This is a genomic window from Acrocarpospora catenulata (assembly GCF_018476525.1).
Taxonomy (GTDB): domain Bacteria; phylum Actinomycetota; class Actinomycetes; order Streptosporangiales; family Streptosporangiaceae; genus Acrocarpospora; species Acrocarpospora catenulata.
Map to the genome: position 1 here is coordinate 1 of NZ_JAHCST010000046.1, position 56177 is coordinate 56177.

Below are 56177 nucleotides of genomic sequence, written 5' to 3' on the forward strand. Positions count from 1 at the left end.
GACGCCCTTCCGATCTGCGGTGGAGCCGAGCAGGCCGCCCGCGACCGCGCCCAGGTGGGCTGACGGCGTCGCGGAGGGGGTGGGCGAGGTTGCCGCCGGGGTGGGGCCGGCCGGTGCGAACGCCTCCTGGTCGGACGTCTGATCGGACAGCGCGGCCGGGCGGGGGAAGAGCGGTTGCGGGGCGTCGCCGGAGTTGATCGCCAGCCAGATGCCGGTGCCCGCGGTGACGAGCACGGTGGCGGCGCCCGTGGCGGCCAGTAACGTCCTGGGCCAGGTGGCAGGTGATCGAGAGAAGTCCGGCAATGTCGTGACTCTTTCGTGATTCTTGTGCGGCGAATTCGTTACTGGGGCTAGTGTGGTCGCTCATCCGCGCGAGCGGCGCGGATATTCGTGAAGACGTCCGCAGGAGGTTTCCCCATGCCCCGCACGCTGGTGACCGTGATGATGGTCGCCGTCGTCGGCGGATGCGGGGGCAACGGGGTGGTCGCCGCCGGGGATCTGACCGAGGAGTCGCCGGTTCCGGTGGATTCGTTCGTCGTGCCCACACCGTACGGGGAGCGGGATACGCCGCGGCGTAAGGCGACCAAATCGGATGGGATCCGGGCCGGTTCCGGTGGGGAGAGCCGGACGGCGGCGGCCATGCGGTCGGCGGAGGACGAGGCGGTGCGGCTGACCAACGTGGTCCGGCGGCGGGAGGGGTGCCGTCCGTTGCGTACCGACGAGAGGTTACGGGTGGCGGCGCGGGGGCACTCAGCGGAGATGGCGGCGCGGGGCTATCTCGGTCACGAGTCCCTTGACGGGCGCTCGCCCTGGGATCGGATCAAGGAGGCGGGGTACGCGTATCCGGCCGCGGAGAACCTCGCGCAGGGGCCGCGGGGGGCGCGGGCGGTGGTGAACGCCTGGCTGGAAAGTCCCCGGCACCGGACCAACCTCGTCAACTGCCGGTTGCGGGCGATCGGGGTCGGGGTACGGCTCGGGGTCGGCGGGCCCTGGTGGACCCAGGACTTCGGGTACCGCTGATTCGCCCCCCGGTTCGCCCCTGATTTGCCGCTGATTTGCCCCGAAATCTACCTAAAACGCCATTTTTGTGCATCCCTTTCGCATTTTGGCTAACCTGGCGGGACCCTCGGGAAGCCGTGAGGCTTCCCTCACAACAGCACCCCCAGGAGTTTCGATCATGGATCGTACTGAAGTCATGCACATAGGCGAGGGTCCTCCCGCGCCCAACGGCCGGAAGCGGCCCCGATCACGGGGCAACCCCCGGACCGTCCTGCTCGGCGCCGCCGTGCTGGTGGCGGCCCTGGCCGGGGGCGGCATCGTGTACGCGGTGACGGGCAACGACGCCCCGGCCGCGCAGCAGAACCCGGCCACCCCGCCCACCTCGTCCTCGGACGTTCCGGCCGACGAACTGTCCGCCGAGGAGCAGCCCGCGGACGAGGCCCCCGCCGACGAGCCCGGCTCCGGCGAGGCCGCCAACCCCGACCAGTCCGGCACCGCCCAGGGCGGCGGAACCGGCCAACCGGCAGGCAACTCCGGCGGCAACAGCGGAAACACCGCCAAGGACCCCTCAGCCACCGCCCCCAAGAATCCCTCCTCCACCAAGCCGAAGCCCACCCAAGCCCCCGGCGACAACCTCGACGAGATCGACCGCGGCAACGGCGCCGGCGCCGTCGAACCCCAGGGCCCAGTAGGCGGCTACTGATCCCGTGTGTTTCCCCCGGGTTCCCTGTGTTCCTCGGGTTCGATGTGTTCCTCGGGTTCGATGTGTTCCTCGGGTTCGCTGTGTTCCCGCGGGTTCCCCGGATTCGGGATTCCTGTGTTCCCTGTGACTGACCCTGCGTGTGGCACCCGGTCGGCAAGGCCATAGCCGTCCAGGCTCCACACCCCAGATATCCGGCGAGGCGGGCAGATATGCCCGCCTCGCCTGGTTTCAACGCATGCTGACAGGGAACATCTGTCGCCCAAGTTGGTCCGTGCGGGGCGGTTTCCGCACGGGCCACTTGGCTTTCCGGCCACCGGAGCCGCCTGGTGGGGGAGGCTCCCGGGGCGCCGGAACTGTCGGTTGGAGAGGCTTCCGGGGCGCCGGGGCTGTCAGTGACAGGCTCGACGCCGCCCGGCGTCGCGTCGACGCCCAGCTCCGGCACGCGCGGCTGATGGGCGGGGGAGGTTTCCGGGATGCCGGGACTGTCGGTGGGGGAGGCTTCCGGGGTACCGGGACTGTCGGTGGGGGAGGCTTCCGGGGTACCGGGACTGTCGGTGGGGGAGGCTTCCGGGGTACCGGGACTGTCGGTGGGGGAGGTTTCCGGAGTACCGGAACTGTCGGTGGGGGAGAGCAGAATGGGGGTCATGGAAGAGACGGTCGCGTTCGGCACCGTGCCGACCGTGCTGGGCATGGTTCTGGCGGTTGTCACCCCGGTGGGAGTGGCCGGCACGGCGTTCCGCGACTCACCCCGGCTCCGGGAACGCTTCGCCGACCGGCTGGGCCTGACCGTCACCGACGATCCCGCCCGCACCGAACAGGCCCGCTCCGAACTGGCCGCCTATTTCGCGGGTTCCCTCCGCGAGTTCACGGTCCCCCTCGACTGGCGCCTGACAACCCGCGCCCAACGCCGCGTCCTCGGCCTCCTGTACGAAACCGTCCCCTACGGCAAGTCCCTCACCTACGGCGACCTGGCCACCGAAACCGGCGTCCCCGCCCGAGGCATCGGCGCCATCATGGGCAGCAACCCCATCCCCATCATCGTCCCCTGCCACCGCGTCCTGGCAGGCGACGGCCTCGGCGGCTTCAGCGGCGGCGACGGCCTCGAATCCAAACGCTGGCTCCTCACCCACGAGGGCCAACTCCCCATGACTCTGTTCTGACCCCACACCGGCAAGCAATCCTCCCGAACACCGGGGTGGCAGCCGACCCTCCCGGCGGAGCCGGGCCCGGACCCGGAGGGTCACACGGGTGGGTGGGTGGGGGTTCCCCGGCAACCAATCCTTCGTGCGTCGGGGCGGTAGCCGACGGTCCGGGTGCGTAAGCGACGGAGCCGTCCGGGAAGGACGGCTCCGTTGGGGAGGGTTAGTCGGGTTTGCCGTCGATTTTGTCGGCGGCGTTGCGGGCGGCGTTGGCGCCCTTGTTGATTTTGTCGTGGTACTTGCCGCCGGTCATCTGGTCCGCCTTACGGGCCGCGGTGTCGATTCCGCTCTTGACGGCGTCCTCGAGCTTCTCGCGCATGCCTTCGTGCTTCTGACCGGACTGGGTTCCGGTGGACTGGGTACGCGTCTGGCCCTGCTGGGTCTGGCCTCGGGGCGTGCCCATGTTCTGGTTGGAGGTGTGCCGCGGCTTGTGACCAACGCCGCCGAGCATCTCCCGAACCTTGTCGAAGAAAGACATCGTTCCCCCCGTATATCACCCGTTGGTGAATTTCCCCTCGTGTCCCCCGCAGGCGACTCAGCGGTCGCGCTTCGACTTCCCAGCCTTGTCGGCAGCCTTACGGGTCGCGTCCTTGGCCTTGTTGGCCGCCTTGTCGATCTGCTCGTCGTACTTGCCGCCGGTCTTCTCCCGAGCCGCCTCGGTGGCCTTGTCGACGCCCTTGTTCGCGGCGTCCTTGGCCTTGTCGGCCTTCTCGCCCAGCTTGTCCTTGGCCTTGTCGTACATCGACATCGTGAAATCCCCCATCTCACGGCACGATGTGGCACCGTACGTCTCATTGTTACCCGTGAGCTTGGGACACTTACCGGGTGGGCGAACTACCAGTAGTCGCCGTCGTGGGCCCCACGGCGGCCGGAAAGTCCGACCTGGCCGTGGATCTGGCGCTGCGGCTGGGGGGTGAGGCGATCAACGCCGACTCCATGCAGCTTTACCGAGGAATGGACATCGGCACCGCCAAGCTGACCGTCCCCCAACAAAAAGGTGTCCAACACCATCTACTGGACATATGGGACGTTGACCACACGGCAAGCGTCGCCGAGTACCAGGAACTGGTCCGCCCGCTCATCGACGACCTCCGGTCCCGCAGCGTGCTGCCCATCCTGGTCGGCGGCTCCGGCCTGTACGTACGAGCCGCCCTGGACGAGCTGGAGTTCCCCGGCACCGACCCCGAAATCCGCGCCCGCCTCGAACGCGACCTGGCCGAACACGGCCCCGCCCCCCTCTACGCCCTGCTGGCCGAGCGCGACCCGGTGGCCGCCGAGTCGATCCTGCCCAGCAACGGCCGCCGGATCGTGCGCGCCCTGGAGGTGATCGAGTTCTCCGGCCGCCCGTTCTCCGCCACCATGCCCTCCTACGAAGCGGTCTATCCCAGCGTGCAGCTCGGCCTGGACATCCCCCGCCCGGAGCTGGACCGCCGCATCGAGATCCGGGTCGAGCGCATGTGGACGGCGGGCTTGGTGGCCGAGGTGCGCCGTCTCCGGGAACAGGGCCTGGCCGGCGGCCTGACCGCCAGCCGCGCCCTCGGGTACGCCCAGGTGCTCCGCTTCCTGGCCGGCGAGTGCACCGAGGCGGAGGCCCAGGCCGAGACTGTCCGGGCCACCCGCAGGTTCGCCCGCCGCCAGGAGTCCTGGTTCCGCCGCGACCCCCGGGTGCGCTGGTTGCCGTACGACGCCGACGACCTTGTCGATCAAGCCGCTAGGCTGGTGACATGCGCTTCGTGAAGGGGCATGGCACCGAGAACGACTTCGTCATCGTTCCCGACCCCGAAGGGCGGCTGGACCCCTCCGCCGCCCTGGTGGCCCGGATCTGCGACCGCCGCGCGGGCATCGGCGGCGACGGCATCCTCCGGGTCGTGCCGACGAAGTTCGTGCCGGAGGCCGAGGAGCAGGCGGCCAGGGCCGAGTGGTTCATGGACTACCGCAACGCCGACGGCAGCCTGGCCGAGATGTGCGGCAACGGCATGCGGGTGTTCGCCCGATACCTGGTGGACAACGGTCTCGCCGAGCCGGGGGAGTTCGGCGTGGCCACCCGGGCCGGGATCAAGCGGGTCCGCCTCGGCCCCGTCGGCGACGTCACGGTGGACATGGGCCTGCCGGCGGTGCTCGGCGAGAGCCGTACCACGCTGAACGGGCGGGAGTATCGCGGGCTGGTGGTGAACGTGGGGAACCCGCACCTGGCCTGCGTGATCGACGACCCGGTGACCGAGCTGGAACTGGCCGCGCAGCCCTGGTACGACCGTTCGGTCTTCCCGGACGGGGTGAACATCGAGCTGATCAACCCGGTGGGCGACCACGCGGTGTCCATGCGGGTGTACGAGCGGGGCTCGGGCGAGACCCGCTCGTGCGGCACCGGCGCGGTGGCCACGGCCGTGGCGGCGGCCTGGGCGGCCGGGGAGCGCACCGGGATCTGGAAGGTCCGGGTCCTGGGCGGCACCCTCAAGATCACCCTGGACGGCGCCACCAGCTACCTCAGCGGCCCGGCGGTCCTGGTCGCCACCGGCGAGTACACCGACTCCGAACCCTGGGCGTAAACGTCACCACATAAGCCGATAAAGCCCGAAAAATCGCGTCAATTGCGTACTTCGTGTCCCTGGAGACGCAAGCTCAAGGCGCGCCCGTGTACGCGTTTGGGCCAGGGTCGGTGACCTGGCAGACTGACTCCTCATGGACGTTGACATCTGGTCCTGGGTGGGTGGCACCCAGCGGCAACTACATGAAGCCGGAAACGCGGGCCTGGCAATGGCGCTGGGCGACGTGCCCGCCCAGGCCCTGGAGGGGCGGTACGGCCAGCTCGACGTCGTGGCCCCGGCCGTCGCCCAGCAGGCGGAGGAGCTGCAACAGCCCTGGCTGGAGCTGTTCGCCCGGTACTGGCACGTGATCGGCCGGGTGGGTGACCGCGCCAACGGCGCCGTCGCGCTGCCCGACGCGCGCGAGCTGGCCGAGTTCGCGGAACGCTCCGACGTGCGCGACTGCCCGGCCGCCTCGGCCGCCGCCGAGGCGCTGGCGATCACCCTGGGCAACACCGACGGTCCCGGCTACGCCTCCGAACGGCTGGCCATCCTGGGCCGCGCGCTGGGCGAGGTGGCTCCTGACTCGCTGGCCTTCTCCGGTCTCACCACGCAGTACGTGGCGGCCCTGCTCGACGCAGGCACCCCCGCCGAAGCCGTCGCCTACGCGGAGGCGGCCGTGCAGCGGCTGAACGCCGCAGGCCGGCAGGCCTCCTGGGAGTTGGGTGCCCAGTCCGCCCGCGCGCTGCTGGCCGCCGAGCGGGGGGAGGACGCGCTGGCCGCACTCGAGGCCGCCACCGGCCTCAAGCCGGACGACCCGGTGGCCAAGGCGCGCCGCGAGGCCCTGTTGCGCTCGGCGATCCTGACCGAGCTGGGCCGCATCGAGGAGGCCGTGGAGGCGCTGCCCGATCTGGACGTGGTGGGCGAGCACCCGCGCGAGTGGGTGGAGTGGGCCGCCGTGGTGCGGCTGCTGTCGATCACCGGGTCGATCGCCAATTCCTGGCAGCTCGGCCGCATCCTGCGCCAGTGGATGAGCTACTTCGAGACGATGGGCGGCCACCGGGCCCGGTTCGAGCTGGCGCTCACCGCCGGTTACCTGGCGGTGGCCCGGCAGGGCATCTGGCAGGCCCGCCAGCTGGCCGACCTGGCCGAGGCGGTGCTGCCCGACCTGACCTCCACCGAGGGGCTGCCGGAGCGGATCGCCCAGCTGCGGTCCGCCGCCGACGAGACCGCCGAGCCCGCGCCGCCCGGGCCGCGCGAGGAACTGGTGCAGTACTTCGACGCCGCCGACGGCCGGGTCGCCAACCCCGAGGCCTGGGTGGGCTGGCTCTGGCCGCTCTCCGGCACCGACCTGGAGGCCACCCGGCGGCACACCACCACCCTCGGTTTCCTGGGGTACGCGCCGGTGGGCGCCGAGATCTACTGGCAGACCGTGGTGGAGAAGGGCGACCCGGCCAAGGCCGAGCAGGAGGACATCGCCTACCTGACCGGGCTGCTGATCGAGGCCGACCAGGACGACCGGGTGGTCGAGCTGGCCGCCCGGCTGCCCGAGCCGGAGAACCACCTGGCCCTGGCCCGGCTCTACCGGGCCCGCGAGCGCTGGGCGGAGACCGCCGCCGAGGCCGAGCTGGCCGTCGCCGGGGGTTCGGAGCTGGAGGGTCGCCGGCTCTGGTCCGGCGCCGTGCAGCAGCTGGGCGACAACGTCAAGGCCGGCGAGATCCTCAAGCCGGTAATGGACGCCGGTATCGGTGAGGAGGAGGACGTCTGGCGGGTGATCGTGCTCGCCACCGCCACCGAGGACTGGGCCACCGTCCGGCAGGCCGCCGCCAAGCTGGGCATGCCGCTGCAGTCCACCGAGGGGCCGATCGAGGAGGAGTGGCACCTGATCCGGGCCATCCTGCCCGCCCCGGACGGCAGCCAGCGCGAGGTGCTCGCGGTGCGCACCGGGCCCGCCACCGCCCGGCTGGCCATCCCGCAGCCGCGTGGCATGGAGTACAACGCCGGGGACATCGTGGTGGTGGACCCGCGTCCGCTGGAGCCCATCCCGGAGACCGAGGCCGAACGGGAGAGCTTCGTCATCCCGTTCGCCGGGGTCACCATCCTGCGGCCCGGCGGCTACACCAGCTGGTTCTTCGACGGCGCCGCGCCCAGCGAGGAAGAGTGGGCCGAGTTCAACGAGCTGATGGCCGAGCGTGGCTGGCCGATGTGGGTCTACAGCGACGACAACTACAAGGTCACCCACCCCGGCACCGGTGAGCCCCTCCCCGGCGTCTTCGGCTGGATCGCCGTGCCCCCCACTGTCGACCCCTCCGAACTGGACGCGGTCCTCGACGACGCCACCGAACAGTGGGTCCACCCGCTGGCCTGGCTGGACCTCGCCCGCGAGGTGGGCGTCGAGACCGAACGCCACGAACACATCGTCAAGGAGTACGGCCTGTAGCCAAGCTCCAATGAAGTGGCCCCGAGACGCGATGTCTCGGGGCCACTTCATTGGTACGCCCATGCGCGTGATCGAATCCCTCCACTTCCGGCACACCGAAGCGCGGCATAGCGCCTGATAGTGGGAAATTTGGGCATTTGCTATACCTAGGTTGGTGATTCTTTGACCTAGGAGTGGCCGGTGCGCAAGGCGATCGTCGGGATCGTGATGGCGGTTGTCCTAGTGGGCGGTTGTGCGCCCCTGGATGCTAGTGATCTTGGGCTGGAGACGCCTGGGCGAGAGGCCCAGGCGGGTGGGAAGGGAGACGGGGGCGGGACCAACCCGCTGGACAATCCGGATGGGACGAAGCCGGGGCTGGCGCCGATCACTTCGGAGCAGGACAAGAAGGCCGCGCGGGACCTGATCGAGCAGGTCACCACGAAGGGGCGCGGGACCAAGACCGGGTACGACCGGGACAAGTTCGGGTACGCCTGGGCGGACAACGCCGACGACATCCCGCTCGCGCGCAACGGCTGCGACACCCGGAACGACATCCTCCAGCGCGACGGCCAGGACATGAAATTCCGGGACGGTTCGAACTGTGTGGTGGTCGAGATGAAGATCTTCGACCCGTACACCGAGACCACCATCACCTGGCGGAAGGAAGCCGCGTCCAAGGTCCAGATCGACCACATCATGCCGCTGTCCTACGACTGGCAGATGGGCGCCTCCCGCTGGAGCGACGCCAAACGCAAGCAGATCAGCAACGATCCGCTCAACCTGTTAGCCGTGGACGGCTCGATGAACGCTTCCAAGGGCGACTCAGGACCGGCGACCTGGCTCCCGCCCACACGCCGCATCCGGTGCTCCTACGCCGTGCGTTTCGCCCAGGTTGCCCTGAAGTACGAACTGCCCGTTACCGCCCCCGACAAGCAGGCGATGCTCGACCAGTGCGCCTGACCCCGGATCAGCGTGCGCCGCGCACCTGAAGCGAGGCCAGCAGCGTCGTGCTGGCCTCGGTGATCGCCGCCACCGCCTCGTCGAAGGCGGCGGCGTTGTGCGCGGCGGGCGCCCGGAAGCCGGAGATCTTCCGCACGTACTGGAGGGCAGCCGCGCGGATGTCGTCCTCGGTGACCTCATCGGTGAAGGGCGGCCGCAGGGTCTTGATGCTTCGGCACATGCCCCTGATCGTACCTACCGCCCCGAACCGAACACCTCGGTGCCGAAGTCGTCGGCGATCTTGCGAAGCTCCCGGGCCAGCTCCTCCCGATCCAGGGCGGCGATCCGCTCGGCGGGCCCGGAGACCGACATCCCCGCCACCACCCGATCTCCGTCGGAGACCGGCACGGCCAGGCAGTGCACCCCGAGCTCCTCCTCGCCGAGGTCCATCGCGTACCCGCGCTCCCGCACGGCCGCCAGCTCGTCGAGCATCGCCGCCACGCTGGTGATGGTGTGCTCGGTCCGCCGCGGCAGCCCGGTCCTGGCGAACACCGAGGCCGCGTCGGGACGCTCGGCCAGCAGCACCTTGCCCACCGCCGTGCTGTGCGGCAGCACCCGCCGCCCGACCTCGGCGAACATGCGCAACCGCCGGGGCGAGGGCACCTGCGCGACGTACACCACGAAGTCGCCCTCCAGCACCGCCATGTTGGCGGTCTCCCCGGACAACTCCACCATCTTGGCCAGGTACGGCTCCGCCCAGCCGCCCACCATGCCCTCGGCGACCCCGCCGACCCGGACCAGCGACCCGCCCAGCGCGTACCGGCGGTCGGACTCCTGCCGCACGTACCCGCGGGCCAGCAGCGTGCGCAGCAACCGGTGGATCGTCCCGTACGGCAGGCCGGTCCGCACGGCGATCTCCGTCAGCCCGGCCTCCCCGCCCAGGTCGGCCAGCGCCTCCAGGATGTCCAGCGCCCGGTCCACGCTCTGTACACTCACGCGACCACCCGCCGCCCGAGGAGCGAGGCGTCCAGCACCTGGGCGGTGTGCGCCACCGGGATCGGCTGCTCGCCCGCCCGGCGCATGGCGGCGGTGATCTGCAGCGTGCAGCCGGGGTTGGCCGAGACCAGCAGGTCGGCGCCGGTGTCCCGGACCCTGGCGGCCTTGCGGTCGCCCAGCTCCCTGGCGGGCTCCGGCTGGAACAGGTTGTAGGTCCCGGCCGAGCCGCAGCAGATCGACGACTCGGCCACCTCCCGGATGCTCAGCCCGGGGATGCCGCGCAGCAGCTCCCTGGGCTGGGCCCGTACGCCCTGGGCATGGGCCAGGTGGCAGGCGTCGTGGTAGGCCACGGTCAGCTCCAGCGGGTGCCGCTTGGCGACGGGACCCAGCTCGACCAGGAACTCGGCCAGGTCACGCACCTTGAAGGCGGCGGCACGGGCCGCCCACTCGGGTTCGTCGGCGAGCAACTCGGCGTACTCCTTCATGGCCGCCCCGCACCCGGCCGCGTTGACCACGACCGTGTCCACGCCCGCCCGTTCGAAGGCGGCGATGACCCGTTTGGCGAACTTGCGCCCGTCGTACCCGGAATGCAGGGAGAGCGCGCCGCAGCAGCCCTGGTCCTTCGGGATGACCACGTCGCAGCCCTCCATGGCCAGCACCCTGGCCGTGGCGGTGTTGACGCCCGGGAAGAACTCGCCCTGCACGCAGCCGGTGAGCAGGCCCACCGTGGCCCGGTGCGGCCCTCGTGCGGCCACCCGCCGGGGCAGCCGTACGCGGCGGGCCGGAGGCGGGGTGAGTTCGGCCATCGCGCCCAGGGAGGGGTGCACCCGGGTCAGGAAGGTCTTCATCCGGCTGCCCAGCCTGATCGGCAGCTTGAGCAGGCGCAACCGGCGTGGGTAGGGGAACAGCGCGAACACGATGCCCCGGATGGCCCGCTCCTGCGGCTGCCGCACGTGCTCCCGCTCCACCTCGGCCCTGGTCAGCTCGATCAGGCGGTCGTACCTGACACCGGAAGGGCAGGCGGTGACGCAGGCCATGCAGCCGAGGCAGGCGTCGAAGTGACCGGCCATCTCGGGGGTGAGCGGGGTGCCCTGGACGTGCTGGTCCATGAGGTGGATGCGCCCGCGCGGGGAGTCCATCTCCTCGCCCCACAGCACGTACGTCGGGCACGTCGGCAGGCAGAACCCGCAGTGCACACAGTCTTTGATCAGTTCGGCGTCCATCAGATCCCTCCCGCGAAGCGGCCCGGTGACATCCGGCGGTCCGGGTCGAACCGCTCCTTGACCCGGCGCATCAGGCCGAGCGCGCCGATCGGCCCCCACCGGTCGGCCCCGCCGTCCGGCCCGGCGAGCACCGTCACCCGCCCGCCGAGCGGGGCCAGCCGGGCACGGATGCCGGTCACCCCCGCGCCGTCCCGCAGGCCGAGGTGAAAGACCCCGGCCCCGGCCGACCCGCGCAGCCGCCGCCCGGGAAGATCGGCCCCGGCGACCTCCCGGACGGCCTGTCCGGCCACCCCCGGGGGCACCCGGATCTCCGCCAGCGTGACGTGTTCCGGCAGCCGTCCCCACCAGGCGGGCGGTTTGTCGCCGAGCTCCGCCCCGGTCATGATCGCCCGTACGGCCTCGGCCCGCTCCTCCGCCGCCGCGCCCTCCACCAGGACGGACAGTGTGTAGACGTCCCCGGAGTCCGCCCAGTCCAGTTCGATGGCCGTGGGCTCGGCCTGGGACGCGGCCAGCTCCTGGAGCAGCGGGCCGGGGTCGACCGGGAACTCCCGGCGCAGCTCGCGGCCCCGCCGGACGTCGGTGCCGTACTCGGCGGTCACCCAGCGCCGCTCGGGCGGCAGCGGGTGCAGGCGGAAGTTGGCCTCGGTGATGACGCCCAGCGTGCCGTACGAGCCGGTGAAGAGCTTGCCCAGGTCGTAGCCGGCGACGTTCTTGACCACCTTGCCGCCGGAGCGGGCGACGGTGCCGTCGGCGAGCACCACGGTGATGCCGATGAGCAGGTCGCGGGCGGTGCCGTACCGGAACCTGCGGGGGCCGGCCAGGGCGGTGGCGAGCAGGCCGCCGACCGTGGTGCCGGGGACGGGCACGTCCAGGGCGAGTTCCTGGCCGGCGATGGCCAGCCGGTCCCGCAGCGTCTCCAGCGTGATCCCGGCCTGCACCCGGAGCACGAGGTCGCCGGCCACGTGCTCGACCACCTCGGAGAGGCAGCACAGGTCCACCAGCAGGTCGCAGCGCTCCGGCGGCGGGCCCCAGTCCAGCTTGGTGCCCCCGCCCACCGGGACCACGGCCAGGTCCCGCTCGGCCGCCACCCGCAGCAGCGCGGCGACCTCCTCGGTGCTCTCCGGCAGCGCCACCCAGCGCGGGCGCACGCCGGCGACCGCGTCCTGCGCGCCGGCCGGCCGGAGTGTCACGCCGGTGCTCGCCAGCGCTTCGTCAGCCATCAGAACAGCTCCGCCTCGTGCGGGTGCGGGCCTTTCCTGACTCGGGGCACCTCGCCGCACAGGCGTGGGGTCGGGAAGATCTTGCCAGGGTTGGACAGGTACCCCGGGTCGAAGGCGCAGCGCACCAGCTGCATGGTCGCCAGATCGTCATCGGTGAACATTCTCGGCATATATCGGGACTTGTCGACGCCGACGCCGTGTTCGCCGGTGATCGAGCCGCCGTGCTCGATGCACAGGTCGAGGATGCGGCCGCTCACCGTCTCGGCCCGCTCGCCCTGCCCCGGTTCGGCGTCGTCGAAGAGCACCAGGGGGTGCAGGTTGCCGTCCCCGGCGTGGAACACGTTGGCCACCCGGATGCCGAACTCCTCCTGCAACCTGTCGATGCCCGCCAGCACCTCCGGCAGCGCGGTGCGCGGCACCACCCCGTCCTGCACGATGTAGGCCGGGCTGATCCGCCCCACCGCCGCGAACGCGGACTTGCGGCCCCGCCAGATCGCCGCCCGCTCCTCCGCCGAGGCGGCGACCCGGATCTCGAAGGAACCCGCCTCCCGGCAGATCCGCTCCACCGCCGCGAACTGCCGCGCCACCTCGGCCGTCGGACCGTCCAGCTCCACGATCAGCACGGCTCCGGCCCCCGCCGGGTACTCGCACCGCACCGCGGCCTCGGCGGCCTCGATGGCCAGCGCGTCCATCATCTCGATGGCGGCCGGGACGATCCCGGCCCCGATGATCGACGACACGGCGGTGCCGCCGCCCTCGATGGTGGCGAACGCGGCCAGCAGGGTGGTGACGGTCTCCGGGGCCCGCGACAGCCGTACCGTGATCTTGGTGGCGATGCCCAGGGTGCCCTCCGAGCCGATGAAGGCGCCCAGCAGGTCGTAGCCGTCGTCCAGCTCGGTCAGCTCCACTATGTCCCCGTCCGGGGTGACCAGTTCCAGGGCCAGCACGTGGTTGACGGTGAAGCCGTACTTCAGGCAGTGCGCGCCGCCGGAGTTCTCCGCGACGTTGCCGCCGATGGAGCAGATCTGCTGGCTGGAGGGGTCGGGGGCGTAGTAGTACCCGGCGTCCCTGACCGCCTCGGTGATGGCCAGGTTGGTCACCCCCGGCTCCACCACCGCGCGCCGGTTGGGCAGGTCGATGTCCAGGATGCGGCGCATCCGGGAGGTCACGATCAGTACGCCGTCGGAGCGGGGCAGCGCGCCGCCGGACAGCCCGGTGCCGGAGCCCCGGGCCACGAACGGGACCTGGAACTCCTGGCACAGGCGGACCACGGCGGCGATCTCCTCCGCCGACTCGGGCAGCACGACCACGCCGGGCGTGGCGCGGTGGTAGGTGAGGCCGTCGCACTCGTAGGTGCGCAGCCGGACCGGATCGGTGATCACCGCCTGGTCCGGCAGCACCGCCTTAAGTCGCTGGGCAAGCGTCGCGATCATGGCATCCTGGCGTACGCGGGCAGGGTCAGGAACTCGGCGAAATCATCGTCCAGCGCGACCTCTTTGAACAGGGCCGTGGCCTGCTCGTAGCGCGCGGGATCATATCCGGGCTCGGCGGCGATGGCGGCCAGCTCCTCCTCGATGATCCGCTCCACCAGCTCCTTGGTGACCACCGCGCCGGTGTCGGCCAGCTCGATCTGGTTGTGGATCCACTGCCAGATCTGGGAGCGGGAGATCTCGGCGGTGGCCGCGTCCTCCATCAGGTTGTGGATGCCCACCGCGCCGCTGCCGCCCATCCAGGCGGCCAGGTAGCGCAGCGCCACGTCCACGTTGTTCCGCAGGCCGGCTTCGGTGATCTCGCCGGGCGTCTTGGCGACCGAGAGCAGGTCCTCGGCGCTCACGCTGACCTCCTCGCGGAGGCGGTCCAGCTGGTTGGGGCGCTCGCCGAGCACGCCGTCGAAGACCTCCCGGCAGACCGGGACCAGGTCGGGGTGGGCCACCCAGGAGCCGTCGAAGCCGTCGCCCGACTCGCGGGTCTTGTCCGCCCGCACCTTCTCCAGCGCCACCCGGTTGACCTCCGGGTCGCGGCGGGACGGGATGAACGCCGCCATGCCGCCGATGGCGTGCGCGCCGCGCTTGTGGCAGGTGCGCACCAGCAGCTCGGTGTAGGCGCGCATGAAGGGCGCGGTCATGGTCACCGCGTTCCGCTCGGGCAGCAGGAACTCCCGGCCCCGGGTGCGGAACTTCTTGATCACGCTGAACAGGTAGTCCCAGCGTCCGGCGTTCAGCCCGGCCGAGTGCTCGCGCAGCTCGTACAGGATCTCCTCCATCTCGAAGGCCGCCGGGTAGGTCTCGATCAGCACGGTCGCCCGGATCGTGCCGCGGGGCAGGCCGAGCAGCGCCTGGGCGCGGTTGAAGACGTCGTTCCAGAGCCGCGCCTCCAGGTGCGACTCCATCTTCGGCAGGTAGAAGTACGGCCCCCGGCCCTTGGCCAGCTGGCGCCGGGCGCAGTGGAAGAAGTAGAGGGCGAAGTCGAACAGCGACGCGGAGAACGGCTGCCCGTCCACGGTCACGTGCTTCTCGGTCAGGTGCCAGCCGCGCGGGCGGACGACGACGGTGGCCAGCTCGGCGTCGGCCTTCAGCGCGTAGGTCTTGCCGCCGCTCTCGAAATCGATGGTCCGGTCCAGCGCATCCCGCAGGTTAAGCTGGCCCAGGACGGTGTTCTCCCAGGTGGGAGCGTTGGCGTCTTCGAAGTCCGCGAGCCAGACCTTGGCGCCGGAGTTGAGGGCGTTGATGGTCATCTTCCGGTCCACCGGCCCGGTGATCTCCACCCGGCGGTCCTCCAGACCGGGCGCGGGCGGCGCCACCCGCCACTCACCCTCCCGTATGGCGGCGGTCCCGGGCAGGAAATCCAGAGTCCCCCCAGCTGACAGTTCGGCCTGCCGGGCCTGCCGGGCGTCCAGGAGTTCGCGGCGGCGGGGGTCGAACTCACGCTGGAGGGCCGCCGCGAAGGAGAGGGCCTCGGGCGTGAGGATCTCGTCGAACCGGTCCGCCATCGGGCCCTTGATCTCGACGCCGTCCATGGCACGTCCTTTCCGTAATGCGGAAAAAATATTCTGTCCAGCGGAATCGACGCTACTTGATGGCATTTTGGGAAGCAATCCGGGGGTCGCCCTCAGGGCGGTATGGGGGGCATCCCTGATGGGCGGCAGGCCCGTGCCGTACGGAGAATCGGGAACATGAGAGTGAAGCAGGGGCTGGCCCTGGCAGGGGCGGTCATGGGGGCCGGCCTGGTGTTGTCCGGGTGTGGGATGGATCTGAACTTCGGCCGTTCGCAGGCCGTACAGGACTACGACGTCAGCGACAAGGTGACCGCGCTCAGCGTGAACACCGGGGCGGGGGACGTGGTGGTCAACGAGTCCGACCGGACCGGGATCAAGGTCACCGAGACCGTGCACTACCGGGGCGAGCGACCGGAGGGCGGGCACCGGGTGGACGGCGAGACGCTGATGCTGGAGTACGACTGCGGGGACTGCTCGGTGGACTACCACGTCGAGGTGCCCAAGGGGCTCAGGGTGAAGATCGACACCGGCTCGGGGCACATCACCCTGCGCTCGCTGTCCGGCCCGCTCGACCTGTCCGCCGGCTCCGGCGACATCGAAGCCAGGGGGCTGGGCGGCAGGACCGCGCTGGCCAACACCGGCTCGGGCGACATCGAGCTGCGGTACGTCTCGCCGCCCGATCAGGCCACCCTGGAGACCGGATCGGGAAACGGCGTGCTGTACGTGCCGAAGGGCGCCTACAACGTGGAGTTGAACACCGGTTCCGGCGACAGGACCGTCCAGGTCACCGAGGATCCCGCCGCCACTCGCAAGATCGTCATCAAGACGGGCTCGGGCGACGCCAAGATCCTCGTATGACCTTGAGTCCCGAAATTTCGGGATCTAGGGGAGAACGGGGAAGGCGCCCACGGCCACCTGGCCGTTCCTCCGGCGCTGTCGCGGTGACCTCGCGGAAGGCGTCCAGCACGGCGGCGGCCCTGGTGGCAGGCCAGATCTGGCGGCCGCCGTAGAGCTCGGGGGCCGGGAACAGCTCTATCTCGGCCGCGGTGATCAGGGCGAAGTCACCGCCGCCGCCCGCGCAGCGCCCAGAACAGGTCGGGGTCGGAGTCGGCGGTGACCCGCGCCGGGACGCCGTCCGCGGTCACCGCCTCCAGGGCCCGCACGCCGCTCGCGCCGAACCCGTGGCGGCGGCTGAACCAGCTCAGGCCGCCGCCGAGCAGAAACCCGGTCACGCTGACCACGGGGGAGCTGCCGGTCAGGCCGTACTTGGCGGTGGCCTGGAGCACCTCGCCCCACTGCGCGCCCGCCTCCACCCGGGCCACCCGGCGCTCGGGGTCCACCGTCACGCCGCGCAGCCGGTGGGTGCGCAGCAGCACCTCGCCGTCCAGCCCCTCGGCCGCGCCGTGCCCGCTCGGCTGGGTCACCACCGACAACCCGGCCAGGCCGGCGTGCCGTACCGTCGCGGCCACGTCGTCGGCGTCCTCGGGGATCACCACGGCCCGTACGCCGCTCTGGTCCACGGCCCGGTTGAAGGGCAGCAGCGCGGTGGCGAAATCGTCGTCCCCGGGGCGGAGCACCTGCCCCTTGATCACATCGCTGAAGTCGTTCACGCCCGTATCGTGCGAGGGGCCGGTTGCCGATGAGCTGGGACTGACTGGGTAGCGACTTGACGGCTACTGGGGCTTTATCAGGATGCGCGATCTTGAGGTGTCGTGCCACCATCGAGGGGAAGACACCACGGTGTCGGACTGTTGAGCTAGTAGAGATGGCATATATGCGGAACGAGCCAGAAGACATCGGCGATTACGAACTTGAGGAGCGCCAGGCGCTCAGGCGGGTCGTCGGTCTCTCGACAGAGCTCGAAGACATCACCGAGGTCGAGTACCGGCAGCTCAGGCTGGAGCGGGTGGTCCTGGTCGGGGTGTGGACCGGCGGGACCGTCTTCGACGCCGAGAACTCCCTCCAGGAACTGAAGCTGCTGGCCGAGACGGCGGGATCCGAGGTCCTGGAGGGCCTGATCCAGCGCCGCGACCGGCCCGATTCGGCCACCTACATCGGCTCAGGCAAGGCCGCCGAGCTGCGTGACATCGTCGCCGCCTCCGGCGCCGACACGGTCATCTGCGACGGTGAACTCACCCCCGGCCAGCTCCGGCAGCTGGAAGAGGTGGTGAAGGTCAAGGTCATCGACCGCACCGCGCTGATCCTGGACATCTTCGCCCAGCACGCCAAGAGCCGCGAGGGCAAGGCCCAGGTCGAGCTGGCCCAGCTGCAGTACCTGCTGCCCCGCCTGCGCGGCTGGGGTGGCAACCTGTCCCGGCAGGTCGGCGGCCGGGCCGCGGGCGGCGTCGGCATCGGCGGCCGTGGTCCCGGTGAGACGAAGATCGAGCTGGACCGGCGGCGCATCCGCGAGCGCATGTCCAAGCTGCGGCGGCAGATCAAGGAGATGTCCACCGCCAGGGACACCAAGCGCCACCGGCGCCAGGTCCGCGAAGTGCCCGCCGTGGCCATCGCCGGATACACCAACGCCGGCAAGTCCTCCCTGCTCAACCGGCTCACCGGCGCGGGCGTGCTGGTCGAGGACGCGCTCTTCGCCACCCTCGACCCGACCGTGCGGCGGGCCCGCACGCCCGAGGGGCGCCTGTTCACGCTGGCCGACACGGTGGGCTTCGTGCGCCACCTGCCGCACCAGCTGATCGAGGCGTTCCGGTCCACCCTGGAGGAGGTCGGCGACGCCGATCTCATCCTGCACGTGGTGGACGGCTCCCACCCCGATCCGGAGTCCCAGCTGGCCGCGGTGCGTGAGGTGATCGCCGAGATCCCCGGTACCAAGGACATCCCGGAGATCGTCGTGGTCAACAAGTCCGACGCCGCCGATCCGGTGGTGCTGGCCCGGCTGACCATGCGCGAGCGGCACAGCATCGTGGTGTCGGCGCGGACCGGCGCCGGGATCGGCGAGCTGATGGCGCTGATCGAGCGGGAGCTGCCCCGGCTGGACCACGAGGTGCACGTGCTGGTGCCCTACGACCGGGGCGACCTGGTGGCCAGGGCGCACAAGGAGGGCGAGGTGCTGTCGCTGGAGCACACCGGGGACGGCACGATCCTCCGCGCGCGGGTGCTGCCCAGTCTGTTCCACGAGCTCGATCGTGTGGCCAAACCGGTAGAAACGGTCTAGACTGCCCCATTCCTCACCGGACTAAACCGGCTCTTTACTGTCTCTTGGTGACAAATCGGAGAATTCGGGGAGGCTTGCCCGAAAGCGGCCGGAGAACGGCTCTGGCCGCAACGGATCGGCGTTGCTAGGATAAGCCAAGCCTTACGCGACAATCTTGCGCGGGTACCACGATGACACCAGTGACTGCAGTGACACCTGGGGTGCGGGTGCTTTTGCCGGGTCTGAGCTGGGGAGACGGACTCCGGAGTGACGGGGGAGAAGGACGGGTCAACCGGATGCCAGGGAGGCGAACCGGCGTTCTTCTCAATAACCCTGTACAGCGAGCCGACCTGTGAAATAACGTAACTGAACTGAAATCGCCGAGGCGACCCTCACGGCGATCCGTCATCGCACAACCCGGTGCGCGATGAGAGCAGGAGACCCCCCAATGACGTCCGGACACGGAGCGGACCCGGCGGGCGCGGCGCCCGTACGCTGGGCTTCCCCGGCGTCCCCAGAGACGTCGTCATGGATGGTGGTCGGATGACCGTACGGCTTCTCACCAATATCGGCCGGCTGTGGACCGGCCATGACGTGTGCAGCAACGCGTCGATCCTGGTCCACAACGACCGCATCGCCTGGGTGGGACGCGCGGCGGATCTGCCGCAGTCCGTGCCCGGCGTGGTCGACGACATCACCGACGTCGACCACGTCGAGAACCTCGGCGGCGCGCTCGTCACGCCAGGGCTGATCGACGCCCACACCCACCCGGTGTACGCGGGCAACCGCTACGCCGAGATGGCCATGCGCTCCGGCGGCTCCTCGGTCTCCGCGATCACCGCCGCGGGCGGCGGCATCGGCTCCACCGTCACCGTGACCCGGGGCACCGACCCGTGGACGCTCTGCAACGGCGTGCGCGAGCGGCTCCGTGAATGGCTGCTCAGCGGGACCACCACCGTCGAGGCCAAGACCGGGTACCACCTGACCAGGGACGGCGAACTCGCCGACGTGCGGCTGCTGCGCGAGCTGGAGAAGGAACCGATGATGCCGCGCGTGCACGTCACCTTCCTGGCCGCGCACGTGGTGCCGCCCGAGTACTTCGGCCGCCAGCGCGACTACGTGGAGGCCGTGGCCGCCTGGTGCGCGGACGCCGCCGCGGCCGGGGCCGACAGTGTGGACGTCTACTGCGACGACGGGCACTTCTCGCCCGACGAGGCCCGCTGGGTGCTGGCCTCCGGCCGGAACGTCGGGCTGCTGCCCCGCGTGCACGCCGGCGCCTACAGCAAGCGCGGCGCCGTGCAGCTGGCCGCCGAGATGGGCTGCGCCTCCGCCGACCTGCTCCACCACACCACCGACGAGGACATCGCGCTGATGGCCCGCTACGGCGTTCCCGCCGTGGTCTGCCCCGGCACCGCCCTCTCCCACGGTTCCCTGCCGCCGGTCCGCCACCTGATCAGGCAGGGCGTGCCCATCGCCCTGGGCAGCGACCACAACCCCGGCCACTGCGGCATCACCTCCATGTCCCTGGTGATCAGCCTCGCCGTGGCCGCCTTCGGCATGAGCGTCGGCGACGCCCTGCGCGCCGCCACCCTCGGCGGAGCTCAGGTGCTCGGCGCTCCCGACCGTGGCGTGCTGGCTCCTGGTCGTTTGGCCGACATCGTCCAGTGGGACGCCGACCACGAGGGCGCCTTCGCCTGGGCCTTCGGCCTCAAGCCGCGCCGGGTGTGGCGCGGTGGCACGCCGGTGCAGTAGCCGATACCTCTGGACATGTCGGTTGTCGTTGTCACGGATTCCTCTGCCTATCTGGGGGCGGGGGAGGTTGACGGGCTGGGGATCGTCGTTGTTCCGCTTCAGGTGATCGTTGGGGGGCGGGAGTTCGACGACGGGGCTCAGATCGACGCTGACGGGGTTTCTGACGCTCTTCGGTCCTGGACACCGGTTTCGACTTCACGGCCCGCTCCGTGGCGTTTCGCCGACGCGTATGAGGCTGCTGCGGCTCGGGGGGCCGCTGGGGTGGTCTCGGTCCATCTTTCCGGGGAAATGTCGGGCACGGTGGACGCGGCTCGGGTCGCCGCTCGGGACGCGGTGCTGCCCGTTGAGGTCGTCGACAGTCGGTCGCTCGGGTACGGGCTCGGGTTTCCCGTGCTCGCCGCCGCCCAGGCCGCCGCTCGCGGGGCCGGCCTCGCCGAGGTGGCGTCCGTCGCCCGTGACACCGCCGCCGCGACCCGCAGCTACTTCTACGTGGACACCCTCGAACATCTTCGCCGCAGTGGGCGGGTCAGCACCTTCGCCAACCTTCTGGGGTCCGCGCTCGCCGTCAAACCGTTGATGCACATCACCGACGGGTCCATCACCCTCCTCGAAAAGGTGCGCACCTCCTCGCGGGCGCTCTCCCGCCTGGAAGACCTGACCGTGACCGCCGCCGCCGAGGATCCCGTCAACATCGCGGTCCAGCACTTGTCGGCTCACGCCCGGGCCCAGACCCTCGCCGATCACCTCACCGCCCGCATCCCCAAGCTCAGCCACCTGCGCACGGTGGAAGTCGGCGCCGCCATCGGCGCCCACACCGGTCCCGGCATGCTCGCCGTCACCGTCTCCCCGCATATCCCCTGATTGGGGCTTTTCCGCGCACAGGGCTTTTCCGCGCACAGGGCTTCCCGCGCACAGGGCTTCCTGTGCACGGGGCTGCCTGTCACGGGGCTTCCGGTGCACAGGGCTTTCCCACGCACAGGCTGCGCGGCCGCTATCCACAGAACCTCGCTCGCCCGATTCCTCCCTGCTCCCGGTTGCCTAGCCTCGCGGCGTGCGTACCCCCCGATCGACGCGCCCGGACGTCGAAGCCCGCCTCCACCACTTGACCTCGCCGCAGGAGCGGGCGGGGCCACCGCCTTCGTTCGGGGCCGACGGTTCGTCGTTCGGTGGATCGGGGGTCGCGTCAGGCTCGGTTCGGGCGCATCCGTATCCGGAATCGGCGTTGGAGAGCCCTATCGGGGGTCGTTACGTCTCCGATGTGGTGGAACGAGGCTTCGATGGGAGGCGGTCAACTGGTGGGCGGACGACTGGTGGGCGGACGACTGGGCGGACGACTGAGGGACGGACAACTGGAGGGCGGTCGGCCGGGGACCTGGATGGCGACGATCTGACGATCGAGGGCTCGAACCTTGGGGTGGTTGGGAGGATTCGGGAGTTCTTCGGTGATGGGCGGGAGTTCGATCCCGGGCGGTCCGGGCTTCGGGCGCTGGTGGTTCTGGGGGTTGTGGCCGCTCTGGTGGCCGGGTACTTCGCTTGGCGGTCCCAACCGGTTGCCGAGCCCTTGCCGCCGCCGACCCCTGCTTCTGCTTCCAGTGGAGGGATGGCGTCTCCTTCGGCCACCGGGAATGTGACGGTCTACGTGACCGGCAAGGTGCGCAAACCGGGTGTCCTCACGCTGCCTTCGGGATCCCGGGTCATCGACGCGCTCACCGCCGCCGGGGGCCTCAAGAAGGACGCGACGCCGGGGAACCTCAACCTCGCCCGGCGTCTTGTGGACGGTGAACAGATTGTGGCGGGCCTGCCGAACGATCCAGGTTCCGGGCCACCGCCGTCGACCGGCGGTCCTCTCAGCTTGAACTCCGCGACCGCCGCCCAACTGGAAGAGCTCCCCGGAGTGGGCGAAGTCCTGGCTGGGCGAATTATTGACTATCGCGATTCCCGTGGTGGATTCCAGTCCGTTGAGCAACTCCGCGAGATAAGCGGAATAGGTGAACGGAAATTCGCTGAACTGAAAGACAAGGTCTCGCCATGAAGGTGGCCGAATTCACGTCTCCGTGTGTTCGGGTGGCGGGGGAGTCGCCGTGAAGGTTGTCAAAGATGACCTGGTGATTGAAGAAGGTCACTCCTGGTTGCTTTTTGGGCCGGGGGTGGCGAGCTGGGTGACTGCGCTGGTCTTGCTGGGGTGTTCGGCGGAAGTCGGCGTTGTGATGGCGGGCGGGTGTTTGGTCAGCTTGGCGGGCGTGTGGGTCTGCCTGGGGCGAGGGTGTGTTTCGAGCGGGAGAGGTGAGCCGCTGGCGCGGTGGCGAAACGTGGCTGTCGCGACATTGGGGTGTGCTGCGGCAACCGCCCTGGTGGTGGCCGTCAAAGTGCACGCCGTGAGCACTGGGCCGGTTTCTGCGTTGGCGGCGGAGAAGGCTTCGATTGAGGCGGAGATCGTGCTCGATGGGGATCCGCGTGTCCGGCCGACTCGGGGGCGGCCGACGTCCGAGACGAATGTCGTGGTGGACGCGCGGATTGTGAGGTTCAAGGCGGGTGGCGGGCAAGGGCGGGTTTCGGCTGATGCCGAGGTCTCGGGGGCGGCGAGGGAACTGGTCGGCTCGTCGAGGGAAGGCGGGCAAGGGCGGGTTTGGGCTGATGCCGAGGTCTCGGGGGCGGCGAGGGAACTGGTCGGCTCGTCGAGGAATGGCGGGCAAGGGCGGGTTTCGGCTGATGCCGGGGCCTCGGGGGCGGGGAGGGAACTGGTCGGCTCGTCGAGGAGTGGTGGGCAGGGGTGGGTTTCGGTTGATGTCGATGTGGTGGTTTTCGGGGTGGGGGAGAAGTGGGTGGGGTTGTTGCCGAGTCAGCGGGTGCGGGTTATCGGCCGGTTGGGGGTGGCGGAGGGCGGGAGGTTGAAGGCGGGGGTTCTGGTGGTTCGGGGGCCGCCGGAGGTGATGGGCGGGCCGTCGGCGGTCCAGGAGGTTGCGGGGCATTTGCGGGCGGGGCTTCGGGAGGCTTGTGCGGTTCTGCCGGATGGGGCTCGGGGGTTGTTGCCGGGGTTGGTGGTGGGGGATGTCTCGAGGCTGGATCCGGGGATCAAGGAGGATTTCGCGGCGGCGGGACTCAGCCACCTGAACGCGGTCAGCGGGGCCAATCTGGCGATCGTGGCGGGGGCGTTCCTGTTCGCCGGGCGGCTGACCGGGATGCCGTTGCCTGTTCGGGCAGGGCTGGCCGTGCTGGCGATGGGGGCGTTCGCCGTGGTGGCGCGGCCGTCGCCCAGTGTGTTGCGGGCGCTGGTGATGGGCGTGGTGGCGGCGATCGCGCTGGGGACCGGGCGGGCGCGGGACGGAGTGGCGGCGCTGTCGGCGACGGTGCTGCTGCTGATCCTGTTCGAGCCGGGGCTGGCCAGGGAGTACGGGTTCGCCCTGTCGGTGTTCGCCACTGGCGGCATTCTGCTGCTCGCGCCCAGGTGGCGGGATCGTCTGGCGGAGCGCATGCCCCGGCTGGTCGCGGAGGCGATCGCGGTTCCAGCGGCGGCGCAGGTGGCCGTCACGCCGGTGCTGGTGCTGATGTCGGGTGTGGTGGAGCCGGTGGCGATCCCGGCCAACCTGCTCGCCGGTCCGGCCGTCGCACCCGCCACCCTGCTGGGGTTTCTGGCCGCTCTGGTGGCGCCGATCAGCATGGACGCGGCACAGCTGATCGTCCGCCCGGCGGGCCTTTCCGCCAGTTGGATCATCCTGGTGGCGGAGTGGGCGGCCGGCCTGCCCGTAGCCAGGCTCGCCTGGCCGGCGGGGGCCTTCGGTCTGGTGCTACTGGCGGTGGCGGCGCTCGGCGGTTGGTGGGTGCTCCGGCGGCGGATCGGCCGACGGCTGGTGATCGCGGTCGCGGGTGGCGCGCTCGTGGCGGTTCTGCTGGCCGGGCCGGTGACCTCCAACTGGCCGGCGCCCGGGTGGTTGATGGTGATGTGCGATGTCGGGCAGGGGGACGCGCTGGTCCTGGCCGCCGGTCCCGGGAAAGCGGTGGTCGTCGACACCGGCTCCGAGCCCGGGCCGGTAGACCGGTGCCTTCGCAGGCTGGACGTGCACACGATCGTCCTCCTCGTTCTCACCCACCCCCACCTTGACCACGTCGGCGGTCTGACCGGAGTCCTTCGTGATCGCCCGGTTGGCGCCGTGGTCGTCAGTCCGAACCGTCATCCCTTACGCGAAAGTGCCCGAGTGTCGGCGGAACTGCGTACCAGACGGATTCCTGAGTGGGTGGTGGGGCCAGGAACACGGTGGAGGTTCGGCCCGACTGAGATCACTGCGCTTGCGCCGTCCGTCGGAGCCGCCGGGCTCACAGAACCCGGAGCTTCAGGAGCAGGCGTGCACGCTCAAGGGGGCGGAGATCCCCGCTGGAGCGAAGGAACGGGCGACGGATCCGCCGTCAACAACGCCAGTGTCGTCCTGTTGGTTCGGTGGGCGTCCGGTTCTGCCCTGCTCGGCGGGGATTTGGAGACCGAGGCGGAGGCGGCTTTGCTCCGCGACGGCGTTCCTCGAGTGGATGTGCTGAAGGTCCCGCACCACGGGTCCGGGCGGCAGGATCCCGAATTCCTGGCGGCGACCGGAGCCCGTGCCGCTCTGATCAGCGTCGGCGCGGACAACGGCTACGGCCACCCGTCGGCCGCCACCATCAGCCGCCTGACCTGGCTGGGCGCCCGGGTGCACCGTACCGACCGCTCGGGTGATCTCGCCGTGGTGCCGTACGGGGCGGGCCTGGCGGTCGTACCCAGGGGGAAGTCGTGATCCCGTGGCGCGGCTTGGGCGTGGAAGTGGCATGCTGCCAGGCATGGCTAATCCTGCGGCGGTGACGTTGGTCATTGGGGATGAGGAACTGCTCGCGGATCGGGCGGTCGGAGAGGTGGTCGCGGAGGTTCGCGCGGAGGGTGGTGACGCCGAGGTTCATGATCTTGTTGGGGGGAAGGTCGAGCTGGGCGAAGTCACTCGGCTCACCTCGCCGTCGCTTTTCGGGGATCGGACGGTCATTGTGATCCGTTCGGCGCAGGATCTGGGCAAGGACGTCATCACGGAGGTCGTCAAGTACGCCGGGAACCCCAGCGACGACGCCGCGCTCGTCCTCATGCATCCGGGCGGGGTCAAGGGCAAGGCCCTGGTGGACGGGGTCAAGAAAGCCGGTGCCCACGTGGTCACCGTCACCAAGCTCACCAAGGCCGGCGAACGCATCGACTTCATCCGCGCGGAGGTGCGCCGTGCCGGTCGCACGATCACTCCCGGGGCCGCGCAGGCCCTGCTCGACGCCGTGGGCAGCGACCTCCGCGAACTCGCCGCCGCCTGCGGCCAGCTCGCCTTCGACACCCCGGGAAAGGGCATCGGCGAGGACGCGGTGGCCCGCTACCACCGGGGCCGGGTCGAAGTCACCGGCTTCACCGTCGCGGACCTGGCCGTCGAGGGCAGACTGGGCGAAGCCCTGGAACAACTCCGCTGGGCCCTGGCCACCGGCGTCGCCCCCGTCCTGATCGTCAGCGCCCTGGCCGGCGGCCTCCGCTCCCTGGCCAAGGTCGCCGGAGCCCCCCGGAACGCCAACGAGAACCAGCTCGCCGGCCAGCTCGGCATGCCCCCCTGGAAGATCAGAAACGCCCGCCGCCAGCTCAACGGCTGGGGCCCCGAGGGCCTCTCCCGCGCCATCCAGGCCGTCGCCGCCGCCGACGAACAGGTCAAGGGCGCGGGCACCGACCCCGCCTACGCCCTCGAAAACACCGTCCAAACCATCGTGAACAGTCGCAACGGCCGCTAACCGAGCCCACCTCGGTCCGGTGCCGTTCAGCGGGTTGGAGCGTTGTCAGGTCGGACACGTCGCGAGCTAGTGGCCCGTCACGCAACCTTGACCCGGCAATTCGCGGCCCCCGCTTCGACCGAATCCGGGTCAAGGTTCGGAGACGCCCCACTAGCTCCAGGCGGGGAGACCGCGAGAAGACGCGCTGAGGGGCGAGCCAGGGGGTTACGTCGCGCTGGTGGCGGCGGGCTCCGCGGTGAGGAAGGTGCCGTCGCGGAGTTCGAGGACGCGGTCGGCGAGGGTGATGAGGCTGGGGTCGTGGGTGGCGACCAGGGCGGTGACGTTCTCGCTGCGGACCAGGGCGCGGATGAGCTCCATGATCTGGCGGGCGGTCTGGGAGTCGAGCTGGCCGGTCGGCTCGTCGGCGATGAGAAGTTTGGGACGGTTGGCCAGGGCGCGGGCGATGGCCACCCGCTGCTGCTGCCCGCCCGACAGCTCGTACGGGCGCTGGTTGCGGTGGTTGTCCAGACCGACCAGGGCGAGCAGCAGCCGGATGCGCTCCTCCCGTTCGGCGACGGCCATCCGGGCCAGCCGCATCGGCACGCCCACGTTCTCGGCGGCGGTCAGCACGGGGATGAGCCCGAACGACTGGAACACGAACCCGATCACGTCCCGGCGCAGGCCGAGGAGCTCGGACTCGGGGAGTTCGGTGACGTTCTTGCCGTCCACCACGACCCGGCCCCCGGTCGGCTGGTCCAGCCCGCCGACGAGGTTGAGCAGGGTGGTCTTCCCGGACCCCGACCGCCCCCGGATCGCCACCAGCTCCCCGGGGTACGCCTCGAAGGAGACTCCCCGCAGCGCCTCGACACCCCGTGGATAGACCTTCCGCAGCCCCTCCACGACCACCAGCGGCTCAGTCATTGTTCTCCTCCCCGGGCGTGGCCGGCCAGACCCCGATATGGTCGCGCTCCAGCTCCAGCCGTACCCGGCGCTCCATCTCCAGCGCGTTCATGAAGTCGCGCGGCAGCTGGAGCCGCCCGACCCGGTCCAGCACCGCGTACTCCTCGGCGATCACGTCCCCGTCCTCGGAGGTGCGGCGCAGCGTCTCGCTGGAGGTCCGCCCGTCCCGGATGCCCACCGTACGGTCCACCTGCTCGGACACCAGCGGGTCGTGGGTGACGATGACCGCCGTCACGCCCAGCTCCCGGTTGGCCTGGCGCAGCGCCCCGAACACCTCCTCGGAGGTGTCGCTGTCGAGTTCCCCGGTGGGTTCGTCGGCCAGGATGACCTCCGGCCCGTTGGCCAGCGCGACCGCGATGGCCACCCGCTGCTGCTGCCCGCCGGACAGCTCCCCGGGCCGCCGCCCGGCGCAGTCGGCCACCCCGAGCAGTTCCAGCAGCTCGTCGGCGCGCTGCCGCTGGGCGCGCCGGCCGGCCAGTCGCATCGGCAGCAGCACGTTCTCCCGGCCGGTCAGGTACGGCAGCAGGTTGCGCGCGGTCTGCTGCCAGATGAACCCCACCACCGAGCGGCGGTACCTGAGCCGGTCCCGCGCGGTCATCGAGAGCAGGTCCATGCCGGCCACCCGGGCCAGCCCCGCGGTCGGCACGTCCAGCCCCGAGAGCACGTTGAGCAGCGTCGACTTGCCGGACCCCGAGGCCCCGACGATCGCGATCAGCTCGCCCTTCTCGATGAGCAGGTCCAGCCCCTGGAGCGCGACCACCTCCACGCCCTCGGTCTTGTAGATGCGGACCAGGTTGTCGCAGAGGATGTGGGCGTGCTCGCCGAAGGCCGGGCGGCTCGCCGCGGCGCGCGCCTCCAGGTCGGACAGTGCGGTCATGAGGACTCTCCCACTCGAATCGCGGTGGTCATCCGGCGGCCCGCGGTGGCGTGCGCGAGCGCGCCGAGAATGGAGACGGCGGCCAGACCGGCCGCGAGCAGGGCCGGGGTGGTGAAGGTGAGCGGGAAGTCGGTGACGGCGATCCCCGCGTACGCCGACAGGTCGAGACCGGGGCCGAGCGCGGCGGGCAGGCCGAGGCCGATCGCCAGCCCGGCCAGCGAGGTGAGCACGATCAGGGGCGCCACCTCCAGCACCGTGAGCAACCGCGCCTGCCTCTGGGACAGCCCCAGCGTACGCAGGAACGACAGCGTCTTGCTCCGGTCGGCGGCCCCGATCACCAGGGCCAGCACGACGGCGATCAGCGCGTACCCGCCCATCGCGACGGTGACCACGGTGAACCCGGTCGTGATGGTCCCGGTCAGCGGCGCGGAGGAGATCCGCCCCAGCGACTCGTCGAAGGTCTCGACGACGGCGTCCTCCAGCCCGACGGCCGCCTCCAGCGCCTCCCGCCCGACATTCCCGGAAATAAGAAGCATGTTGGTGTACGTCCGGAGCCCGGCGAGCTTCGGCCCCTCGTACGGCATGACGATCAGGTTCCCCGGGTAGGCCAGGCCCGGCAGCTCCGTCACGTCCCCGACATTGTTGATCTTCATCCGGGTGTGCCACCCGATCTCGAACGACGGGTAGACCACGAAGCTCTTCGACACCAGCGCCGGAATCCCCGGCCCCGTCGGCGCCGCCGGCACCGCCAGCGGGCTGCCGGCCACCAGCGACCGGTAGGCGTCCAGGTCGATCGCCAGCACCGTCGCCGTCTGCCCGCCCGTCGCCAGCTGCACGGTGCCCTTGGCCGCCGGCACCACCGCGGTCACCCCGGGCAGCGCCGCCACCTTCGCCGCCACGTCGGCCGGGATCTCCGCCGCCCGCTCCACCCGCGCCTGCGCCCCCACGTGCTGCCAAGCCGCCAGCCGCTGCGTCTCCCCGATCGCCCCGGACACCAGCGCCCCGAACACCGACACGGCCAGCGCGGGCAGCAGGATCAGCACCGGCAGCGAGGTCGCCCCTCGGGACCTCGCGGCCAGTGTGACCCCCAGGAACGGCACCGCGCCCCGCCGCCGGGCGGCCAGCCGGAGCACCAGCCGCAGCGGCAGCGGGTAGCAGCGCAGCGTGATCAGCGCCCCGGCCAGGGTCAGCGCGGCCGGGACCAGGGCCAGGAACGGGTCGGCCCCCCGCTCGGCCACGTCGGTGGACAGGCCACGGGAGCGCAGCGCGTACGCCCCGGCCAGCGCCAGCACGATCACCAGCACCTCGGCGGCGACCCGGCGCGGGGAAGGCTTGGCGGCGACCAGGTCGGCACGGCTGTCGGTGAGCGGCCTGCGGTGGGCGAGCGCCAGCCGTACCGCCGCGAAGCCCACGGCGGCCAGCGCCAGCGCCAGTGGGGCCAGGTGCACCACGGGAGTGACGGGACCGGGTATCAGGAAGGACAGCCCGTACCCGGCGAGCGCGCCCGGCACCGCCGCCAGCGCGGTCGCGGCGGTGCCGGTCGCGGTGACCTGGGCCAGCGAGGCGCCGCGCGCCCGGGCCAGGCCGAGCGAGCCGCGCATCCGCTCACTGAACAGGTGCACGGCCAGCGCGATCACGCCGATCGCGACCACCACCAGACCGCCGATGATGAGGAACACCAGCGTCTGGGCGCTCCGCAACTCGGTCAGGTAGCCGGTCAGCAGCGGATCCAGGCCGGTGACCAGGTCGAAACGGGCGTTGCCCAGCCGGGCGGGCCCGTAGGACTCCTGACCGCCCTGGCTGGTGACGTACCGCCGGAAGTCCTCGATCTCCTCGATCAGCGTGGGCGCGTTGCGCGCGTTGACCGACGCCGGGTTCAGGCCGAGCACCCAGTTGTAGGTCAGCTCCCGCCGGGAGTCCAGGAAGCGCAGGCCCTCGGCGGGCACCAGACCGGTGGCGTAGTACTCCAGGTTGTCGTCCGGCAGGCGGCGCTCGAGAACCTGCCGGATGCCCTCGTTGTGCTCCCAGAACCGGTCCTCGGGGTCGACCGGCTCGAACAGGCCGACCACCTCGGCGACCACCGTGTAGCTGTTGGCCAGCAGCACCTTGGTCCCGATCGGCAGCGCCATCCGCTGCTCCGCGTCGGCGACCAGGCCGATCTCGAAGTACGGGATGTTCTTCAGTTCCGGATGCCCCGGCACCTCGGCCAGCGTCCGCGGCGGCCCCGGGGGACGGCCCGCCACATAGCGGACCCTGTCCTCGATCCCGGAGACCCAGGCGATGTCCACGTACTGCCGGGCCTTCGCGGGCGAGCCGATGCGGCCCATCACCGGCGTGCCGTACGTCTTGGCGGAGAAGTGGCTGGTCCCCCCGGCCTGGACCGCCGTGCGCAGCAGCGGCGGCAGGTTCCCCCGCCAGTCGGCGTCCAGGTCGGCGAACCCGGCGGGCGAGGCGATCTGGTCGTCCATCATGTTGGGCCGCAGCGACACCGTCAGGTCGGTCTGCTGCGCGCTCACCTCGTCGAGCCGCACGGTCAGCGCCTCGTCGTACGCCTGCTCGAAACTCCTCGGCAACCCCGCCACCAGCAGCGACGCGGTGAGCGCGAGCAGCGCGAGTACCCCCGCCGCGCCCCGGTGCACCAGGATGAGCCGCCACGCGTTCACGTCAGTCCTCCCCGATGCGCAGCGCGGCGCCCAGTCCCTGGCGGCGTAGCGTGCGGGCGAGCCCGGCCACGACCGCGAACAGCAGCACGGCGGTCCCGGCCAGCAGGCCGATGGTCGCCCCCCACGGGATGTCCAGCAGCACGCCGGGGGTCACCGAGGTGGCCTGGCCGGTCAGCACGATGTGCGGCACCACCAGCTCGGCCACCACGACCGCCAGAGCGGTCCCGGCGGCCAGCGAGAGCCCGACGATGAACGCCTGCTCCACCGCCAGCAGGCCGAACACCTGCCGGAAGCTCACCCCGAGCGCGCGGAGCAGGGCGAACTCGGCCATCCGCTCCCGGGCCGCGACCGCCGCGTTGACCAGGAAGCCGAGCACCGCGAAGACCAGCGCCGCGGCGAAGCCCAGGATCAGCGCCCCCTGGAGGCCGCTGGCCAGCGGGTCGTCGCGCAGCTGCCGGGTCAGCACGGCCCGGTCCACCACGGTCTGGTCCCATTCGGGATGGGCGGCCAGTTCGGCGGCGGCCCGCTCGTCCGGGGTGGCCAGCCACCATTCGGTGGCCAGGTGCGGGGCCCGCGCCGTGGTCAGGTCCCGCGCCTGCAAGGTCTCCAGATCGGCCAGTACGGCCGGAGCGTCCCCGCTGGTGCCGGGCATCGCCCTAACGATGCCGACCGGCATGACCGGGATGTCCTGCCCGTCGATGGACAACTGGGCGGCTTTGCCGACGGCCATCTTGGTGGAGGCGGCCAGGTCGGCGGTGACCACCACGGGCAGCATGGGCGTGTCCGGCAGACCGGGCACCACCGCCAGGTGCTCCGGGTCCTGCGGCTCCTCGAAGTCCTTATCGTCGGCCCTGGGCACGTTCAGGGTGAGCAACCCGCCCGGAATGGTCTCGGGCGCCGCAAGCCGGCCGCCCCCGCGGATCACCGGCGACCACTCGGGCACGGACAGCCGCTCGCCGGTGTCGGTCCCGGCCTCGGCGAGGGTCAGCGTGAACGCCGAGCCGGTGATCGGGACGGGCACGTCGAGCAGCAGGCCGGTCACGCTCAGGGGGTGGGCGATGGTGCCCGACTTCCCGGCCAGGCCGGCCAGGTCGACGGTGAGCGTGTGGTCGGCGCCGTCCGGGACCAGCACCCCGGCCCTGGCCTCGTACCGGGCGCCCAGCGCGTCCCGGAGCACCAGGCGCGGGACCAGGTTCCGGTAGGAGTCGGCGACCTGGGGGTTGTCCAGGGTGAGCCGGGTGGTGATGAGCAGCTTGGCCGGCGTGCCCGGGATGGTGAGCGGGGTGAGCTCGGGGCGTTCGGCGGACAGCTCGTGGCCGAGCGCGCTCACCGGATAGTCGGTCAGGTCGTCGCGGAGCCGCATCAGCGGCTGGAGCTTGGTGGCGTCCAGGGCCAGGAAGGTGGCGTCCACCGTGCCCTGCTCGACGGCGCCCCGGTAGACCGGGCTCAGCGTGGTCACCCCGGGCAGGGCCGCGTAGGTGGCCCCGCGCCCGAGTTCGCCCAGTTCCGGGCCCGCCACCGGGCCCGACACGCGCAGGTCGGCGGCGGCCAGGTGGCTGGCCTGGTCCAGCTGGGAGCCGCGCCAGGTGGCGGCGGTGGCCATCGACACCACGCCGATCGCGATCGCCATGGTGAGCAGCAGGACCGGGCCCGAGTACCGCATCGGACGGCGGGACACCTGCCAGGCGCCCAGCGCGGGGGCCAGGCTGCGCCGCCGCGCGGTCAGTTTCTCGGCCAGGCCGGACACCAGGGGGACCAGTCGCAGGCCCAGCATGCCGCCGGTGAGCAGGGCCAGCGCGGGGCCCATCACGATCAGCGGGTCGATGCCGAGGCCGCCGCCCGCGGTCGAGGTGACCGGGGCGCCGTAGTGCTGCAGCTGCCAGACCGCCAGCCCGGCGACGACCAGCAGGACCAGGTCGGCGCCCGCCCGCTGGATCAGGCCCTGCCGCTCGCCCCGCCCGCGGGCGGACTGTTCCTCGACGTACGTGCGGCGGGCCCCGCGCAGGGCGGGCAGGGCCAGCAGGATCGCGCAGGCCACGGCGACCCCGGCGGAGACGGCGAAGGTGGTCGCGTCCGGGGTGGGCGTCAGCCGTACGCCGGTGGCGCGGAACCACGGCAGTGAGCTGATCAGCTGGAGCAGCGGCGGGGCCAGGAACGGCGCGACGATCGCGCAGGGCACGGCCACCAGCAGGGACTCGGCGGCGGCCAGCAGGCCCAGGCGCACGCTCCCGGCCCCGCGCGAGCGGAGCAGCGCCACCTCCATGCGGCGGTGGTCGGCCAGCAGCCTGGCGGTGAGCATCAGGGCGTACGCGGCCAGCAGGAGCAGCTGGAGCACCGGCACCAGCATGGTCGAGCGGGCCACCAGGGCGGCCTGGTCGAGCTGGCCGAGCATGTCGGGCAGGCGGCTGGAGGCGGTGCAGGCCGAGCACTGGGCCTTGATGTCGTCGCCCAGGGCGGCGACCTTGTCCGCGAACGGGCGCAGCTCCTCCCTGGGCAGGTCCCGCAGGTCCGGTGCGGCCAGCCAGGTCGCGCTGACGTTCGTCGCGAAACGGGCGATGAAGGTGTCCTCGGGGACGACCAGGGGCCCGTACGTGGTGTAGTTGCCGGTGCTGGAGCCCCGCCTGAGCACCTCGTCGCCGGACCAGCGCTCGCTGTAGGGGTCGGTGAGCTGGAAGATCCCGGTCACCCGGACGTCCACGGGCTTGCCGTCCAGGCGGCCGTGGATGGTGAACTCGCTGCCCAGGGTGAGGTTCATGGCCTGGGCGGCGGGCTGGGAGATCGCGGCCTGCACCCGGCCGCCGGGGGAGCCCTGCGGCCAGGCTCCCTCGATCAGGCGGGACTGGGTGTCCAGGTCCTGGTAGGTGGCGAAGCGGGTTAACTCGGGCTGCTCGCGGTTCTCCTGGCCGGGCATCGCGTAGGAGTCCGAGCGCACGCTCACCGTGACGCCGGCGGGGATGGCCCCGTAGGTCTCGGCGAACTGGGCGCGGACGTCGCGGTCCAAGGTCGGGAAGGACTTGGCGTCCACCGGGGCGCTGACGCGGGCCGCGGTGGTCTCCAGGGGCGCGGTCTCCATGGCGCGGCGTACGCCCACCTCGGCGACCGTCACCGCGTACATGGTCAGGGCGACCAGGGCGGTGGTGGCCAGCAGGATCGAGCCGAAGGCGGCGACCAGGAGGAGCGGCTCGCTGAACGCGCGGCGCAGGACCAGCGGTGTTCGCCCGCGCATGCACAACCCCCAAGCTTTGCGCCCTGATGTCCGTATTTCGCACACACATTAAGGGAATTCAGGGGCTTGACGAGGGGTCAGAGACGACAGTGATGCACCCGATACGCTGCGGCGATACCGATGTGATATCGAAAACGTGACAAAACCACGCTTGAGTTCGCACAACGATCTCGATATGTGTTTGCCGTCTCACACGCTTTCACACGGCGCCTTCATGGTGCCACGGCGGGCGCTTCTACTCTTCGCCGGAGAACTTCTCCCAGGCCGACTGGCGGGTCATGCCGAGGGCGGCGCCGATCCTGGCCCAGGTGACCCCGCGGTCGCGGAGGCGGCCCACCCAGACCTTGAGGTCCGCGTCCACCTGGGCGCCGACTGCCGCGATCCTGGGCAGGTGGTCGAGGATCTCCTCGTCGGTCATCGTGTCCGGCCAGGGCACCTTGGGCTGGTCGAGTCCGAGCACTTCGGTGCAGAGCGCCACGCACTCGCTGCAGATGAACACTCCGGCGCCGGCGACCATCTTGGGAACCTCGGTCTTCGGTTTGCCGCAGAACGAGCAGCGGATGTCCTGTTCGTTGAGGGTGGGTGCGGGCATGGGGGGCTCCTTGAAGGTTTGTCAGGCTCTCCCTGACACACTTCCATGTCAGGCTCTCCCTGACAAGCCCCGGCATGAAAACGCCGCCTTCCCCGTGCTACAGGGAGGCGGCGTTGATCGGTTAGCTACTTGGCGGCCTGGAGGGCGGCGGCGCGCTTGGCGATGGCCGACTTGCGGTTGGCGGCCTGGTTCTTGTGGATCACGCCCTTGCTGACGGCCTTGTCCAGCTGACGGCTGGCGGAGCGCAGCGCGGCCAGGGTCGCCTCGACGTCACCCTGCTCGGCGGTCTCGCGGAACTTGCGGACAGCAGTCTTCAGGGAGGACTTGACCGCCTTGTTGCGCAGACGAGCCTTCTCGTTCTGCTTGTTGCGCTTGATCTGGGACTTGATGTTCGCCACGAAGGAAGCCTCGGATGTGAAGTCTGGTTGGATGGGTCGCGCTGGCTCGATGAGAGGGCGCGCCACACGCAGTTAGTCAGAATACCAACAGCCCTGGCGGGGTCTCAAATCATGAGCACGGATTGCCTGACATTCTAGCCTGGCCGCACCCAGTACTCGTGGTACTCCCGCCAATCCTGCTCGGTGGCGGCGAAGTCCACATACAGGGCGAGACCGAGGTTCTGGCGCGGCCCGTGCTGGGTGAGGGCCAGCCGGGCGCCTTCGGCGGCCATCTCGACACTCTCGGCGTAGTCGCTCACCCCCGCCATGTGGTCGTGGTAGGCGGGCGCGCCGATGAGCAGGGTCGTGTCGTCCGGGACGACCTCCAGCGCCATGGCCGTCTGCCGGGCGACATATCCCCCGTAGAGGGACTGCAAGGGGGTCCACGAGTCGTAGGTCATGATGGCCACCTGGTCGGAGAGCTCGGCCATCTCCCGGAAATACTCCGGGGACCAGTACTTGCCATGCCCCGCCACCAGCTGGAACGCCCACTGCGCCCCGAAGGCGGGTTCGATCTGCTGGGTGGCCACCGACAGCACCTTCTGGCCGATCGCCTGCCGGGTCTCCCGCATCAGGGCCGGGTAGGCGGGGTCGCCGTCCGGCACCGGTTCGAAGTCGTAGTGGATGCCGTCGAACCCCAGGTCGATCAGGGTTTTGGCGCCCTGGACGATACGTGCCCGGGTGGCCTGGTCCGACAGGTTCAGATGGCCGCCGTCCTTGGCGTTGACCGTCTGACCGAGCCACGCGGAGATCCGTACGCCAGGGAGCCGCTCCTTCCACCAGGACAGCAGGTTGGTGGCGTTCGGGTATTTCTCGGGGCGGAGTGTGCCGTTCGCGGTCAAGGGGCCGCTGTGCACGTACACGTCTTTGATCGAGCCGAGCCGCGTGGCGAGGGCGTCCACGTCGGCGGCCGTGCGGCGGCCGTCCACCCAGGCGTGGCCCAGCCAGAGAGCATCATTTCCGGTGGATTTGGCCCATTCGGCTGGGGTGCCCGCGAAGTCCAGGCGCAACACGGTGGCCGCGAGGAGCACGAGCGTCACCGGAACCGCCACAATGATCGCGATCCATTTCAGGACCCCTCTGGTGGTCAAGGCAAGCATCCGGACATGCCACCATGGAGGGTGGCTGCTCCGCCAGCCTTGGATTCGCCTCAGACCCTGTTGAAACGGACTTCGGTGCGCACTCAGACTGGCCAGACCGACCCCGCGTTGATCCGCAATTTCTGCATCATCGCGCATATCGACCATGGCAAGTCAACCCTTGCCGACCGGATGCTGCAGATCACCGGCGTGGTCGACGACCGGTCCATGCGGGCGCAGTACCTGGACCGGATGGACATCGAGCGTGAGCGCGGCATCACGATCAAGTCCCAGGCCGTCCGGCTGCCCTGGAACGGCCACGTGCTGAACATGATCGACACTCCTGGCCACGTGGACTTCTCCTACGAGGTCTCCCGGTCTCTCCAGGCGTGCGAGGGCGCCATCCTGCTGGTGGACGCGGCGCAGGGGATCGAGGCCCAGACGCTGGCCAACCTCTACCTGGCGATGAACGCCAACCTGCACATCATCCCGGTGCTCAACAAGATCGACCTGCCCGCGGCCCAGCCGGAGAAGTACGCCGAGGAGTTGGCGCACCTGATCGGCTGCGAGCCGTCCGAGGTGCTCCGGGTGTCCGGCAAGACCGGTGTCGGGGTCAGGGAACTGCTCGACCACGTGGTGGAGACGGTGCCCGCCCCGGTCGGCGACGCGGCCGCGCCGGCCCGCGCGCTCATTTTCGACTCGGTGTACGACACCTACCGCGGCGTGGTCACCTACGTCCGGGTGATGGACGGCCACCTCGGCCGCCGCGAGCGCATCCTGATGATGTCCACCCAGGCTCAGCACGAGACCCTGGAGATCGGCGTCATCTCGCCCGAGCCGATGGTCTCCGATCGTGGGCTCGGCGTCGGCGAGGTGGGGTACCTGATCACCGGTGTGAAGGACGTGCGGCAGTCCCGGGTGGGTGACACGGTGACCAGCGCGGCCAAACCGGCGGGGGAGGCGCTCGGCGGGTACGAGCACCCCAAGCCGATGGTCTACTCCGGTCTGTACCCGATCGACGGCGACGACTTCCCCGAACTCCGCGAGGCCCTGGACAAGCTCCGGCTCAACGACGCGGCGCTGGTCTACGAGCCGGAGAGCTCGGCCGCGCTCGGTTTCGGCTTCCGCTGCGGGTTCCTCGGGCTGCTGCACATGGAGATCGTGCGGGAGCGGCTGGAGCGGGAGTTCAACCTGGCGCTGATCTCCACCGCGCCTAACGTGATCTATCGGGTGGTCATGGAGGATGGCCGGGAGGTCGTGGTCACCAACCCCTCCGAGTTCCCCGAGGGCAAGATCGCGGAGATCTACGAGCCCGTGGTGAAGGCCACGGTGCTCGCTCCCGCCGAGTACATCGGCGCGATCATGGAGCTCTGCCAGGGGCGGCGCGGGCAGCTCCAGGGCATGGACTACCTGTCCGAGGACCGCGTCGAGATCCGGTACACGCTGCCGCTCGGCGAGATCATTTTCGACTTCTTCGACCAGCTCAAGTCCAAGACCCGGGGGTACGCCTCGCTCGACTACGAGCCGTCAGGGGAGCAGGACGCCGACCTGGTCAAGGTGGACATCCTCCTCCAGGGCGAGGCGGTGGACGCCTTCAGCGCGATCGTCCACCGCGACAAGGCCTACGCGTACGGCGTCGAGATGGCCAAGAAGCTCAAGGACCTCATCCCCCGGCAGCAGTTCGAGGTACCCATCCAGGCCGCCATCGGCGCTCGTGTCATCGCCCGCGAGAACATCCGAGCGATGCGCAAGGACGTCCTCTCCAAGTGCTACGGCGGCGACATCAGCCGCAAGCGCAAACTCCTGGAGAAGCAGAAGGAGGGCAAGAAGCGAATGAAAATGGTCGGCAGGGTCGAGGTCCCCCAGGAAGCCTTCGTAGCCGCCCTCTCCACCGGCGAGTCCTCCGCGGAAAAGCCGAAGAAATAGCTGTGACACCGGGCCGGCCTCCGGCAGGCTGGCCCGGATAAGACATTGCCCGCGCCTCCCGACACGGCGGCCCGGCTGTGACTTGGACCCGCTTCCGGCGGCCCGGCCTGGCTGTGACGTTGCGACTCCGGCACGGCGGCCCAGCCGCTCTCAGTCGGTATCTTCCCTCTCTCCGGTCACTGGCGCTCCTCCGTTCACTCCAGACACCGGCGCGGCCCCCGGCGGGGGCGAGTTCGGCTGGAGTCAGCAACGGGCTGGGGGATTATTCGGGTTTCAGGACGCGTTCGGCTACGCGGTCCCAGACCTCGGCGTGGCCGGGGAAGGCGAGGAGGCGGCGCATCAGGTCTCGGTCGCCGTGGTAGGCGTGGAAGGACTCGGTGAGGGTGACGCTGGATTCCGGACGCCAGATCACGTCGATCTCGTCGCCGGCGGCGAGATCGCCCTGTTCCAGGACTCGGAAGTAGGCGCCGGGGCGTGCCGCCTGGGTGAAGCGGCGGACCCAAGCTGATTCGTTGAGCCAGTTGCGGAACACGACGCAGGGGATGCGGGGGGCGGTCACCTCCAGGAGCGCGCTGCCCACGCGCCACTGCTCGCCGAGCAGGACACCATTCACGTCGATGCCGGTTGTGGTGAGGTTCTCGCCGAACTGGCCGTTGGGCAGGGGGCGGCCCAGTTCGCCCTCCCACCAGTCGTAGTCCTCGCGGGCATAGGCGTACACAGCCTGGTTGGGCGAGCCGTGGGCGACCATGTCGGCGCGCTCGTCCCCGCCGAGGCCGTTGGCCAACACGGGCACCCGGCCTTCGACAGACCTCTTGTCGATCGCGGTGCGCTTGGTGTTACCCGCCCACTCGGCATCGACCGCCCGGCCCACGTTCACCGAAAGAATGTTCATCTGCCGACCGTAACCTTTCCCCGCTCTCGGCCAGCGAGGCGATCTCCAACAACGGCCGAAGCACCGCCTGCCGGGCCAGTTCGGGCGGCCCGTCCCCTTCCGGGAAGCACCCGGCCGCCGCATCCAACACGGCCGCCATGACCGCCGCGTCGGGCACCGGAATCTCCACCGCAGTGGCTCCCTCCGCCCGGTGCACCCGCAGAATGCGCTGCGCCTCCAGAGCCATCGCCACCCCCAGCCGCGCAGCCCGCAGAAACCGCTCCGCCACCACCGCATCGCTGATCACATCAGCCTCCAACTCTCGCACGCACGTTCGAGAGCCACAGTACGCAACCCCACCGACACTTCCCGGAACCCCGCTTGCCATGGAACTCCCACTCACCCTTCTGGCCCTTCGGGTCTGGGCCTAGCTTCCGCCGGAGTGATTGGGTGCCGCTCCTCGCGCAGGGAGATTGATCGCCGTGGGCTTCGGTTCGTCCAGCCTGTTTCGGCCTGTGGTCGGATCGAGGGCGTCGGGGTGCTGGGCGTCCGCGTCGGTGTGCGGAGTTTGGTTGCCGTGGGACTCCTTCCATCCAGCCCTTTCTGGCCTTTGGCTGGGCCCGGTTTGCGTCGGATGGTCGGTTGGCGGCCGGGGCATGTGAAGGATTGGTTGCCGGGGTAGTCGCATCTGCCTGAAGCGTTGCTGTCGTGTGGTTTCGTCTGGTTTTCACTCGACTGTTCGTTCCATCCCTTGGGCCCCGTCCCTGGCCCGGTAATTCGGTGGCGGGGTGCGCGGCGGGATGGCTAGGGTCCTTGGGCTTTGCCCGGTTTTGGGTGGGGCTTTGGGTGCGGAGGAAGGGAGAGTTCATGGGTGAGGGGCGGGCGCTTTCGGTTCTGGCCGACATCGTGACGCCTATGGCGGTGCGGACGGCGGCCACGTTGAGGATCGCCGATCACATCGCGGGTGGGGTGGGGACGGTCGCAAAGCTGGCGGCGGTCGTCGGTGCCGACGTGGATGCTCTCGATCGGCTGCTTCGTCATCTCGTGACTGTGGGGATCCTCAGCGAAGGGCCCGATGGTGGTTACGCGCTGACCGAGAAGGGGGAGGGGCTGCGCGACGACCACCCGAGTGGTCTGCGGCCGATGCTCGACGTGGAGGCGGCGGTCGGCCGGGCCGATCTGTCCTTCGTGTACCTGCCGCACAGCATTCGCACCGGGCGTCCGGCGTTTCCGGAGATGTACGGGCGCGAGTTCTGGGCCGACGTGGCCGCCGATCCCGATCGCAGCGCCGGGTACGACATTCAGATGGGCGTGGACGTGTCCGGCGACGCGCCCGCCATCGTCAGTGGCTACGACTGGGGTGCCCTGGGGCACATCATGGACGTCGGAGGCGGGAACGGCTCCCTCCTGGCGGCCATCCTGCGCGCCTATCCCGGCCTGCGCGGGACCGTTTTCGACCAGCCGGACACCGCCGAGGCGGCCCGGCGTACCCTGGCGGCGGCCGGGCTGGACGACCGTGCGGACGCGGTCGGCGGAAGCTTCTTCGAGCCCCTGCCCAAGGGGCCGAAGGCGTACCTGCTCTCCGCGATCATCCACGACTGGGACGACGAGTCCTCGATCACCATCCTCCGCCGCTGCGCGGAGGCGGCCGGTCCGGACGGCGCCGTGTTCGTGCTCGAGAGAACCGGCTACGACGGCGAGAGCGTGAGCACGGGGATGGATCTCCGCATGCTCGTCTACTTCGGCGCCAAGGAACGCGGCGTGACCGAACTCAGCCGGCTCGCGTCCCGCGCGAACCTCACGACCGCCGCCGTCCACCAGGCCGCAGACATCTCCATCCTCGAACTGCGCCCAACTCCCTAGCCCCAGCGTGCCCAGGGCAAAAGAAAAGGGCCGGAGCGGCGGGAATCGGGTCGCTCCGGCCCTGGGCGAGGCGTTGTACGGGGGACGCGCTCGCTGTGGGAGGAAGGTCAGTGGGAACAGGTCAGCGCAGGATTGACCAGAGGGCCTTGGTGAGGGAGGCCTTGGAGTCGTCGCCGTCGATGGACCACATCATGGAGCCGCCGAGGCCCTTGAGGCGGATGTAGGCGGCTTTTTCGAGCATGACGGCGGGGTCGTCGTAGGACCAGAACTGGTTGCCGTCATAGAGCCACTGGGACCCGGTCAGCAGGTCGCGGTAACGCTTGCCGGGCTTGGTGGCCAGGTCCTTGTAGTCCTCGGTGCCGGGGCCCCACTTGCCGGCCGCGGGGCCGGTGGCGGGCTTCCAGAGGCCGTTGCCGCCCGCGGTCACGCCGGTCCAGCCCTGCCCGTACGCCGGCACCCCGATCACGAGCTTGCGCTTGGGCGCCCCACGAGACAGGTAGTCCCGCACGGTCTGGTCCACGCTGTACTTGACCGGGTTGGGGTCCTTCCTGTCCGTGAACAGGTTGCCGTTGTGCCCGGTCTGGAGCTCCCAGGTGCCGTGCAGGTCGTACCCCTGGATGGTGGCGAAGTCGAGGTAGTCGAAGACCTTCCGCACCTCGAACCCAGCGTCGATCTTGGCCGCCGCCGCAGGGAGGAAGGCGGTCAGCTGGCTGCGCCGGTCGAAAGCGTTCATCTGCCGCCGCAGTTCGGCCAGGAAGAGCGTGAAGTTCTGCTTGTCCTCCGGCCGGATCACGTTGCCCGCGTTGCCGTCCGAGCCCGGCCACTCCCAGTCCAGGTCGATGCCGTCGAAGACGCCCGCGCCGGCGCCAGGGGCGTCGGGCAGGTTGCCCTTCAGCCAGAGGTCGATGCAGGAGGCGGCCAGCTTGGATCGGGACTGCGGGGTGAGGACGGCGTCGGAGAAGTAGGCCGAGCCGGTCCAGCCGCCGAGCGAGATCAGTACCTTGAGCCCGGGGTGCTTGGCCTTCAGCTTCTTGAGCTGGTTCATGTTGCCCTGCAGCGGGCCGGTCCAGTCGTCGGCGACGCCGTCCACGCTCTGCTCGGCGGGCACGCCGCGCTGCCAGTCGGCCCACGGGTCGGCCGAGTAGCACTCGCCCGCCGCGTTGACGAAGCCGAACGCGTAGTTGATGTGGGTGAGCTTGGCGGCGGCGCCGCTGGTGTCCACATCCTTGACGTGGTAGTTGCGGCCGTAGATACCCCACTGGATGAAGTAGGCCACCCGGTTGAAACCGGAACCGGTCGTGGTGGCCTGGGCGGTTGCGGGTTGTACGGCGGTGGCCACCAGGGCCAGCGAGAGCAGGAGGAGGAGTCGACGCACGGGCTGGTCTCCTAGAACTATTAGGAAACTTTCTTTTAAATTTGAGCAGGATCGTAGACCGGTGTGATCAGCCCGGTCAATGGCATCCTCCGGATGCCGCCACACTGGAGTACGTGCCTTCCGTTCTCCCTGACGGCGGTCCTGTCCCGGCCACCGGCGAACTGCCGCCGCAGTCCCTGGCCACCCTCGGCGACCGTCCGTTCGGCTTCTACGTGCACGTTCCGTTCTGCGTGACCCGCTGCGGCTACTGCGACTTCAACACCTACACCGCCGCCGAACTCGGCCCGGGCGCCTCCCACCGGGACTACGCCGACACCGCGATCGCCGAGATCCGGCTGGCCCGCCGGGTGCTCGGCCCGGCCGCGCCCAGGGCCGAGACGGTGTTCTTCGGCGGCGGCACCCCCACCCTGCTGCCCGCCGCCGACCTGGTCCGCATCCTGCACGCGATCGAAACCGAGTTCGGACTGGCCCCCGGCGCGGAGGTCACCACCGAGGCCAATCCGGAATCGGTCGGCCCGCGGTCCCTGGCCGAGCTGCGCGCCGGCGGCTTCACCCGGGTCAGCTTCGGCATGCAGAGCGCCAGGGAGCACGTGCTCGCCGTGCTGGACCGCAAGCACACGCCCGGGAGGGCGGCGACCGCCGTACAGGAGGCGAAGGCGGCCGGGTTCCAGCACGTGAACCTGGATCTGATCTACAGCACGCCTGGAGAGAGCGACGACGACTGGCGGGCCTCGCTGGAGGCCGCGATCGAGGCCGCGCCCGACCACGTCTCGGCGTACTCGCTGATCGTGGAGGAGGGCACCAGGCTGGCCGCCAGGGTCCGCCGGGGCGAGCTGCCGATGCCCGAGGACGACGTGGCCGCCGACCGCTACCTGATCGCCGACGAACTCCTCGCCAAGGCCGGGTTCCGCTGGTACGAGGTGTCCAACTGGGCCACCTCCGAGGCCGCCAGGTGCCGCCACAACCTGCTCTACTGGACCGGCGGCGACTGGTGGGGCGTCGGCCCCGGCGCGCACGGCCACGTCGGCGGCACCCGCTGGTGGAACGTCAAACACCCCGCCGCGTACGCCTCCCGCCTGGCCGCCGGAACCTCACCCGCGCACGCCCGCGAGGTGCTCACCCCCGCCGACCAGGTGGTCGAGAAGATCATGCTGGAACTCCGGCTGGACACCGGCTACCCGCTGGACGCCTTCGAGCCCCGGGTCCGGCCCGCCGTCGCCCGCGCGCTCGCCGACGGCCTGCTGGACACCGCGGCGTTCAAGGCCGGCCAAGCCGTGCTCACCCTCCGGGGCCGCCTGCTGGCCGACGCGCTGATCCGCGACCTGACCTAACTCACGAACCTGATCGACAGCGGATACCGGTACGGACTGCCGTTGTTGGCGGCCACCGCGCCCATGATGCTCAGGATCACCCCGCCGAGCAGCACCGCCATCAGCAGGAAGATCCCGATGATGATCACCATCAGGATGGACGACACGATCGACGCGACCAGCACCGTGAGCTGGAAGTTGAGCGCCTCGGCCGCCTGGTCGCGGACATAGGGGGACTCGTCCTTCTTCAGGAGGTACATCACCAGCGGTCCGACGAAGCTGCTCAGGAGGCCCAGGAGGTGGGCGAGCATCGCCATCGTGGTGTCATCGCTGCCCGGCCTGGGACCGTACTGGAAGGGCACGTGCGGCGGGGGCGCGTAATAGCCCGGCGAGGGGCCGTACTGCGGGGGACCGTAGTACGGCGGCGGCGCCGGTGGCGGGGGCGGAAAGCTCTGCGGCGGCGGGTAGACCGGGTACCCGGGCTGGGCCGGCGGAGGCGGTGGTGGCGGCGGCACGGGGCCCTTGTAGCCGCTCGGCATGGTCGGGGGCCCGGAGAGGCTCTCCCAGGACGGTCGACCCGGCTCCGGGGGAGTTTCGCTCATGGCAACGCCTCCATGATCAGTCGATCAACAGATCAGTGGTCAGCCCCCGCCACTACGGTAACCCCCCGAGCCGCATCGTCGGCCGGGCCGGACTACCCGGCGTCGGAAACCGTCACGAAGTCAATCAGTTCCTCGACCCGGCCCAGCAGTTCCGGCTCCAGATCCGCATATGTCGTGACCTTGCCGAGAATGTGCCGCCACGCCTCCGCAGGCTCCAGCCGCCACCCCAGCGCCGCGATCACGCCTTCCTTCCACGGCACCCCCTTGGGCACCGTGGGCCAGGCCGCGATCCCCAGTACCGAGGGCTTCACGGCCTGCCACACGTCAACGTACGGATGCCCGAGCACCTGCACGTGCTCCCCGGCGACCTGCGCGGCGATCCGGCTCTCCTTGGACCCGGGCACCAGATGGTCCACCAGCACGCCCAGCCGCCGCTCCGGCGAGGGCTGGAACTCCGCCACGATCTCGGGCAGGTGGTCGACCCCTTCGAGGTACTCCACCACCACACCTTCGACCCGCAGATCGTGTCCCCAGATCTTCTCCACCAGGGCGGCGTCGTGCACGCCCTCCACGTAGATCCGGCTCTCCCGCGCCACCCGCGCCCGCAGCCCCGCCACCGCGACCGACCCGGACGCGCTGCGCTGCGGTCCGGACGGCGCCGCCGTGGGCCGGACCAGGGTCACCGGCCGCCCTTCAAGCAGGAATCCGGCCGGGTCCAGCGGGAACACCCGCCGTCGCCCGTGCCGGTCCTCCAGCGTCACGGCCTCCTTGTCGCAGGCGACCACGGCGCCGCAGAACCCGCCGTCCGCGTCCTCCACCACGAGGCCGGGATCGGCGGGCACCTGGGGGATCTTGCCTCGCCCTGGGCGGCGCCAGTCTCCGGAGAGCACGTCCCGCTCGTACATGCCGGGAACGCTAGTACATCCTCTGGCGCTTGCGGGCCGAGCTCCGCCGGACCAGCACCACGATGGTGACGATCACCGCGACCAGGAAACCCACCCCGGGCAGCACCAGGAGCGCCACCGCGCCGCCGACCAGCTTGGCCGAGGCCAGCTCCCGGCCGACGCCGAACTTGACGCCGTCGCCGTCGCAGGCGACCTGGTACTCACCGGCGGCCGGCACGCCCACCTGGAAGACCAGCTCCCAGTTGTCGGAGCCGAGGGTGAGGCTCTGCGAGGTGCTCGGCTGGGTCAGGGTGATCTTGTCGTCGGGGTTGCCGCCCTGGACCTGGCACTCCACGTTGGTGGCCTGGGCGGCGGCGGCCCAGATGGCGGGGCTGTTGGCGGGATCGAGCTGGACCTTGACCGTCTCGCCGCCGCGGAACGTGGTGGTCGGCGCGGCGTCGTTGACCCCGGCGAAGAGCCCGCCGGCGAAGCCTAAGACCCCCGCGATCAGCAGAATCACGAAGAGGACCCAGGACAGGACGATCCATAGGACGCGCGGGCGGATCGGGGGCGGCGGGCCGGGGTTCGCCGGGGGTGGGGGGTACTGGCCGTATTGGCCGTAGTTCCCGTAATTCTGGCCATAGGGAGAACTCATAGATGTAAGTGTGAATCATTCGGCTTGTGAGGCGTTTGCAGTCCGCTTGGCAGGTAAGCGCCACTCGCGTTATCGCACCCTGCGGGCGCTGGCCGTACACTTGTTGGCACTCGGGAAGACAGAGTGCCAGGGGAGGTGAGCACGTGGTTGACGACCGTAGGCTGGCGGTCCTGCGCGCCATCGTCGAGGACTATGTGTCCACCAACGAGCCGGTCGGCTCCAAGGCGCTGGCCGATCGCCACAATCTGGGGGTCTCGCCGGCCACCATCCGCAACGACATGGCGGCGCTGGAGGACCAGGGTTACATCCACCAGCCGCACACCAGCGCCGGGCGGGTGCCCACCGACAAGGGATACCGGCTCTTCGTGGACCGGCTCTCCCAGGTGAAACCGCTCACGGCGGCCGAGCGCCGGGCCATCGAGACCTTCCTGGCCGGGGCCGTCGACCTGGACGAGATCGTGACCCGCACGGTCCGGCTGCTGGCCCAGCTGACCCGGCAGGTCGCGGTGGTGCAGTACCCCTCGCTCACCCGCTCCACGGTGCGGCACGTGGAGATCGTGCCGCTCTCCGAACGGCGGGTCATGCTGGTCCTGATCACCAACACCGGGCGGGTGGAGCAGCGGGTGGTCGACCTGCCCGATTCCATCGCCGACGACCGGGTGGCCCACCTGCGCTCGGTGCTCAACGCCGCGCTGGACGGCTGCGGCCTGGCCAAGGTCTCCGACGTGGTGGCCGACCTGCCGGAACGGCTGCCCCCCGAGGACCGGCCGGCCATGATCACGCTGCTCTCGGTGATCCTGGAGACGCTGGTCGAGCGGCACGAGGAGAAGATCGTCTTCGCGGGGGCGGCCAACCTCGCCGCGGCCGACTTCAGCGTCGGCCTGCGCGATGTGCTGGAGGCCCTGGAGGAACAGGTCGTGCTGATGCGCCTGCTGGGCGAGACCGGCGACCTGTCCGAGCTGACCGTCCGGATCGGCTCGGAGAACCCGTACACCGGCCTGCGCGGCACCTCCTTCGTGGCCGCGGGATACGGTGCGGGCGACAAGGAACTGGCCCGGCTCGGAGTGCTGGGCCCGACGCGAATGGACTATCCGGTGACGATGGGTGCGGTGCGCGCCGTGGCGCGTTACGTCGGCCAGATCCTGGCGGGGTCATAAGTGGCCAAGGACTATTACGCCACCCTCGGGGTGCGCCGTGACGCCAGCCAGGACGAGATCAAGAAGGCCTACCGGCGGCTGGCCCGGGAGCTCCATCCGGACGTCAACCCCGACCCGGAGACCCAGGAGCGGTTCAAGGAGATCACCCAGGCGTACGAGGTGCTCTCCGACCCGCAGAAGCGGCAGATGCACGACCTGGGCGGCGACCCCTTCGGCGGCGCGGGCGGCGGCCCCGGCGGCTTCGGCCAGGGCTTCCCGTTCAGCGACATCATGGACGCCTTCTTCGGCACGGCCTCGGCCTCACGCGGCCCGCGCTCCCGGGCCAGGCGGGGCCGCAACGCCACCATCCGGGTCGAACTCGACCTGGCCGAGTCGGGCTTCGGCACCACCCGGGAGCTGGTGGTGGACACCGCCGTGCTCTGCGAGGTCTGCACAGGCTCCGGCGCGGCGGCCGGCACCCACCCCGACACCTGCGACATGTGCCACGGCCGCGGTGAGGTCTCCCAGGTCACCCGCTCCTTCCTGGGCCAGGTCATGACCTCCCGCCCGTGCCCGCAGTGCGGTGGGTACGGCAGCGTGATCCGCCACCCCTGCCAGGAGTGCTCCGGCGACGGCCGGGTCCGCACCCGGCGCACCATCAAGGTCAGGATCCCGGCCGGGGTCGAGGACGGCACCCACATCCAGCTGGCCGGGGAGGGCGAGATCGGCCCCGGTGGCGGCCCGCCCGGCGACCTCTTCCTGGAGATCGTGGAGCGCCCGCACGCCATCTTCGAGCGGCGCGGCGACGACCTGCACTGCACGGTCCAGATCCCGATGACCGCCGCCGCCCTGGGCACCTCGCTCACCATGGAGACCCTGGACGGCGCCGAGGAGATCGACGTGCGCCCTGGCACCCAGTCCGGCCAGGTCATCCCGCTGTACGGGCGGGGCGTGCAGCGCCTCAACGAGTCCGGCCGGGGCGACCTGCTGATCCACGTCAACGTGGAGACGCCGCTGAAGCTGGACGCCCAGCAGGAGGAACTGCTCAGGGAACTGTCCCGGCTGCGCAACGAGGAGCGCCCGCCCGGCAAGTTCTCGCCGGGGCAGCAGGGCTTCTTCTCCCGCCTGAAGGACGCGTTCAACGGCCGCTGACCCGTCATGACCGTACCCGTGTTTCTGAGCGACCTCGGGGGCGACTCCGGCCCCGGCTCTCGCCTGCTCCTGGACGGCCCTGAGGGGCGCCACGCGGCGGCCGTACGGCGGCTGCGTCCCGGCGAGCGGGTGGACCTGACCGACGGGGCCGGACGGGTGGCCGAGTGCGCGGTCCGGGAGGCGCACAAGGACGCGCTGGACCTGGACGTGCTGGACCGCTACGACCTGCCCGCCCCCCAGCCCCGGCTGGTGGTGGTCCAGGCCCTGCCCAAGGGAGACAGAGGCGAGCTGGCCGTCGAACTGATGACCGAGGCCGGGGTGGACGTGATCGTGCCCTGGGCGGCGGCCCGCTGCGTCACCCAGTGGAAGGGCGAACGGGGCGGCAAGGCGCTGGCCAGGTGGCGGTCCACCGCCAGGGAGGCGGGCAAGCAGGCCCGTCGCTTCCACCTGCCGGAGGTCGCCGAACTCGCCGTGACCGCCCAGGTGGCCGCGCTGCTGGAGAGCGCCGCCCTCGCCCTGGTGCTGCACGAGGAGGCGACGGAACCGCTGTCCCGGATGGAACTGCCGGACAAGGGTGACATCGTCCTGGTGGTCGGCCCTGAGGGCGGCGTCGCCCCCGAGGAACTGGCCCGATTCGGCGCGGCCGGAGCCGTGCCGACACTGCTCGGGCCGACCGTGTTGCGCACCTCGACGGCGGGCGTGGCCGCCGCCGCGGTGCTCCTGGCCGGAACCGGCCGCTGGTAGGGGCGCGAGCCCGCCTCAGGGCCGCCCCGAAGCCGTGACCCCGCCCGCTAGGGCGTCTGGGTCTGCGACGGGGCCGCCTCCGGGGTCGGCTTCTCGCTGAGCTGCGGCAGCGGGGTCGGCGAGTCGCAGCCGGCGCCCGAGCAGCCCGACGGGGTGGGGGACGGCGTGGCGGACGGGGAGTCCGACGCCGACGGCTTCGGGCTGGGGGTGGGCGAGGCGGGCGCCTCGCCCGGCGGGCAGTCGTCGTCGCCGGTGGCGTCCGGCTCGACCACGGTCGGGGTGACCGACGGCGTGGCGCACGGGTCCGGGCTGCCCGCGCTCGGCGTCGGGGACGGCGCGGTGGTCTGGGCCGCCCGCGGTGGCACCTCGCCGGCCACCGAGGGGGACGCCGTGACGATGACGATCTCGTCCGTCGGGGCGGGCGCCGGCTGGTTGGTGGCCCCGATCTCGGGCAACTGGCCGGGAGTGGTGTCCCTGAGCAGCCCGATCTCGGTGCCCACCCGGTCGCGCAGCCCGGGCACCACCATGACGATGGTCCCGGCCACCATCGCGGCGACGGCCACCGCGGCGCCGATGCGCCACCAGATCAGCCCGCGCAGGCCGTTGAAACCGCGCATGCCGCGGTTCTCGATGCGCTCCCGGATGATGTCGAGTCCGGCGGGAGAGGGCACGACCGAGTCCGCCTCCGCGCGCAGCGCACGGCGGAGGACATCGCCGTACTCGTCGGGGGGGATGGTCATGAGAACTTCTCCAGTACCTGCCGTAGCGCGGCCATGCCGCGGGCCGTGTGACTCTTCACCGCGCCTTTGCTGATGCCCATCGCACTGGCGATCTCCGCTTCCGACAGGTCACCGTAGTAGCGCAGCACCAATGCCTCGCGCTGCCGGGTCGGCAGGCCGCGCAGGGCCTCGATGACCGCCGATCGCTCGAGTTCGCCGATCGCGCCGTTCTCGGCGCTGGGCGCGTCGGGCAGGCCCTTCGGCGCGTACTTGTCCACGACGGCGCGGTGGCGCAGCACGGAGCGTGATCGGTTGACGACCGACTGGCGCAGGTAGGCGAGTGCCTTGTCGGGGTCACGCAGTCTGCGCCAGGCGCCGTGGATGGCGACGAACGCGTCCTGAACGACCTCCTCGGCGCTGGCCACATCGCGAACCAGCAACACTGCGAGACGCACGAGTGACCGATAGTGCGCACTGTAGAGCGCGATCACGGCCTTGTCGGCGTCCCAACCGACGGGCACCGCTCCCAGCGACCTGTCGGCCACGAGGGTCTCGGTGGTCACATCAGTAGGACGCTCGTCCTTGCCGGAGGGTTTACGCTCTTCCGAATCATTAGGGGGCATGGCCCAGCTGTGTCCTCGCCCGACACGGGGGTTTAGTTGACGGTGCAGTGTCGCACATAAACCCTATCCGGGCGGATCTTTCCGCGGCACCGCGATGGGATTACCGATTGGCAACGCTAAGCTTCCCCAAGTGAGCGACTGCCTGTTCTGCAAGATCGCGGCCGGTGAGATCCCGGCCACGGTGGTCCACGAGACCCCCACCACGCTGGCCTTCCGCGACATCAACCCGCACGCCCCCGTGCACGTTCTGGTCATCCCGAAAGAGCACCACGAGGACGCGCTGGCCCTGGCCGAGGCGGGTCTGGCCGGCGACGTGCTCAGCACGGCGGCGGCGGTGGCGGCCAAGGAGGGCATCGCCGAGTCCGGCTACCGGGTGACCTTCAACACCGGCCCGGACGCCGGGCGCACCGTCTTCCACGCGCACGCCCACGTGCTCGGCGGGCACCCCCTGGAGATGCGGCTCGGCTGATACCCGCTGGACGCGGAACGGGTCGGCCGAGCATGCTGTGATCTGCTGCTCGGGCCAAACAAGGCGCGCGAGTCCCGGGCTAGCATTGGTGAGAAATTAGGGAGGCGAGCAGGCCACCACGGCCGCCCATGTCCGAGACGCGCGAAACACCGAAGACCCGCGAGAAGACCCTCGCGGACAAGACCCTCGCCAAAGTGGTCATCCCCGACGAACACGCGATGATCAGCATTCTGGGCCGCCGCGACGAGCTGCTGCGGGTCATCGAGAAGTCCTTCCAGGCCGACATCCACGTGCGGGGCAACGAAATCACCATCACCGGGCCGCCGGAAGAGAGCGGCGTCGTGGTGAGCCTCTTCGAGGAGCTCGTCGAGCTGGCCAGGTCCGGCGCCGAGCTCACCCCCGACGCGGTCGAGCGGAGCATCGCCATGCTCCGGAAGAGCTCCGGCCGCCCCGCCGAGGTGCTGTCCATGGACATCATCTCCTCGCGCGGCCGCACCATCCGGCCCAAGACCGTGAACCAGAAGCAGTACGTGGACATGATCGACAAGCACACGATCGTGTTCGGCATCGGCCCGGCCGGCACCGGCAAGACGTACCTGGCGATGGCCAAGGCGGTGAAGGCGCTCCAGGAGAAGAAGGTCAACCGGATCATCCTGACCCGGCCGGCCGTGGAGGCGGGGGAGCGGCTCGGCTTCCTGCCCGGCACGCTCTACGAGAAGATCGACCCTTACCTGCGGCCGCTCTACGACGCGCTGCACGACATGGTCGACCCCGACTCCATCCCCCGGCTGATGGCGGCGGGCACCATCGAGGTGGCCCCGCTGGCGTACATGCGGGGGCGGACGTTGAACGACGCCTTCATCATCCTGGACGAGGCGCAGAACACCTCGCCGGAGCAGATGAAGATGTTCCTCACCCGGCTCGGCTTCAACTCCAAGATCGTGGTCACCGGTGACGTGACCCAGATCGACCTGCCGTCGGGCCAGGACAGCGGCCTGAAGGTGGTGCAGCGTATCCTGGACGGCATTCCCGACATCCACTTCAGCCGCCTCACCAGCGCCGACGTGGTCCGCCACAAGCTGGTCAGCGAGATCGTGGACGCGTACGGGAAGTATGACGCGGCGATGGCGTCCGACCCGCGCGCGTCCGCCAACAACCGTCCCCGGGGGAGACGATGAGCGTCGAGGTGGCCAACGAGTCCGGCGCCGAGATCGACGAGGCGCGGCTGGTCGCGCTGGCCGGTCACGTGCTCGGCAAGCTGGGCGTCAACCCGCTGGCCGAACTGTCCATCCTGGTGGTGGACGAGGCGGCGATGACCGCGCTGCACGAGCAGTGGATGGGCGAGCCGGGGCCCACCGACGTGCTCGCCTTCCCGATGGACGAGCTGCGGCCGCACCAGGCCAGGTCGGAGGAGGCCGCGCCGGACCCGGCGCTCCTCGGCGACGTGGTGCTCTGCCCGTCGGTGGCCGCCAAGCAGGCCGCGGAGGCGGGGCACAGCGCCCAGGCGGAGCTGGAGATGCTCTGCACCCATGGCATTCTGCATTTGCTGGGCTACGATCACGCCGAGCCCGAGGAGCATGCCGAGATGTTCGGGCTCCAGGGCGAGTTGCTCGAATCGTGGCGGGAGGTGCGCCCGAAGCCGTGACTAACGGCTGGTTGTTCTCGGCCGTCGCGCTCATCGTGACCGGCGGCCTGCTCGCCAGCGCGGAGACCGCGCTGACGCGGATCTCCCGCGTGCGCGCCGAGGAGTTCGTGAAGGACGGGCGGCGCGGCGCGCGGCGGCTCCAGGCGATCGTGGCCGACCCGCCGCGGTACCTGAACCTGCTTCTGCTGCTGCGGCTCAGCTGTGAGCTGGTGGCGACCGTGATCGCGACCCTGCTGGTCATCGACTGGCTGGGCGACACCGGCCAGGCGTACGCGGTGGCCGCGATCATCATGATCCTGGTCAGCTACGTGATCGTCGGCGTCTCGCCGCGCACCCTCGGCCGCCAGCACGCCGAGCCGGTGGCGCTGGCGAGCGCCCCCATCGTGTACGGGCTGACCCGCATCTTCGGCCCGCTGCCCACCCTGCTGATCCTGCTGGGCAACGCGCTCACCCCGGGCAAGGGCTTCCGGGAGGGCCCGTTCACCTCCGAGGCCGAGCTGCGCGAGCTGGTCGACCTGGCCGAGGAGCGGCGGGTGATCGAGCCGGACGAGCGGGAGATGATCCACTCGGTCTTCGAGCTGGGCGACACGCTGGTCCGCGAGGTCATGGTGCCGCGCACCGACATGGTCTTCATCGAGCGCGGCAAGGCCCTGACCCAGGCGCTCTCGCTGGCGCTGCGCAGCGGCTTCTCCCGGATCCCGGTGACCGGGGAGAACGAGGACGACGTGGTCGGCATCGCCTACCTCAAGGACATCGTGCTCCGCATGCAGGACACCGGGGAGACCGACATCCGGGTGGACGAGCTGATGCGCCCGGCCACGTACGTGCCGGAGAGCAAGCCCATCGACGAACTGCTCAGGGAGATGCAGGCCCGCCAGATCCACCTGGCCATCGTGATCGACGAGTACGGCGGCACGGCCGGCCTGGTCACCATCGAGGACGTGATCGAGGAGATCGTCGGGGAGATCGCCGACGAGTACGACCAGGAGGCCCCCCGGGTGGAGTGGCTGGCCGAGGGCGCCGCCAGGGTCACCGCCCGGCTCTCGGTGGACGAGCTGGCCGAGATGTTCGACACCGAGATCGAGGCGGAGGACGTGGACACCGTGGGCGGCCTGCTCGCGCACGCCCTAGGCCGGGTGCCGATCGCCGGTTCCGAGGCGCTGGTGGACGGGCTCCGGCTGACCGCGGAGAACCTGGCGGGGCGGCGGAACCGGATCAGCACGGTGGTGGTCCGCCGGGTGGGCGACGAGCGGGCCGAGGAGACGGTCAGCGTCGCGAGCTGACCCGATTTGCGGCGGCCTTCGGGTTTGGGATGAATTGCCGCAAGCGTTCTTTAAGTCGTTTGCAAGCGGGTTGGTCCAATATCTAGGCAAGGCACTCGGGAGGGGTTCGGAGTGCCGAGGGGATTGGTTCCGGGGCGCCGGGAGGGGTTCGCGGCGCACCGGCCGATCCCGGGGGGAATCATCGATTAGAGGGCTCTCGTTACGGCGGGAGCCCTCTAATGGTGTCTGCTTGCAGTTGGCGGTGATTGCCGGATTTGCCGACGGGGAAGGTAGCCGGTCGGCGGGGTGATTTGGGGGCCCGCCGGATGGATCATGGCAGATCATGGCGGGGGAGCCGGTATGCGGGGGATCGGGGTTGCTGTTGCTTGTTGTCTGGCGGTGTCCGCCTGTGGAGGTACCCCAGGGGCACGGTCGGATCCGCGCAGCACGCCACAGGCGGCCCGGCTGCAGGCCATGCTCCGCGACATGGAGGACATGCCGGCCGGCTTCTCCGACCGGGGCAGGGAGCGCTGGCACCCGCCCTTCACCCCGGTCAGCAAGAGCTGCCGGACCCTCTTCGACCTGCTGTCCGGACGCCCGCCCAAGGAGGAGCTGACCGCCTCGGGAGCGGTCACCTACCAGGGTGACGGCATCGGCCAGCTGGCGGGGGTGAGCCTGGCCGTCTACCAGGGGGACGGCGCCCAGCGGCACCTGAAGGGCATGCGCACGGCCATGGAGCAGTGCGTGACCGCCGCCGACCAGTCCCCCGACCGGGGGAACCAGCTCTCCGCCACCGCCCTCGACCTGGGCAAGGGCACCCTCGCCGACGGCGCCGCACGCCGCCTGTCCGGCAAGGTCGCGGGCTACCCGTACGAGATGCAGCTGGTCGTGGCCCGGCAGGGCCATACCCTGGTGGGCCTGGTGAACGCGGGGATGCGGGCGCCGGACGTGCGGCGGACCACCGAGCTCGCAAAATTGCTCACCGCCAAGGTCGGTACCCTTGATCTGTGACGCTGGACGCTGAGGACACCAAAATCATCACCCTGGCCAGGTCGGCCAGGGCCAGGAACGGCACCGCCGAGGGCGCGGCCGTGCGCGACGAGACCGGGCGGACCTATGTGGCCACCGACGTCGCCCTGCCCTCGCTGAAGCTGTCGGCCGTACAGGTGGCGGTGGCCATGGCGGTGTCCAGCGGCGCGGCGGGCCTGGAGGCGGCGGCGCTGGTGAGCGAGGCCGAGGAGCCCGCGCCGGACGACATCGCGGCGATCGAGGACATCGGGAACGCCATCCTTTACCTGGTCGGGCCCGACGGGGAGGTAAAGGGCAGGTATGTCTGACTCCCCCAAGGACTTCCCCAAGAACTTTCAGGCCGGGTTCGCGGCCTTCGTCGGCCGCCCCAACGTGGGCAAGTCCACCCTGATGAACGCGCTGGTCGGCACCAAGGTGGCGATCACCTCGGCCAAGCCGCAGACCACCCGGCGGGTCATCCGGGGCATCGTGCACCGGGAGAACGCCCAGCTGGTCATCGTGGACACCCCCGGCCTGCACCGCCCGCGCACCCTGCTCGGCGAGCGCCTGGACAGCCTGGTGCTCTCCACGCTGACCGAGGTGGACGTGCTCGGCTTCTGCGTGCCGGCCAACGAGCCCATCGGCAAGGGCGACAGGTTCATCGCCGAGAAGCTGGCCGCCGTCAAGAAGACCCCCGTGATCGCCGTGGTCACCAAGTGCGACCTGGCCACCCGGGAGCAGATCGCCGGTCAGTTGCTGGCGGTCTCCCAGCTGGCGGAGTTCGCCGAGATCGTGCCGGTCTCGGCGGTCGGCGACGACCAGCTGGACCTGCTGGCCGACCTGCTCGTCAAGCGGCTGCCCGAGTCCCCGCCGCTGTACGCCGGGGGCGAGCTGACCGACGAGCCGGAGCAGGTCCTGGTGGCCGAGCTGATCCGGGAGGCGGCCCTGGAGGGCGTCCGGGACGAGCTGCCGCACTCCATCGCCGTGGTGGTGGAGGAGATGGGCCCGCGCGAGGGCCGGGACGACCTGCTGGACATCTACGCCTTCATGTACGTCGAGCGCCCCACCCAGAAGGCCATCGTGATCGGCCCCCAGGGCTCCCGGCTGAAGGATGTGGGGACCAGGGCCCGCCACCAGATCGAGGCCCTGCTCGGCTCCCGGGTCTACCTGGACCTGCGGATCAAGGTGGCCAAGGACTGGCAGCGCGACCCCAAGCAGCTGCGCCGTCTGGGGTTCTACGACTGATTCAGCGCCGCCTGACCAGCGCCGTGGCCGCGAACCCCGCTACCAGGATCGAGGCCAGCAGGGCCGCGAACCAGCCGTACAGCACGGTGGGGTGGACGTCGAGCACTCCGGCGATCCGGAAGCTGAGCCGGTTGGCCAGGTCGCTGGGGTCGGTGAGGAACATGGCCAGCGAGAAGGCGGCCACCGCGCCGGGCAGGATGGCCAGGCCGGTCACCAGCCACCCCCTGGTCAGGCCGAGCACCCCGAGCGCGGCCGCGACCAGGCCGGAGGCGACCACGAACCAGCCGGAGCCGTCGTCGGTGCCGTGCACGGCGTGGGTGATGTCGGCGCCCAGGAAGCCGACCTCGGCGGTCAGGCCGGCCCAGGGGAGCAGGCCGGTGAGGGCGAGCACCAGGCCGGCGAGCACGACTCCGACCGGTGGGACCAGACTCCTGCGTGCATCTGCCACGGTTCCACCCTAAGGGAGGCTGCTGCCTCCAAAACGGGATTGAAGGGCTACCTGCTCGCCCCATTCGAGGCGTTCGCGGAGCCGTACGGCGTCCGGGGCGAGGGCGGAGACGAGCGTGCCGGGGCCGGCCAGCGGGAGCACGGCGCAGCCTTCCGCCAGGTGCGAACTTTCTGGGCGGGCCCTGGTGAGCAGGGTGCTGCCGACGCAGCGGGCCTCGCCGTAGACGGCCGGGCTGTCGTCGGTGGCCGGGTCGCCGACGGTGAACTCCTGGCGGAGCAGGGGGGTTCCGGCGACGGTGGCGTCGAAGCGGGAGTGGCAGCGGCCGGGGCGTTCGCCGTACCGGCCGAAGACGATCTCCTCGCGCCAGAGCACGGTGGCGTCCTCGGCGAGCGAGAGCCGGACCCGCGAGCGGTGGGCGCAGCCCGCGGCGAGCACGGTGGGCTCGGGGGCGAAGCGCAGCGACGCCCCCTCGTCGACCCGGGCGCGCACGGTCAGGACCGAGGTGCCGGGGCCGGGCAGGACCAGGGTGCCGGCCACCGA

The 56177-nt window shown here is 70.6% G+C and carries 54 protein-coding genes (1 of these 54 running past the window's edge); 27 read left to right on the forward strand and 27 right to left on the reverse strand.

The window, feature by feature from the left end:
* Positions 1-303 (reverse strand): hypothetical protein (locus KIP79_RS33035; RefSeq protein ID WP_214108887.1); only part of this gene is annotated, 303 nt, incomplete at its 3' end.
* A gap of 114 nt (positions 304-417) precedes the next feature.
* On the opposite strand from KIP79_RS33035, the gene KIP79_RS33040 reads away from it, so the two are divergent.
* The 3 genes from KIP79_RS33040 to KIP79_RS33050 all read left to right on the forward strand — a co-directional run bounded on the left by KIP79_RS33040 (position 418) and on the right by KIP79_RS33050 (position 2862).
* On the forward strand, positions 418-1020 hold the full coding sequence (locus tag KIP79_RS33040; protein WP_214108888.1) for a CAP domain-containing protein: 603 nt from the start codon (positions 418-420) through the stop codon (positions 1018-1020).
* Positions 1021-1177: 157 nt separating this feature from the next.
* Positions 1178-1702 (forward strand): hypothetical protein, encoded by a 525-nt coding sequence (locus KIP79_RS48695; protein ID WP_214108889.1) that lies wholly within the window; start codon positions 1178-1180, stop codon positions 1700-1702.
* A gap of 644 nt (positions 1703-2346) precedes the next feature.
* Positions 2347-2862 (forward strand): methylated-DNA--[protein]-cysteine S-methyltransferase, encoded by a 516-nt coding sequence (locus tag KIP79_RS33050; RefSeq protein WP_214108890.1) that lies wholly within the window; start codon positions 2347-2349, stop codon positions 2860-2862.
* 202 nt (positions 2863-3064) lie between these two features.
* Here the strand turns inward: KIP79_RS33050 and KIP79_RS33055 are convergent, their stop codons facing one another.
* The gene (locus tag KIP79_RS33055; protein WP_214108891.1) at positions 3065-3379 is read right to left on the reverse strand and encodes an antitoxin; all 315 of its coding nucleotides are present in this window, start codon (positions 3377-3379) and stop codon (positions 3065-3067) included.
* A gap of 57 nt (positions 3380-3436) precedes the next feature.
* Positions 3437-3664, reverse strand: a complete 228-nt coding sequence (locus KIP79_RS33060; RefSeq protein WP_250214229.1) for an antitoxin — start codon at positions 3662-3664, stop codon at positions 3437-3439.
* A gap of 62 nt (positions 3665-3726) precedes the next feature.
* Here KIP79_RS33060 and miaA point away from each other — a divergent pair, with 62 nt between their 5' ends.
* The 4 genes from miaA (at position 3727) to KIP79_RS33080 (ending at position 8802) form a co-directional block, all read left to right on the forward strand.
* Positions 3727-4638, forward strand: coding sequence for a tRNA (adenosine(37)-N6)-dimethylallyltransferase MiaA (gene miaA, locus KIP79_RS33065; RefSeq protein WP_214108892.1), 912 nt, complete (start codon positions 3727-3729; stop codon positions 4636-4638).
* Entirely contained in the window at positions 4626-5447 is an 822-nt protein-coding gene (dapF, locus tag KIP79_RS33070) for a diaminopimelate epimerase (RefSeq protein ID WP_214108893.1), read from the forward strand. Before miaA ends, dapF begins: the two co-directional genes overlap by 13 nt.
* Positions 5448-5580: 133 nt before the next feature.
* Positions 5581-7863: a tetratricopeptide repeat protein gene (locus KIP79_RS33075; protein WP_214108894.1), complete on the forward strand. Its 2283-nt coding sequence runs from the start codon at positions 5581-5583 to the stop codon at positions 7861-7863.
* A 180-nt stretch (positions 7864-8043) separates the two neighbouring features.
* Positions 8044-8802, forward strand: a complete 759-nt coding sequence (locus tag KIP79_RS33080) for an HNH endonuclease family protein (protein ID WP_308170016.1) — start codon at positions 8044-8046, stop codon at positions 8800-8802.
* A gap of 7 nt (positions 8803-8809) precedes the next feature.
* On the opposite strand, the gene KIP79_RS33085 is transcribed toward KIP79_RS33080, so the two are convergent.
* Genes KIP79_RS33085 through aceB form a run of 6 tightly spaced genes read right to left on the reverse strand, consistent with a single transcriptional unit; the run spans position 8810 to position 15236 of the window.
* Positions 8810-9022, reverse strand: a complete 213-nt coding sequence (locus tag KIP79_RS33085; RefSeq protein WP_214108895.1) for a DUF2277 family protein — start codon at positions 9020-9022, stop codon at positions 8810-8812.
* Between the two features lie 14 nt (positions 9023-9036).
* On the reverse strand, positions 9037-9777 hold the full coding sequence (locus KIP79_RS33090) for an IclR family transcriptional regulator (RefSeq protein ID WP_308170017.1): 741 nt from the start codon (positions 9775-9777) through the stop codon (positions 9037-9039).
* Positions 9774-11000 (reverse strand): (Fe-S)-binding protein, encoded by a 1227-nt coding sequence (locus KIP79_RS33095; RefSeq protein ID WP_214108896.1) that lies wholly within the window; start codon positions 10998-11000, stop codon positions 9774-9776. Before KIP79_RS33095 ends, KIP79_RS33090 begins: the two co-directional genes overlap by 4 nt.
* Complete coding sequence (locus KIP79_RS33100) at positions 11000-12220, reverse strand: FAD-binding oxidoreductase (RefSeq protein ID WP_214108897.1); 1221 nt, start codon at positions 12218-12220, stop codon at positions 11000-11002. Before KIP79_RS33100 ends, KIP79_RS33095 begins: the two co-directional genes overlap by 1 nt.
* Positions 12220-13653, reverse strand: a complete 1434-nt coding sequence (locus tag KIP79_RS33105) for an FAD-linked oxidase C-terminal domain-containing protein (protein ID WP_214108898.1) — start codon at positions 13651-13653, stop codon at positions 12220-12222. Before KIP79_RS33105 ends, KIP79_RS33100 begins: the two co-directional genes overlap by 1 nt.
* Positions 13650-15236 carry a malate synthase A gene (gene aceB, locus KIP79_RS33110; RefSeq protein ID WP_214108899.1) on the reverse strand — a complete coding sequence of 529 codons (1587 nt, stop codon included), beginning with the start codon at positions 15234-15236 and terminating at the stop codon, positions 13650-13652. Before aceB ends, KIP79_RS33105 begins: the two co-directional genes overlap by 4 nt.
* Positions 15237-15392: 156 nt before the next feature.
* Here aceB and KIP79_RS33115 point away from each other — a divergent pair, with 156 nt between their 5' ends.
* Positions 15393-16073 (forward strand): DUF4097 family beta strand repeat-containing protein, encoded by a 681-nt coding sequence (locus tag KIP79_RS33115; protein WP_214108900.1) that lies wholly within the window; start codon positions 15393-15395, stop codon positions 16071-16073.
* 203 nt (positions 16074-16276) lie between these two features.
* Here the strand turns inward: KIP79_RS33115 and KIP79_RS47640 are convergent, their stop codons facing one another.
* Positions 16277-16825, reverse strand: a complete 549-nt coding sequence (locus KIP79_RS47640) for an FAD-binding oxidoreductase (RefSeq protein WP_308170019.1) — start codon at positions 16823-16825, stop codon at positions 16277-16279.
* Between the two features lie 164 nt (positions 16826-16989).
* Here KIP79_RS47640 and hflX point away from each other — a divergent pair, with 164 nt between their 5' ends.
* The 6 genes from hflX (at position 16990) to holA (ending at position 25887) form a co-directional block, all read left to right on the forward strand.
* On the forward strand, positions 16990-18387 hold the full coding sequence (gene hflX / locus KIP79_RS33125) for a GTPase HflX (protein WP_250214230.1): 1398 nt from the start codon (positions 16990-16992) through the stop codon (positions 18385-18387).
* Between the two features lie 522 nt (positions 18388-18909).
* A complete protein-coding gene (hutI, locus tag KIP79_RS33130; protein WP_214108902.1) occupies positions 18910-20118 on the forward strand; it encodes an imidazolonepropionase in 1209 nt (402 codons plus the stop codon).
* 15 nt (positions 20119-20133) lie between these two features.
* Positions 20134-20979, forward strand: coding sequence for a DegV family protein (locus KIP79_RS33135; RefSeq protein ID WP_214108903.1), 846 nt, complete (start codon positions 20134-20136; stop codon positions 20977-20979).
* 739 nt (positions 20980-21718) lie between these two features.
* Positions 21719-22150: a ComEA family DNA-binding protein gene (locus tag KIP79_RS33140; RefSeq protein ID WP_214108904.1), complete on the forward strand. Its 432-nt coding sequence runs from the start codon at positions 21719-21721 to the stop codon at positions 22148-22150.
* 1009 nt (positions 22151-23159) lie between these two features.
* A complete protein-coding gene (locus KIP79_RS33145; RefSeq protein WP_308170021.1) occupies positions 23160-24878 on the forward strand; it encodes a ComEC/Rec2 family competence protein in 1719 nt (572 codons plus the stop codon).
* A 43-nt stretch (positions 24879-24921) separates the two neighbouring features.
* On the forward strand, positions 24922-25887 hold the full coding sequence (gene holA / locus KIP79_RS33150) for a DNA polymerase III subunit delta (RefSeq protein WP_214108905.1): 966 nt from the start codon (positions 24922-24924) through the stop codon (positions 25885-25887).
* A 204-nt stretch (positions 25888-26091) separates the two neighbouring features.
* Here holA and KIP79_RS33155 read toward each other — a convergent pair whose 3' ends face one another.
* The 7 genes from KIP79_RS33155 to KIP79_RS33185 all read right to left on the reverse strand — a co-directional run bounded on the left by KIP79_RS33155 (position 26092) and on the right by KIP79_RS33185 (position 35721).
* Positions 26092-26787, reverse strand: a complete 696-nt coding sequence (locus KIP79_RS33155; RefSeq protein WP_250214231.1) for an ABC transporter ATP-binding protein — start codon at positions 26785-26787, stop codon at positions 26092-26094.
* Entirely contained in the window at positions 26780-27703 is a 924-nt protein-coding gene (locus KIP79_RS33160; RefSeq protein WP_214108906.1) for an ABC transporter ATP-binding protein, read from the reverse strand. Before KIP79_RS33160 ends, KIP79_RS33155 begins: the two co-directional genes overlap by 8 nt.
* Positions 27700-30366, reverse strand: coding sequence for an FtsX-like permease family protein (locus KIP79_RS33165; protein ID WP_214108907.1), 2667 nt, complete (start codon positions 30364-30366; stop codon positions 27700-27702). The genes KIP79_RS33160 and KIP79_RS33165 overlap by 4 nt, the downstream gene beginning before the upstream one ends.
* Position 30367: 1 nt before the next feature.
* A complete protein-coding gene (locus KIP79_RS33170) occupies positions 30368-33592 on the reverse strand; it encodes an ABC transporter permease (RefSeq protein WP_214108908.1) in 3225 nt (1074 codons plus the stop codon).
* A gap of 235 nt (positions 33593-33827) precedes the next feature.
* Complete coding sequence (locus KIP79_RS33175) at positions 33828-34184, reverse strand: ClpX C4-type zinc finger protein (RefSeq protein WP_214108909.1); 357 nt, start codon at positions 34182-34184, stop codon at positions 33828-33830.
* Between the two features lie 125 nt (positions 34185-34309).
* Positions 34310-34582 carry a 30S ribosomal protein S20 gene (rpsT, locus tag KIP79_RS33180; protein WP_214108910.1) on the reverse strand — a complete coding sequence of 91 codons (273 nt, stop codon included), beginning with the start codon at positions 34580-34582 and terminating at the stop codon, positions 34310-34312.
* A gap of 134 nt (positions 34583-34716) precedes the next feature.
* Positions 34717-35721, reverse strand: a complete 1005-nt coding sequence (locus KIP79_RS33185) for a glycosyl hydrolase family 18 protein (RefSeq protein WP_214108911.1) — start codon at positions 35719-35721, stop codon at positions 34717-34719.
* 75 nt (positions 35722-35796) lie between these two features.
* Here KIP79_RS33185 and lepA point away from each other — a divergent pair, with 75 nt between their 5' ends.
* Positions 35797-37626 carry a translation elongation factor 4 gene (gene lepA / locus KIP79_RS33190; RefSeq protein ID WP_308170023.1) on the forward strand — a complete coding sequence of 610 codons (1830 nt, stop codon included), beginning with the start codon at positions 35797-35799 and terminating at the stop codon, positions 37624-37626.
* 262 nt (positions 37627-37888) lie between these two features.
* On the opposite strand, the gene KIP79_RS33195 is transcribed toward lepA, so the two are convergent.
* Positions 37889-38518 carry an MOSC domain-containing protein gene (locus tag KIP79_RS33195; protein ID WP_214108913.1) on the reverse strand — a complete coding sequence of 210 codons (630 nt, stop codon included), beginning with the start codon at positions 38516-38518 and terminating at the stop codon, positions 37889-37891.
* Positions 38463-38804 carry a hypothetical protein gene (locus KIP79_RS33200; protein ID WP_214108914.1) on the reverse strand — a complete coding sequence of 114 codons (342 nt, stop codon included), beginning with the start codon at positions 38802-38804 and terminating at the stop codon, positions 38463-38465. The genes KIP79_RS33195 and KIP79_RS33200 overlap by 56 nt, the downstream gene beginning before the upstream one ends.
* 560 nt (positions 38805-39364) lie before the next feature.
* Between KIP79_RS33200 and KIP79_RS33205 the strand changes: the two genes are divergently transcribed.
* The gene (locus KIP79_RS33205; protein WP_214108915.1) at positions 39365-40360 is read left to right on the forward strand and encodes a methyltransferase; all 996 of its coding nucleotides are present in this window, start codon (positions 39365-39367) and stop codon (positions 40358-40360) included.
* A gap of 121 nt (positions 40361-40481) precedes the next feature.
* Here KIP79_RS33205 and KIP79_RS33210 read toward each other — a convergent pair whose 3' ends face one another.
* Entirely contained in the window at positions 40482-41735 is a 1254-nt protein-coding gene (locus KIP79_RS33210; protein WP_214108916.1) for a glycoside hydrolase family 18 protein, read from the reverse strand.
* A gap of 113 nt (positions 41736-41848) precedes the next feature.
* Between KIP79_RS33210 and hemW the strand changes: the two genes are divergently transcribed.
* Complete coding sequence (gene hemW / locus KIP79_RS33215; RefSeq protein WP_214108917.1) at positions 41849-43066, forward strand: radical SAM family heme chaperone HemW; 1218 nt, start codon at positions 41849-41851, stop codon at positions 43064-43066.
* Here the strand turns inward: hemW and KIP79_RS33220 are convergent.
* From KIP79_RS33220 to KIP79_RS33230, 3 genes are all read right to left on the reverse strand, one after another.
* Positions 43063-43647: a DUF4870 domain-containing protein gene (locus KIP79_RS33220; protein WP_214108918.1), complete on the reverse strand. Its 585-nt coding sequence runs from the start codon at positions 43645-43647 to the stop codon at positions 43063-43065. The genes hemW and KIP79_RS33220 overlap by 4 nt on opposite strands.
* 92 nt (positions 43648-43739) lie before the next feature.
* Entirely contained in the window at positions 43740-44552 is an 813-nt protein-coding gene (locus tag KIP79_RS33225) for a DUF3097 domain-containing protein (protein WP_214108919.1), read from the reverse strand.
* A gap of 10 nt (positions 44553-44562) precedes the next feature.
* A complete protein-coding gene (locus KIP79_RS33230; protein WP_214108920.1) occupies positions 44563-45186 on the reverse strand; it encodes a hypothetical protein in 624 nt (207 codons plus the stop codon).
* 143 nt (positions 45187-45329) lie between these two features.
* On the opposite strand from KIP79_RS33230, the gene hrcA reads away from it, so the two are divergent.
* From hrcA to KIP79_RS33245, 3 genes are read left to right on the forward strand one after another with little or no spacing between them, the layout of a single operon-like run.
* A complete protein-coding gene (hrcA, locus tag KIP79_RS33235; protein ID WP_214108921.1) occupies positions 45330-46343 on the forward strand; it encodes a heat-inducible transcriptional repressor HrcA in 1014 nt (337 codons plus the stop codon).
* Positions 46344-47474, forward strand: coding sequence for a molecular chaperone DnaJ (gene dnaJ, locus KIP79_RS33240; protein WP_214108922.1), 1131 nt, complete (start codon positions 46344-46346; stop codon positions 47472-47474). It begins immediately after the preceding gene.
* Between the two features lie 6 nt (positions 47475-47480).
* On the forward strand, positions 47481-48218 hold the full coding sequence (locus KIP79_RS33245) for a 16S rRNA (uracil(1498)-N(3))-methyltransferase (RefSeq protein ID WP_214108923.1): 738 nt from the start codon (positions 47481-47483) through the stop codon (positions 48216-48218).
* 47 nt (positions 48219-48265) lie between these two features.
* Here KIP79_RS33245 and KIP79_RS33250 read toward each other — a convergent pair whose 3' ends face one another.
* Positions 48266-48958, reverse strand: a complete 693-nt coding sequence (locus KIP79_RS33250; protein WP_214108924.1) for a hypothetical protein — start codon at positions 48956-48958, stop codon at positions 48266-48268.
* Positions 48955-49560 carry a SigE family RNA polymerase sigma factor gene (locus tag KIP79_RS33255; protein WP_250214233.1) on the reverse strand — a complete coding sequence of 202 codons (606 nt, stop codon included), beginning with the start codon at positions 49558-49560 and terminating at the stop codon, positions 48955-48957. Before KIP79_RS33255 ends, KIP79_RS33250 begins: the two co-directional genes overlap by 4 nt.
* A gap of 130 nt (positions 49561-49690) precedes the next feature.
* On the opposite strand from KIP79_RS33255, the gene KIP79_RS33260 reads away from it, so the two are divergent.
* The 7 genes from KIP79_RS33260 to era all read left to right on the forward strand — a co-directional run bounded on the left by KIP79_RS33260 (position 49691) and on the right by era (position 55189).
* Positions 49691-50029, forward strand: a complete 339-nt coding sequence (locus tag KIP79_RS33260; RefSeq protein ID WP_372453730.1) for a histidine triad nucleotide-binding protein — start codon at positions 49691-49693, stop codon at positions 50027-50029.
* A 128-nt stretch (positions 50030-50157) separates the two neighbouring features.
* Positions 50158-51207: a PhoH family protein gene (locus KIP79_RS33265; protein ID WP_214108927.1), complete on the forward strand. Its 1050-nt coding sequence runs from the start codon at positions 50158-50160 to the stop codon at positions 51205-51207.
* Positions 51204-51674, forward strand: coding sequence for an rRNA maturation RNase YbeY (ybeY, locus tag KIP79_RS33270; protein WP_214108928.1), 471 nt, complete (start codon positions 51204-51206; stop codon positions 51672-51674). The genes KIP79_RS33265 and ybeY overlap by 4 nt, the downstream gene beginning before the upstream one ends.
* On the forward strand, positions 51671-52957 hold the full coding sequence (locus KIP79_RS33275; protein WP_308170025.1) for a hemolysin family protein: 1287 nt from the start codon (positions 51671-51673) through the stop codon (positions 52955-52957). The genes ybeY and KIP79_RS33275 overlap by 4 nt, the downstream gene beginning before the upstream one ends.
* A 465-nt stretch (positions 52958-53422) precedes the next feature.
* The gene (locus KIP79_RS33280; protein ID WP_214108930.1) at positions 53423-53947 is read left to right on the forward strand and encodes a hypothetical protein; all 525 of its coding nucleotides are present in this window, start codon (positions 53423-53425) and stop codon (positions 53945-53947) included.
* The gene (locus KIP79_RS33285) at positions 53944-54273 is read left to right on the forward strand and encodes a cytidine deaminase-like protein (RefSeq protein WP_214108931.1); all 330 of its coding nucleotides are present in this window, start codon (positions 53944-53946) and stop codon (positions 54271-54273) included. Before KIP79_RS33280 ends, KIP79_RS33285 begins: the two co-directional genes overlap by 4 nt.
* Positions 54266-55189: a GTPase Era gene (gene era, locus KIP79_RS33290; RefSeq protein ID WP_214108932.1), complete on the forward strand. Its 924-nt coding sequence runs from the start codon at positions 54266-54268 to the stop codon at positions 55187-55189. The genes KIP79_RS33285 and era overlap by 8 nt, the downstream gene beginning before the upstream one ends.
* A gap of 1 nt (position 55190) precedes the next feature.
* On the opposite strand, the gene KIP79_RS33295 is transcribed toward era, so the two are convergent.
* Together KIP79_RS33295 and KIP79_RS33300 are read right to left on the reverse strand one after the other, a co-directional pair.
* On the reverse strand, positions 55191-55637 hold the full coding sequence (locus KIP79_RS33295) for a hypothetical protein (RefSeq protein WP_214108933.1): 447 nt from the start codon (positions 55635-55637) through the stop codon (positions 55191-55193).
* A gap of 9 nt (positions 55638-55646) precedes the next feature.
* Positions 55647-56177 carry the 3' portion of an urease accessory protein UreD gene (locus KIP79_RS33300; RefSeq protein WP_214108934.1) on the reverse strand. Its footprint extends 258 nt past the window's final position, so 531 of the gene's 789 nt are visible here — the last part of the coding sequence; its start codon lies off the right edge, out of view — the gene reads right to left on this strand; it ends in the stop codon at positions 55647-55649.

Bases quoted from the DNA above. Each gene is read 5' to 3' on its own strand.
- KIP79_RS33040 (WP_214108888.1), top strand. From the start codon at position 418: ATGCCCCGCACGCTGGTGACCGTGATGATGGTCGCCGTCGTCGGCGGA.
- KIP79_RS48695 (WP_214108889.1), top strand. From the start codon at position 1,178: ATGGATCGTACTGAAGTCATGCACATAGGCGAGGGTCCTCCCGCGCCC.
- KIP79_RS33050 (WP_214108890.1), top strand. From the start codon at position 2,347: ATGGAAGAGACGGTCGCGTTCGGCACCGTGCCGACCGTGCTGGGCATG.
- KIP79_RS33055 (WP_214108891.1), bottom strand. From the start codon at position 3,379: ATGTCTTTCTTCGACAAGGTTCGGGAGATGCTCGGCGGCGTTGGTCAC.
- KIP79_RS33060 (WP_250214229.1), bottom strand. From the start codon at position 3,664: ATGGGGGATTTCACGATGTCGATGTACGACAAGGCCAAGGACAAGCTG.
- dapF (WP_214108893.1), top strand. From the start codon at position 4,626: ATGCGCTTCGTGAAGGGGCATGGCACCGAGAACGACTTCGTCATCGTT.
- KIP79_RS33075 (WP_214108894.1), top strand. From the start codon at position 5,581: ATGGACGTTGACATCTGGTCCTGGGTGGGTGGCACCCAGCGGCAACTA.
- KIP79_RS33085 (WP_214108895.1), bottom strand. From the start codon at position 9,022: ATGTGCCGAAGCATCAAGACCCTGCGGCCGCCCTTCACCGATGAGGTC.
- KIP79_RS33095 (WP_214108896.1), bottom strand. From the start codon at position 11,000: ATGGACGCCGAACTGATCAAAGACTGTGTGCACTGCGGGTTCTGCCTG.
- KIP79_RS33100 (WP_214108897.1), bottom strand. From the start codon at position 12,220: ATGGCTGACGAAGCGCTGGCGAGCACCGGCGTGACACTCCGGCCGGCC.
- KIP79_RS33105 (WP_214108898.1), bottom strand. From the start codon at position 13,653: ATGATCGCGACGCTTGCCCAGCGACTTAAGGCGGTGCTGCCGGACCAG.
- aceB (WP_214108899.1), bottom strand. From the start codon at position 15,236: ATGGACGGCGTCGAGATCAAGGGCCCGATGGCGGACCGGTTCGACGAG.
- KIP79_RS33115 (WP_214108900.1), top strand. From the start codon at position 15,393: ATGAGAGTGAAGCAGGGGCTGGCCCTGGCAGGGGCGGTCATGGGGGCC.
- hflX (WP_250214230.1), top strand. From the start codon at position 16,990: ATGCGGAACGAGCCAGAAGACATCGGCGATTACGAACTTGAGGAGCGC.
- hutI (WP_214108902.1), top strand. From the start codon at position 18,910: ATGACCGTACGGCTTCTCACCAATATCGGCCGGCTGTGGACCGGCCAT.
- KIP79_RS33135 (WP_214108903.1), top strand. From the start codon at position 20,134: ATGTCGGTTGTCGTTGTCACGGATTCCTCTGCCTATCTGGGGGCGGGG.
- KIP79_RS33140 (WP_214108904.1), top strand. From the start codon at position 21,719: ATGGCGTCTCCTTCGGCCACCGGGAATGTGACGGTCTACGTGACCGGC.
- holA (WP_214108905.1), top strand. From the start codon at position 24,922: ATGGCTAATCCTGCGGCGGTGACGTTGGTCATTGGGGATGAGGAACTG.
- KIP79_RS33155 (WP_250214231.1), bottom strand. From the start codon at position 26,787: ATGACTGAGCCGCTGGTGGTCGTGGAGGGGCTGCGGAAGGTCTATCCA.
- KIP79_RS33160 (WP_214108906.1), bottom strand. From the start codon at position 27,703: ATGACCGCACTGTCCGACCTGGAGGCGCGCGCCGCGGCGAGCCGCCCG.
- KIP79_RS33170 (WP_214108908.1), bottom strand. From the start codon at position 33,592: ATGCGCGGGCGAACACCGCTGGTCCTGCGCCGCGCGTTCAGCGAGCCG.
- KIP79_RS33175 (WP_214108909.1), bottom strand. From the start codon at position 34,184: ATGCCCGCACCCACCCTCAACGAACAGGACATCCGCTGCTCGTTCTGC.
- KIP79_RS33185 (WP_214108911.1), bottom strand. From the start codon at position 35,721: ATGCTTGCCTTGACCACCAGAGGGGTCCTGAAATGGATCGCGATCATT.
- KIP79_RS33195 (WP_214108913.1), bottom strand. From the start codon at position 38,518: ATGAACATTCTTTCGGTGAACGTGGGCCGGGCGGTCGATGCCGAGTGG.
- KIP79_RS33205 (WP_214108915.1), top strand. From the start codon at position 39,365: ATGGGTGAGGGGCGGGCGCTTTCGGTTCTGGCCGACATCGTGACGCCT.
- KIP79_RS33220 (WP_214108918.1), bottom strand. From the start codon at position 43,647: ATGAGCGAAACTCCCCCGGAGCCGGGTCGACCGTCCTGGGAGAGCCTC.
- KIP79_RS33225 (WP_214108919.1), bottom strand. From the start codon at position 44,552: ATGTACGAGCGGGACGTGCTCTCCGGAGACTGGCGCCGCCCAGGGCGA.
- KIP79_RS33230 (WP_214108920.1), bottom strand. From the start codon at position 45,186: ATGAGTTCTCCCTATGGCCAGAATTACGGGAACTACGGCCAATACGGC.
- KIP79_RS33245 (WP_214108923.1), top strand. From the start codon at position 47,481: ATGACCGTACCCGTGTTTCTGAGCGACCTCGGGGGCGACTCCGGCCCC.
- KIP79_RS33250 (WP_214108924.1), bottom strand. From the start codon at position 48,958: ATGACCATCCCCCCCGACGAGTACGGCGATGTCCTCCGCCGTGCGCTG.
- KIP79_RS33255 (WP_250214233.1), bottom strand. From the start codon at position 49,560: ATGCCCCCTAATGATTCGGAAGAGCGTAAACCCTCCGGCAAGGACGAG.
- KIP79_RS33265 (WP_214108927.1), top strand. From the start codon at position 50,158: ATGTCCGAGACGCGCGAAACACCGAAGACCCGCGAGAAGACCCTCGCG.
- ybeY (WP_214108928.1), top strand. From the start codon at position 51,204: ATGAGCGTCGAGGTGGCCAACGAGTCCGGCGCCGAGATCGACGAGGCG.
- KIP79_RS33280 (WP_214108930.1), top strand. From the start codon at position 53,423: ATGGAGGACATGCCGGCCGGCTTCTCCGACCGGGGCAGGGAGCGCTGG.
- era (WP_214108932.1), top strand. From the start codon at position 54,266: ATGTCTGACTCCCCCAAGGACTTCCCCAAGAACTTTCAGGCCGGGTTC.